Source organism: Myxococcales bacterium (genome assembly GCA_016703425.1).
Taxonomy (GTDB): domain Bacteria; phylum Myxococcota_A; class Polyangia; order Polyangiales; family Polyangiaceae; genus JADJCA01.
Genome location: JADJCA010000030.1, coordinates 115100 through 170620 on the forward strand (window position 1 = coordinate 115100; position 55521 = coordinate 170620).

A 55521-nucleotide genomic window follows, 5' to 3' on the forward strand; every position below is an offset into this window, starting at 1 on the left:
AGCTGGCGCGGCGAACCTCACAAGCATTCCCTCTTGTAGCGCTTTACGCCGTCGACGAACTCGTAGGGTGGCACGCAATTCGGGCTCGGGGCGACGCGCTCCGGCTTTCGCGCGGCGGCCTTACCGGCGTCGACCGTCAGGGTGGCGGAGGGCACGGGCTCGGTACGGACGGGCGCCGTCTCTTGCGACGAGCCGCGGGGCGCCACGGCCTCCGCTGACGAAGACGGCAGCTCTCGCGGCGCCAACGGCGCGCCTGCCGCGGTCGCTCTCGCGGGTCCAGGCCCATCACCGCGCGCGATGAGGGAGACGGCAAACGCGCCCACGGCGAGGCTCGAGATCGCGCCGAGCAGAGCCCAAGCGGCACGGCGCCGTGTGGCGACAGGGGCGGGCGTCGAGAGTCGTTCGGTGTCGGCGAACTGGCCGCGATCGGTCGCAAGGCCGGGCAGCGGGCTTGCCTCGCTAGGCGTAGGCGGGAGCGACGGCCTTTGCATCACGGTAGGCGTGGCCGACTGGCGCAGGAACGCCTCAATGCGATCGAGCTTCGAGCCCGACAGCGAGAGCACCCAATCGGCCACCTTGGCGCGGCTCGCGCGGGGCATGGGGGCGAGCCGATCGAGCGCGGCACGCGCCGTGGCGGGGCGCTGCGTGGGCGCGACAGCGACGAGGTCGCGGACCAGCTCGTCGAGCCCTTCCGGAAGGTCGTCGCGGAACGTAGCGAGGCTCGGTGCGGCGGTTTTTTGCGTGTAGGCGCGCACCTGCTCGTGCATGCCCTCGTACAAGCGTCGCCCGGCGAGCGTCTCCCATAGAACGACGCCCATGGCCCAAAGGTCGGTCGCCGCACTGACTCGGTCGCCACCGAGTTGCTCCGGGGAGAGGTACCCCGGCTTGCCGACCATCGCGCCGCTTTCCGTGGCTTGAAGGCGGTCCTTGACCTTCGCGATGCCGAAGTCGGTCAAGTAGGCGGAGCCGCGCGCGCTCACCAGGATGTTGTGCGGTGAGATGTCCCGGTGGACGAGATTGAGCGCGTTGCCCTGGTGATCGGTGGCCGCATGCGCCGCGTCGAGCCCCTCAAGCGCGTCGTGGACGATGGCGAGTGCGATGTCGAGAGCGACCGGTTCGCTCCGCCGCTCGGTCTCCCGGAGCAGGCTCGAGAGTGCGTCACCGTGCACGTATTCGAGCACCAAGTAAACCCAGCGACCGCCGCCGCCGCTGTCATCGACGTGCTCCGAGACGGCGTCCAAGACGGGGACGATGTTCGGGTGAACAAGGAGCGCCGCCACCCGCGCTTCCGTCAGGAACCGGTCCACCGTGTCGACGTCGTGGGCGAGGTGCGGGTGCAGTACCTTGATGGCGCACGTTCGAGAGAATCCGTGCTCCGCTGACACATGTGCAAGATACACGCTGCCCATGCCGCCCGCGGCGAGGGGGCAGACGATGCGGTACTTGCCCAGGACGTCGGGCGGTTCGCGGTGCGGCAGCATGTGCCCTCGGGCAGTGTATCCTGACGGCTCCTCATGAGGAGGTTTCCGCCCAAACGTGCCGGCGCCACCGTTGGCCGCGCACTCCCGCCGCTCGCGTTCTTGGCGGCCGCCGCGGCGCCGCTGCTCGGCGCCTGCTTGTGGGTCTACGATCCCGGCTCGCTTGTGGGCGTCGCTGACGCCGCCGCCCCGCGCGACGCGGAGGCTGGCCCGTCGACCTTCTGTTACTTGGAGAGGCCGACGCCTGACTTTTGCGACGACTTCGAAGGCCAGGGCAACGAGACCCCCGACGGAGGTGCGCCGGCGCTGCCGCGCTGGAACGGCGGCGGCCTCGCCAACAAGCTCGTGGACTCGCCCGAGAACCGCATCGCCGTCCTCGTGGATGAGGTGGGGCGCAGCCGCGCGCTCGCCGTTGACGTCGTCGCCAACGACGAGAACGCATCGCTCGCGTTTGTGTCCCACGAGGTGAAGCCGCCCGACGAACGCGTCCCGCGCGGCGCCAAGCTGAAGGCGCGGTTTCGCGTGAAGGATGTTCGCTACGCGGACGTCGACGCGGCGGCCGCCGACAAGTACCTCTACGCGCTCGGCTTCGGCGACGCCCAGCAAAGCGAGGGCGTCGCCCTCATGATCAACGAGGAGCTCCCCAAGCTTCGAGTGACGCTCCAGCAGCGCCTCGTGACGACGAGCAAGGGGCGCATCGAGCTCGTGCGCCTCCAGGACACGGACCGCGCCGGCCTTGCGAGCGACCTTCAACCCATCGAGCTGATCGTTGCGCCGACGTCAGTGCTCACGGCGCTGGGCGAGACTTGTGCGCTCGTCGACTTCGATGACAAGCCCGTCGATCCGGCGGCGTTGGCCCAGCCGCGCGATGCGTTGCGGCTGTTCGTGCGCTTCCCCGGGCTCGTGCGTTGCGTCGCGCTGCAGAACGAGTTCGCGCTTGGCGCTTGGCTCAAGCGCGTGCAGGTCGTCGTTGGTGCTGCGGTGGGCGGGCCCGGCAGCGCGGCGGCGCGCTTCGACGACGTTGCCGTGACGCTTCTCTACTAACCCGCGCGTCGAGAGCGCGGGCCGTCGTCCCGTGCACCCAGACCGGCTACAAACGCGCCGCCGCGGGCGCAAGGCGGGCGGCGCACACGGGGCACTCCAAGTGCCGAGGCGTCACGAGCTTCCGGCATGACCAGCACAGCGCGCCCACAAAGTGAGTGGCGCTGTCGGCCGAAACGGGGCGCCGCTGTGAGCTCTCCATAGAGTCGGGCTCGAGCGGCGGCACGATGACGAAGCGGGGACGGGCCATCCTCGGAACTACGCCGGCGCGATGCCGCTGGTTCCATTCCCCCGCACCGCAATTTGCGCAACCATTGGCGCGGCGTTGGAAGAGTCGTTGGGTTCAGTAGCCGCAGGTCTCGCCCTTGGTCTTGTCCTTTAGGTATCCGCGGAGCGGCGCGAAGTACTCGAGCAGCGCGGCGGAGCTGGCCGTCTGGCCCGCGCCCACGGCGGCCATGGCCTCGGGCCACGGCTTGCTTTGGCCCATCTCCAACATGGCGCGGAGCTTCGCGCCGGCCGCCGCGTTGCCCGCGAACGAGCACGTGTGCAGCGGGCCCTTGTGGCCCGCCGCTTCGCAGAGCGCCTTGTAGAACTGGAATTGGTAGATGTGCGAGAGGAAGTAGCGAACGTAAGGCGTGCTCGCGGGCACGTGATACTTCGCGCCGGGATCGAAGAGCGCTGCGTCATCGCGGCTCGCGCCGGCCGGCGGCGCGACGCCCTGGATGCTCTTGCGTAGCTCCCACCAGGCGGCGTTGTACTTCTCCTTGGGGACCTTGCCGGAGAAGACATCCCAACGCCACTTGTCGATGAGCAGGCCGAACGGCAAGAAGGCGACCTTCGACAGTGCGAGCTTCATTTGTACGTTCAGGAGCGCGTGGTCGTTTTTGGGGACTTGGTCGAGGAGACCGAGCGACTTGAGGTAGTCGGGCGTCATGCTGAGCGCGATGGTGTCGCCGATGGCCTCGTGGAAGCCGTCGTTGGCGCCCGCTTGAAAGAGCGGCGATTGTTTCTCGTACGCTTGGTAATAGAAGATGTGTCCGAGCTCGTGGTGGATGGTCACCAGATCGTCGTCCGTCGGCTCGACGCACATCTTGATGCGAAGATCGTCGACCTGGTTGATGTCCCACGCGCTCGCGTGACAGACGACCTCGCGGTCGCGCGGCCGCGCGAACAGCGAGCGCTCCCAGAACGTCTTTGGGAGCTCGCGGAAGCCGAGGCCCGTGAAGAACTTCTCGCCGAGCTTCACCATCTCTTTCGGCGCGAGCTTCTTGGCCTTGATGCGGGGCGTCGCGTCGAGCTTCGGTTCGGCCGGGTAGGGCGCCAGGATGTCCATCAGGCCCTGCCACTCTTGCGCCCACATGTTGCCGAGCAGGTGCGCCGGAATCGCGCCCTTCTCGGGCACCGCGTCCTTGCCGTATTTCGTTCGCAGACGCGCTCGCGCCAGGCAATGGAGGTCGTCGTAGAGCGGCTTCACTTCCTTCCAGAGACGCGCCACGTCGGTCTCGAAGGCGTCAGGCGTCATGTCGTAGCCGGACTTCCAGAGGTCGCCCATGTCGCGGAAGCCGATGCCGCGGGCGCCCTTGTTGCCGAGCTCAACGTAGCGGGCGAACTTGTCTTTGATGGCGGGCGCGGTCGCGTGCCATCCCTCCCACGCTTCACGCGCCACCGCTTCGTCGCGCGTGCTCGTCATGATGCGCGAGAGATCTTCAAGCGTGAGACACTCGCCGGGCTTGGGGGCCTTGAGCTTGCTCTTGGCCGGCGGGCAGTATTTCCCTTTGCCGTAAGCGCCGGCCATCTCGGTTTGAACACGGGCGAGCTCCTCGCGGTCCGCGGCGTTGTCAGGGGCCGGTACGCCCTGCGCGATGCGCAAGAGGTCGAGCTTGCGCCGTGTTTCGACGGGGAGGCGATCGCGCACCGATTGAAAGCGGTTGGCCGCCAGGATTTGCGTCGTGATGAAGCCGGCGCTCGCTTCCTCCGCCGCCGCGCTGAGGCTCTCCGTGTCGTCGGTGATGAAGTTCATCTGGACCCACGCGGCGCGGTCGCGGGCGACATAGAGCTTGCGAAGCGCGGCTTCCGTGTCGCGCACGAAGGTCTCCGCGTCGCTCGCGGAGGCCGCCGTTTGGCCTGCGGCGTGGCCGCCGTGCCTGCCGCGCATCCCGGCGTGAGGCGCGTGCCCATCGCCATGCCGCCTACCATGCCCATGGCCCGCCGACGCAGCGACGGGGGCCGCGGGCTCGGGCTCGGCCGCGCCGCAGGAAACCGCGCCCATGGGAAGGAGCGCCGGAAGCAGCCCTCGCCGGAGGACGGGAAGGAGACGATGAAGCCGGGAAGCGCTCTGGACCATGCCGATCTCCGTGCTAGGGTTCCCGCGCTCATCGCATGAAAAGTCGCGAAAAGAAAGCGCTCCTTGGCATCTCGGCCGTTCACTCGAGGGGGTCTCTTGGAGCGGCGCTTTCGGCCGTCGGCGTCATCGGAGGGCTCGTCAGCGGGCTCCTCGGCGCGGCATGCAGCGTCGACGTCGCGGCCGCGCCGACGACGGCGGAGCGAGGCGGCAACCCGTCGACCAACACCCCCGCGACCGCGTCCGACGACGGCGGCACATCGGCACCGCTCAAGCCGAGCGGGTGCCCCACGCCCGAGGTCGTCGCGCCGGCGGACGTTCCCGCGGGGTTCCTGGCTCCGCAGAAGGTCACGTTGGTTCGCGTCGTCGACGGCGATACCGCGCACTTCATGTTTCCCGGCGTGGCCGCCGAAGTCATCGTGCGTTTCCTCTACGTGAACACGGAAGAGACGCACGACACACGCGCCACGCAGTTCGGCGTCAACACGTCGTCTAAGGTCGAGGAGTACCTGAAGGGCGCCCAAGAGATCATGGTTGCGCCGGAAGAGGACAAGAAGAAGAAGGGCTCGGCCCACCTCGACACGTACGGGCGAACGCTCGCCCTTGTCTTCGCCGACGGGGAGCTCTTCCAGGAGCGGCTCGTGCGCGAAGGGTGGACGCCCTACTACACGCAGTTCGGCTGCGCCCTCGATCCGATTCATCGCGCCCTCGTTTGGTCGGAGGCGGAGGCGAAGGCCAACGAGCGTGGCGTCTGGGCGCCGGGTCACCCGGTCGACTACAGCGCCGTGCTCAAAGAGTGGATGGGCTCGAGCACCTGCCGGCCGAACCCGTACAAGCAGCCGTACTGCGCGAAGTAGTGTTGCTCGAAGTTGGGACGTGATGCGCCCGCGCCTAGCGGCGCGAACCCGCCAGCGCCGCGCGGAAGCGCCGGTCGTGCCAGAGGAGCATCTCGACGGCGCCCGCCTCGCGGAGCCACGGCTGATCGTGCCATCCCGGTAGCGTCAGGAGGTCGCACGGCACGTTGCGTCTTGTGAGCTCCGCCGCAAGGCGCTCGTTGCCCTTGCGAAACACGTCATCCGTGCTCGTCTCGACGTGAAGCGCCTTGGGGCCCGCCTCGAAGACCGCCATGGCGAGTCGCTCTGCGTAACGTGGCGCCGTAGGCTCGCTGATGGCCGATTGCACGCCGCCCCACGCGCCGAACGACTTGGGCGCGCGAAGGAACACCTCGAGGCTCAAGTACCCGCCGAGGGAGCAGCCATCGATGGCGACGAGGTCGGGCCCCTCGTAGAGGGCGACCTCTTGCCGCGCTCGCGGGAGCATGACGCCCAATAGCCACTTGGCGTAGGCGTCGATCTCGCGCGGCGTCGTGATCTTCGGCGTGAAGGGGCAGGCGATGGCGAAGCCGTAGAAGGGCGCCCTCATCAAGTCGCCGTTCACCGCCGCGAGCCGCTCGTCGGAGAAGTCCTTACGAAGAGCGAACGTCCGGGCCACTGGCGGTCGCCGCAACCGGTCGAAGGCGCCGCCGAGGCCATAGCGATCGACCCACGCGCGGACGCCGAGCGTCTCGTCGATGGTCTCGCCGAGGCCATGCAGCAAGATCAACAGCGGGAGCTTGGTCCCTCGCGGCACATAGCGTGGAACGAGCAGCAAGAAGCGTCGCGCGAGCGAGCGGTCGCCGTCGACGCGCAAGTCGCGAAGCTCAAGATCGTCGGGAATTGGGCCCGGCTCGGGCGCGCCCGCCGCAAGCGAACGGCGCGCAGCGAGCGCGTGCGCAAGGCCCGCGAGGCCCGCCAATGTGGCTCGTCGCCCAATCACTGGGTGAGAGCATACAAGAATGGGACGCCGCGACGCGTGGAGCCGGGCCGCGACGTGGGCCGCGCGACGACTACTTCTTCTTGGGCGTCGCCGAAGCGGAGCCGGTGCGGTCGAGGCCGCGGCAGGCGGTGGCGTCTTTCGCCGCGCACGCCTTCTTCCAGTCGGCGATGACCTTCTGGGCGAGCTTGTCCTTCTTCTCCGTCGCCGTCTTCTTGAGCGCGTTGCACGTCCACATCTGGAAGTCTTCGGCAACGCAGCCGCGGGCGAGCAGTTCGACGGCCTTGGTGGTGATCCTGCGGCACGCCTTCGCCCTTTTCGTGGAGCTTCGAGAGATCCTCGCAGGCTTGACCGAGGCCCTGGTCGCACGCGACGCCGTAGAGCGCGACGGCCTTGTTCGCGTCGGCGGGAATGCCTTCGCCAACGGAAAACGCCTTGCCGAGCTCGTGGCACGCGCGACGGTCTTTTTTCGTGCACGCCTTGTCGAACATGCGCGCCGCTCTCGCGAAGTCCGGCGAAGAGCCGTCGCGAAGCGCGTAGCCGGCCTCGCGACAGGCATCCATGTCGGTCGTGCGCTCGCACGCCGAGACGCAGCCGGCGCCCTTGCAGGCTGCGGCGATCTCGTTCGTCGGCGAAACCGCTGCGCTGGTGACCGTCGTCTCGGTCGGCGTGGGCTTCTGCGCGGTCGTTGGCTTGGCCGAGCCCCAGCGCTGGGGCGCGCCGGCGCAGGCCACGAGGAAAAGGGCGGAAAGACCGAGAAAGGCGGATGTCTTCATGCTGGCGGGCGCAGGTATACGCGACGCAGGGCGACGCGCCAGCGCCGGAGCAACGATTTATTCAGCTACACTCGACGCCCATGAGCATGAGCGCCACGCCGGAAGTCCGTCCTCCCGAAAAGAGCGCCGAGAGCCGACCCTCGCGAGGGGATCGGTCCACGACCGACGAACTCGGCCAGACGTTGACGCGCCTCAAAGAAGCGCAGCTTCGCGACGGGCCGCCCTCGCTCAAGGAGCGTCGTCGTCGACTCGAGAAGCTGGAGCGCGCCGTCGTCGCGCATCAGGAGGTCATCGCCACGGCGATGCGAGAAGACTTCGGCAACAAGGCGCGCCTCGAGGCGTTGATGAGCGAGGTCTATCTCGTCGTGAGCGGGGCGCGCCATGCGCGCGAGCACGTGCGCGAGTGGATGGCGACGGAGACGCGCGACATGCCGCTGCCGCTCTTGCCGGCGCACGGCGAAGTCATCCCGCAGCCGGTCGGTGTCGTCGGCATCGTGTCACCGTGGAACTACCCCATCAACTTGGCGCTGCTTCCGCTCGTAAGAGCTATCGCCGCTGGCAATCGCGCCATGCTCAAGCCCAGCGAGCTGGTCCCCAAGACGAGCGCGGTCTTGGCCGACATCGTTCGCACGGCCTTTGATCCCGACGTGGTGACGGTCATCCAGGGCGACGCGCTCGTCGGCGAAGCGTTCACGCGCTTGCCCTTCGACCACCTCGTGTTCACCGGGTCGACGCGCGTTGGGCGCCTGGTCATGAAGGCCGCCAGCGACAACCTCGTGCCGGTCACGCTCGAGCTAGGCGGGAAGTCGCCGGTGCTCCTGGGGCCCGACGCGAACATCCGCGAGGTCGCCGAGCGCGTCATGGCCGGCAAGGTGTGGAACGCGGGTCAGACCTGCGTGGCGCCCGACTACCTCCTCGCCACGAGCGATGTCGTGGAGTCGTTCGTGACCGAGGCCCGCCGCGCCATCAAAGAGATGCTCCCGCGGATGGTCGACAACCCGGACTACACCTCGATCGTGAGCGACAAGCACTACGCGCGGCTGCTCGCGCTCATCGCCGAGGCCCGCGAGAAGGGGGCGCGAATCGAGGAGCTGAACAGCGCCGGCGAGGTTTTTCCGGCGGAGTCACGAAAGCTTGCGCCAACGCTCATCGTCGGCGGCCCCGCCGACTCGATGACCGTGATGCAGGAGGAGATCTTCGGTCCCATCCTGCCCATTGTGACCGTGAAGTCGCTCGACGAGGCCATCGCCTTCGTGAACGCGCGCCCCCGGCCGCTCGCCCTCTACTACTTCGGTCACAAGGCCGAGACGATCGACTACGTGCTCGCTCGAACGAGCTCCGGTGGCGTCAGCGTCAACGACACGATGCTGCACGGCGCCGCCGACGAGCTGCCGTTTGGTGGCATCGGCGCGAGCGGCATGGGCGCGTACCACGGCAAACACGGCTTCGACGCCTTCACCAAGCTAAGGCCAGTCTTCTACCAAAGCCGCGTGAACGCGCGGAAGCTGCTCGCGCCGCCCTTTGGAAAGATGCTAGCGACGGCGATGCGCGTCCTCATCGGCAAGTAGAGCGACGCGTCACGTAGGCCCGCGAAGCGGCGCCGGACGTCGTGAAGCCCACCGCTCGCCGCCGAAAAGGCGGGGCGCGCGGCGGGCCACGAACGTGCGGAGAGCGCGTCGGACGCTCGCGTGGTTCAAGCGGTGCCGACGGGATCCTTGGTGGGGCCGTCGCCCTTCACGCTGATCCTGCGAGGCTGCTCGGCGGCCCGCTTGGGGAGACGGACCGTGAGGACTCCGTCCTTCAAGTCCGCCGCGATGGCACCGCCATCGACGGTCTCGGGCAATACGAACGAGCGGGCGAACTGCCCGTGGCGTCGCTCAAAGCGATAGAAGCCGTCCTTCTGAACCTTCTGTTCGCTCTTCCGCTCACCGCGAATCGTCAGCACGTTCTTCTCGAGCTCCACGTGGACGTCTTCGGTCTTGATGCCGGGCAGCTCGGCCCTGAGCCAGATCGCCTCCTTGTCCTCGACGATGTCGACGGCCGGCCGAAAGGCGAGCGCGCTTGCGGGGCGCTCATCGGTGGCGAAGTTCTTGAACATGTCGTCTTGCATGCGAGAGAGTTCGGAGAATGGATCCCAACGAGAGAGCATGGCGTAACTCCTGTTTGATGTGGACGTGTTCGGCCGCACCCCGTTGGCTGAGGTGAGGCTCGGGCTGAACGCGCAGCTCGCGCCGCGGCGTTCGATCGGTTGAGCGGCCACCGCAGCCGAAGGCACCGCGTGTGTCGCGAATCGTGCGGCCGCCGAAGGAGAGGCAGCGCCTTCTTCCTTCGTGCCCGCCGACAGCCGAGAACGTAATCAGCTCGAAATGGCGCGCAAGAGGCGCCCAAGAAAAAATCGAAGCGGCGCGCTCCAGAAGCAGGAGGCCTGCGAGTGCGCCCTAACCGCTGCGCCGGCGCCGACGGAGAGCGACCACCGCGAGAGTCACGAGCGCGAATGAGCTCGAATCGCTCGTGGCGCCGTTCGCGGCGGCGCAGCCGCCATCGGCTTGTGGACGGGCCGTGGTCTTCTTGGCCGCCGTGCCCGAGGTGCCGCCGCGCGCCGTCGGGCCCTCGCCCGTTGTCGCGGGCAAGGGGGCCGTCGGCGCCGTCGGCGCGGTGGGGCTCGCGGAAGGCGACGCGCCCGGCGGTGCGTTCGGCGACGGCGTCGTGGGCGAAGGCGTGGGCGTCGTCGGTGCGGGGCTCGGGGTGGAAGGTGGCGGCTCCGGCGGCGTGCCCGTTCCGGAAGGGGTTGGCGTCGGCGTCGGGCTAGGCGTGGCAGGCGTGGGGGTGGGCGTCGGGTCAGCCCCAGGTGGATTCGTCGGCTCGTCCGGCTTGGCCGGCGGCAGCGGTGTGGTGGGCGTCGGAGTCGGAGTGAGCGCGTCGGGATCTCCCACCGCAACGACGACCTCGGGGAAGTCCTTCGAGAACAGCAACGTGTCCTTGTCGAGGGTCGTGTGGAGGATCGGCACCTTGATGTCGGACTCGCCCCAGAGCGCGAGCGACGGCTTGGCACGAAGCTCCCAGCCGGTCTTGCCCTCGGCCGTCGACGCGAGGCGCGTGTCGAAGGTCGACCGTGCGTCGAGGCGAAGGCGAACGCCGACGCCGTTGTCGAAGGCGACGACGAGCACAGGTTGAAGCGAGCACACGCCTTTCAAGTGTTGCGAGCCGCCCTTCCACTGAAAGGTCGGGGCCTCGAAGGCAAAGTCGCTCGTGTCGAGCTCAAACTTCTTCTTGGGGTCACGCGCAAAGCGTCGCTTCTCGACGCCCTCGCTGTTGTAGATGGCGCGCGCCGCGAGCTTGCCGCCGGCCGAGGCCTTCATCGCGCCGTGCAGATCGCCGTCGATCTCCTCGAAGGAGCAGCCGACCATGACGTCGATTTGTGTCGTCAGAGGAATGTCGCTGCGCGCCTTGCCTTCTTCATCCTTGATGGGGATGTTCGTCTTGCCGAGGCCCGTTGCGAGCGCGAGGGCGCGCCCGCCGCCGAGCTTGGACTCGATCTCCTTCGAGATCTCGCGCATCACGTCCTTCCGCTCCGTGTTGCTCCACGTCACGTCGAGGTCAACTTCGAGGGAGCTCTCTACGGTGCTGCTCAGCGAGACCTCGGCGTCGAGGACCTTCGGCACGTCGGTCCCGAGGAGCGCGCTCCAGAAGCGACGCTTCGTGATGTTGAGCCTTCCCTCGATGACAGGCCTGTCCATGGAGAGCGTCGCCGTCGGCGTGAGGACGGCCTTGACGTTGATGCCCTTCCTTTCGAGTTCGATGGGGACGCTGGTCGTGAGCGGACCCTTGAAGAGGTCTTTCGTCGGGAGCTCGTACCTGAAGGCGTGCTCCTGGCCGTCGCTCGCAAAGAGCTCGTCGGCGGTCTCGTCGCTCTCGCCCGCAGGCGCAGAGCAGCCTCCTGCGAGGGGGCCTAAAGCGACACCGAGAAGCACAGTGCCCAGGCCCAAACGTGTCATTGGCGCATGGTGGTTCAAGACGCATACCAGGCCTCGACAGGCTCGCGGCGCGGCTTTCGGCGGTGGCGGGAGCCTGAACTCGGCGCCGGGCGTCCGCTTCGGCGGGCCATCGATCCACCCGCAAAGCGTCTGGCGTTGCCTTTGCGTTCGTCTACGAGACGCCCGCGGCGGCTCGATCGAGCACCTCGTCGACGGCGGCGAACAGCTCGCGGTTTCCATCCTGACGGTACCGCGCCAGGTTCTCCTCGTGCCGCGGCACGTTCGAGAGAAATCGCGCCAGCGCCGCGTCGTCGATAGCGCCAAAGACGCCCTGACCGAAGCCCTCCTTTTCGAGGTAGCGCGCGTTCAAAACTTGCTCGAATTGCTTCTCGAGGGGGACGGCGAGGAGCGGCTTTCGCAAGTACACGCACTCGCTCATGAGCGTGAAGCCTCCGCCCGCTACGACGCCGCGGGCCGACGCGAGGTCGTCGATGAACGTGGTCTCGCTGAAGGGTCGATAGAGCAGGTGCCCCGCTGCCAGGTCTTCCTTGAGGTCGCGTCGCATCCCGTAGACGCGGCACGGCACGCCGGCGCGTTCGAGCACGTGCGCGAGCTGATCGTGACCTTCGGCCGTTTGATAGACGAGCAGGTGGTCGCCCCGCGTCGGCGCCTTGGCCAAGATCTCCGGACGGACGATGGGCGGCACGAGCCTCGTGGGCTCCTTGCGCACCGGCGGACGAAAGAAGGTGGTGATGAGGTAGTCGTCGCAGAAGGGGAGCTTGCCCTTGACGAAGGCGCGCGCGAGCTGGAAGTCGGTCGCGTCGCGAGCGCTGGAACCGATGATGTCGGGACCGTGGAGGCATCGATTGATGATCTGCATGTTGTCGATGCTGATCACGGGGATGCGGTGCGTCTTTGCGTAGAGGTACGTCCACGATTCGAAGTCGCTGATGGCGACCTCGGGGCGAAACTCGCTGATGAGCTGGAAGTACGCGGCGATGTTCTGCGGCAACCCCACGGCGCCGGAGAGCACGTTCGACCAAACGGTCTTGCCGAGGCGCACGCGGTTCTCCTCGTAGATCATGTGGAGGCCGTGGATGCGGTTCACGCCGTCGAAGCGCTTCGCCAAGTAGTCGACGGCTCGCCCCGAAGCCATGATGGCGACCTCATGGCCCTCAGCCAAGAGGTGCTCCAAGACCACGCGAGAACGCATCGCATGGCCCATGCCTTCGCCCACCACGCCGTAGAGAATTTTCACGGCCCCACGATAAGCCTTTCGCGGGGCGCCCGCACGCTGGCGGTGCGCGCCCGGTTTCGCTAGAACGAGCCTGTGCCATCCCTGCGGGTCTATTCGGAGATGGCCACCCACGACGACGCTACGGCGCCCTCGGCGCTCGCGCTCCTTCGGGGGCGCGAGGTCGAGCTCGTTCTCGCGGTCCGGCCGTGGCACGTGGCGGGCCTCGGTGAGGTCGTGCGGCGCGTCGCCGGCGAAGGCGTGGCGCTCTCGCTGTGGCCCATGTTGAGCGACGAAGACGGACGCTTTCTCCATGCCGGCAACGTCGCGCGGATGCGGGCGCTGGTGACGAGGGTGCTCGCGGCGGCGATGCCCTCCGCGTCTGCGCTCAAGCCGGAACCGCGGCTCGACGTGATGCTCGACCTTGAGCCGCCCGTGGATACGCTCCGCGCGCTCGCGCATTGGCGCCTCGGGCCCGCGGCGTTGGCGGCCGCTGCGGCGTTTGCGGCATCGGAGCGCAACGACCGCGCAGCGCGGGCTCTCGTGACCGACATTCAACGAGCCGGGGCCACAGTCTCCGTTGCGGTCATGCCGCACGTGGTCCTGCCGGGCGGACGCGCCCTCTCGCGCCTCGCGGCGGTCCCGACGCTCGCGGGCACCGACTCCGTCGACCTGATGCTGTACCGAACGCTCGCGCAAGGCTACGCGCGCGGCCTCGTCTCGCGGCAGCGCGCGCTTCGGTGGCTGGGACACCCTCTCAAGCCGCGCTGTCAACGAGGGCATGCGCATCGCGCTCGGTTGCGTCGGCACGGGCGCCTTGGGCGACGAGGCGACGTATTCGAGTCCGGCAGACCTGGCCGACGACGTTCGCGTCGCGAGGGGACGGGGCGCCACCGCCTTCGCGCTCTTTGAGTGGAGCGCCATCTTGCGCCGTGGCCCCGCTGAGGCGTGGCTCGATGCCGTGCTCGCGACGTAGCTGTGGGCCGATCGGGTAGCGGGATTGCCTCGGCTACTTCGGCGACGTCGTCGGCGCGCACGTCGAGACGCCGGCTCCAACGATGTGGAAGCCGATGGACCTCATGTAGGCGGTGTTCACGCTCTTGTCGGATGGGCGGTACCGCGTGACGTTCGTCGTCTGCGTCGGGGCCGTGCTGGTGGCTGTGTAGATGTAGAAGTCGCCGCCCCAGAAGGAGAACGCGAACATCGGCGCGAGGGGCTCTTCGACCTTGGGCAAGTTGAATCGACCCGTGAAGGCCAACGATGTCTTGTTCATCTCGGCCACCGCCAAGGGCGTGTCGATGAGCAAGGCGAAGAGCTTGCCGTCGCCGGTGCCCGTCAGCTCGAGGTCGAACGGGTTTGGCATGTCGTTGATGGGCGTGATCGTCTCCTTGGCGACGTCGACGCGCGACACGCCGGGAGCTCCAGGCGTCTTGCCTTCAGAGACGACGAAAAGCGTCTCTTGGTCTTTGGAGCCGGCGTTGAGCGAAAAGCCCATCCCGCCCATGCCCGCTTGAACCTTCGATGGCGTGCAAGCCCCCGTCTTCGTGTTCACCTTGTAGAGGCGGTCGAGCTCGATCTGGTTGGGGTCGCGCATGTTGACCCACGCGACCGCGCTTCGATCGACGGCCATGGATACGGGGACCAGCGAGATTCCCTCCGGCGACTTGCACTTCAGGGGAGCAAGCTTCGTAAAGATCTTGTCGGCCGGCGCGAAGGAATAGATGTCGCCTTCGAGCGAGAGGACGTAGACGAGCTTGGCTTCTTCGCTGCAGCCATCGGCGCTGCCACCGTCGTCAGCGTTGTTGGTGATGAAGCCGCCGTCGCCGAGCGCCTCCTGCGTGGGCGTCCCGCTCCCGCCATCTCCCGAGCCGATGCCGCGCGAACCGTCGCCGCCGCAGGAGGCTACGGCGAGGAGAGACGCCGTGAGGGCGGCGGATACGAACAGCGGGACGCGAGCGGGAACGAGCATGGGGCCTCCGGAAGGAAGAGCGTCGAGAGCCCCGAAGCTTAGCTGCCCGAAGCGACGGGGTCAGTTCCGGCGGCGTCTCGGGCGCGTCCGTGGCCAGCGTGGACGGAAAGTTCTAGCGTTCTGGCGGAGGAAGTTTCACGGCGCCCGGTTGCGCCGGAGCCGGCCCCTCGAGTGCAGGGTATCGGCGTGACACGCGGTGCAGGTACGCGATGGCGATGGCCGCGACGCCCATGTCGTCGAGCCACCCAATGAAGGGGATCACGTCAGCGATGACGTCCGCCGGAAAGACGATGTAGGCCAGCGAGAGAACGACGAAGCCCTTGCCCGCCAACGACGCTTCGCGGTCGCGGAAGAAGCGCCAGATCCCGGGAAGGAATCCCACCGTGGCCGCGGCGCCCGCGGCCGTCATGGCAGGTCGAAGTTTGGCCATGTCGCTCAGTCTAAGTCGCGCCGGGGGCCACGCAACCAGTGACGTTCGCGCAAAAAGACCGGCGCGGCTCAGCGCGACTCGTACACCTTCACCGCCGGAAGCTCGACGCACGTGAGAAACCCACCTTTGCCGGCGCCGGTGTCGATGGCGAGCACCGAATCGCCGGCCCACATGTCGAGCGGGTCTTCCGGCGTAAACGACGAGAGCTCCGGCGGTAGGTAGTCCGTCGAGGTGTGCCCGACGACGACGCGCTTGCCGCGGTAGTCGCGGAAGAACTCGATGGTGCGGACCCAGAGGAGCACGGCCTTGTTCGCCACGGTGCGCGGGTGCTGAAACGCGCCGTCGGCCTCTTGCGGAAGGCCCGCGTGAACGTAGATCGCGTGCTCGTCTTCGTACCAATAGGGCAGGCTGGTCATCCACTCGAGGTGGTCGTCGGGGAAGAACGCGCCGGTGAGCAGGGCCGCGTGTTCGGTGCGCGTGGGCTGATCGCCTTCGAAGAAGAGCGCGCCGGTGTAGCTGCGCAGCGTCGCGAGGCAGCCGTTGGGCGGGGGCAACACGAACTCCGGCCAGCCTCCCATGGTCACGCGCAGCCACGCATCTTCGTGGTTGCCGCGGAGCGTCACGATGCGGGCGGCGGTCTTCCCCGGCAGTTCGTCCTTGATGAAGTGGATGACTTGCGCCGAGTTGGGCCCGCGGTCGAGGTAGTCACCGACGAAGAGCAGCGTGTCTTCGTAGGTGAGCGAAGGGAGCTTGGCCATGACGGCGCGAAGGGCGGCGAGGTCGCCGTGGATGTCGCCGAAAGCGAAGGTGCGTGCGGTCACTTGGGGCCAGTCTTCTTCTTGTTGGGTTTCTTGGGCTTGGGTTCCGGACGCTTCTCCGCGCTCGGCTTCGGTGCAGGATCGTCGGCCGCGACGATTGTCGCAACAGGCTTCGTCTCGGGTTCCGGAGCGGACGCTGCGGCTGGCGCCGAGGGCGTCGCCGACGGAACGACGAGGGCCGTCGGAGCTGCGGGCGGCGCCGCGGGTTCTGGGGCCACCGACGGGGTCGCCGCTGCAGGGGCTACCGGTCCGCTGCCTCGCATCAGCGAAAACGTGACGCCCGCGCCCAGCGCGACCAGGGCGACCGCGCCCGCGATGGCGGTGCGTCGCCGGCGCCGCGATGAGCCTTCCGCAGAGTAGGCGGCGCGGGCTACCGGTCGCCAGGTTCGGCCCGGCGGCGTGACGGCAACCTTGGTGTCGGCCTCCGAGTCGACCGCTTCGCGCGCCTTGGGAGGCATGGGTCGACTCGGCTTCCCGTCAGGCACGAGCGGCGGCACGGGCGGCGGAGAGAGCGCCGCCGGTGGCAGGCTCGCTCCGCTCTTGCCAAGAATCGCATCGATGGCCTCGACGAGCTCTGCCGACGTGGAGAATCGGCCCGCCGGATCTTTCGCCAACAGGCGCTTCAGGACCGCCGCGATGCGCGGATCGAGCGTCCTCGCGACGTCATCAGGAAGTTCGGGGACGTCTTGGAGGATGTGCTGCCGCATGAGCGTCACGGCGCCGCCCTTGAAAGGTCGTGTCCCCGTCAACATCTCGAAGAGCACGACGCCCAGTGAGTAGAGGTCTGCGCGACCGTCGACCGACTGGCCCATCGCCTGCTCCGGCGCCATGTAATCCGGCGTGCCGAAGATGGTGCCGATGCGCGTGATCGGCTGGAGTGTTGCGTTGCGTTTGCCGGTGACACTGCCGACATCGATCTTCGCGATGCCGAAGTCGAAGAGCTTCACCGCCTCCCGCGCCGTGCCGCGCGCGACGAGCATGACGTTCTCCGGCTTGATGTCGCGGTGCACGACGCCCGACGCGTGGGCCACGACCAGGGCGCTGGCGATTTCGCGCACCACGTGCAGCGCGCGGGCCGCATCAACCTTGCCGCCGGCGATGACGTCGCGGAGGTTTTCTCCGTCGACGTACTCGAGCACGAGGTAGACGGAGCCGTCGGGGAGCTCGCCCGAGTCCGTCGCCGAGACGACGTTCGGATGATCGATGTGCGCCGCCGCGATGGCCTCGCGCTTGAAGCGCTCGACGACCTCCGGATACTCGGAGGCGTCTGGCCGCAGCACCTTGAGGGCGACGGCCTTGCGCATGTGCACGTGCTCGGCGCGATAAACGGCGCCCATGCCGCCCTCGCCCAGGAGCTTTTCGACGCGATACTGCGCGACCAACGTCCCCGGCTCGAGGTTCGCGGTCGGCGGCACTTCGCCATCTTCGGGGACGCTTTGCGTCACCGGCTGAGACTATCATGCACGCCGGCATGCGCCTCGGTGACATCGAAAACCTGCTGAACAACTTCGCGCCGCCTCTTGAAGCGGAGCCTTGGGACAACGTCGGGCTCTTGGTCGGCGATCGCGAGGCGGCCGTCGACGTCGTGCTTTTTACCGTCGACTACACGGACGCTGTGGCCGCAGAGGCTCGCGCGCTCGGAGCTGGGCTCGTCGTCGCTTACCACCCCCCGATCTTCTCGCCTCTGAAGCGGCTCGACGAGGCGAGCCCCGTCTTCCGCGCCATCCGCGAAGGCGTGGCCCTCTACAGTCCGCACACGGCGCTCGACGTCGTCGCGGGTGGGACCAACGATCTGCTCGCCGACGCGTTGCAGCTCACGGACCGCACACCGCTCCGTCCGAGGACGTCGCGAAGTGGAGACGGTACGGTCGTCGGTCTTGGCCGCATAGGGCGCCTGCCCGAGGCGATTTCGCGTCCCGCCGCGCTGCTCGCGCTCAAACGCGCGCTCGGCGTGGAGCATGCGCTCCTCGCGGGCCCCCACGACGGTGACGTCACACGAGTTGCCGTCGGCGCTGGCGCTTGCGGCGACCTGTACAAAGATGCCATCGCCGCCGGCGCCGAGCTCTACGTGACCGGCGAGATGCGCCATCACGACGCGTTGGCGTGCGCCGCCGCGGGCCTGACGGTCGTGTGCATGCTGCACTCCAACTCGGAGCGCGCCGCCGTTCGCGCCTACGCCGAGCGCGTCCTTGCTTCCGCCGCGGGCCTCCGCGCGCTCGTGAGCACGGTCGATCGCGACCCCTTTCGCTTCGCGTAGACCGGCTCCTGGCCGCTAGCCGCGTTCGACGTACGCCGCGAGGCGCGCGACACCTTCGGCGAAGGTCGCCGGTGGCGTGAGCAGGCTCAAGACGAAGACGGGCTCCATGGCGAAGTCGTAGAAGGCGCCGGGCTGCGCGAGGACGTCGGCGTCTTCGAGGAGGCCCAAGAGCCACTCCTCTTCGCTGCGGGTCTTCGGCAGACGCAAGGTCGCGCACCAACCGCCCTCCGCTCGCAGCAACGTCATGGAGGAGCCATCGAGCTCGCCCCTCAGGTGGGCGTAGTTGGCTCGCGTACGGGCTCGGATGGCGTCTCGTGTGACGACCCCCGCCGCGAGGAGCGCCGGCACGGCGACCTGCACCGGCGTGCTCGCCGACAGGTACGCGTCGCACACGATTTCGAGGCGCTCGGTGGTTTCACGCACGCTCGCGGCGGGCCCCGTGACGCACGTCCACGCGAGCTTCATTTGCGGGAGCCCGACGGACTTCGAGAGACCTCCCATCGTGAAGGTGAGGGCGCCTTCGCCTTCGCGCGCCGTCGTTGCCCGCGAGGCGTCTTCGTCGAAGGCGTACTCGGCGAAGACCTCGTCGCAGACCAGCGGCACGCCGAAGGACGCCAAGAGGGCGAGCTCGTCCTTCTTGAGGAACGAGCCCGTTGGGTTGTTGGGCGTCACCACGACGATGGCGCGGAGCGGCCGGGACGCGAAGGCCGCGCGAAGCGAGCCCATATCGATGTGCCACGCGCCGTCGTAGGCGAGCGCGTAGGGGACGAGCGTCACGCCTTCGAGGCGGGCCAAGTGCTCGAAGAGCGGGTAGCTCGGGGCGGCGATGGCGACAGCGTCGCCGGGATCGCAGAGGAGCTTGAACAAGATGGCGTAGCTCTCGCTCGTGCTCGCGGTGAGAAAGATCTGCTCCGGCGCGGGAGCCAGAGGGAGCGCCTGCGCAACGGCGCGCCTCGCGCTCAGGAGGCCAAAGGGCTCGGGCCGGTAGGTGAGGGTGGCGTCCGAGGCGAGCGCATCGCGAATGATGGCGGATTCGTAGGGAAGGCCCGTCTCCGTGGGGTTGGACACCGTCAGGTCGATGAGCGGCCTATTTTTGCGGCGCCGCGCGAGCGCCTGACTCAGCGCATTTTGCTGCCGATCGAAGCCTGTTCGTCGCGAGAACATTTTTTCCGGATCCACGCAGAAGGGAGGGGAGGCCGCTCCATTTGTACCCGTACATCAGGCCAAGAAAGGGGCCACGACCCAAAATGTACTTCACCGAGACCCACGTCCAGATCATGTCCAAGGGCCTTCTCGAGCCGGGCGAGCAGCTCGTCTCCCGCTCCGTCGTCGTCGACGCGCCTTGGTACACCTTCGGCATGTTCCTCTTCCACAAGACCTACCTCGTGCTGGCCACGAACCAGCGTCTGGTGATGGTCGAGCACCGTCGCGACTTCTTCGGTCGCGGTCTGCGCGTCGAGAAGGTCCACACGGTTCCCTGGAACCAGGTCTCGGAGATGAAGGTGAAGGGCCTCTTCATCAAGAAGAAGCTCCGCATCGTCGCCCAGTCGAGCATGAAGTTCTTCAAGGGCAACATGAAGATCCCGGCGCCCTTCTTCGGGCTCCTCTCGCCCGTCGATGACAACGTCCAGAACGCGCGCCTCATGGAGCAACAGTCGGCGTCGATGCGTCAGCTCGGCGCGCCGCAGCAGGGCTACGGCTCGCTTCCGCCCGGCTCGATGGCGCCGCAGCTTCAGCAGGGCCAGCAACAAGCGCAGGGTTGGCCGCAACCGCAGCAGCCCTACGCGCAGCAGCAGCAGTACTACCCGCAAGCCTGAGCGACCTCGCCGGAGAACCTTCGGCCAGGCCGCGCGCCTCAGCGAGAACCCTTTCTCGCGGTCGGCCGGGTTTCCAAATGAAGAGCGGCGCGGAGCGAAGAGCTTCCGCGCCGTTTTTCGTTGGCGCCGTGAGGGGCAAGCCTCGTCTTCAGATCCTCGTCTTCGCCAGCGCGAGGACCGCCGTGAGCTCGTCTTTGGTTACGGGACCTACCGAGAGGCGCGACTTTCGCACGAGGGCCATGTCCTTCAGCTTGGCCGTGGCCTTGATCGTGGCCAGCGTCACGGGGGTCGCGAGAGACTTCACGGGAGCGAGATCGACGGCGCTCCACTCGCCATCTTTTGGATCGGGGTAGGCGGCCTTGACGATCTTGGCGACGCCGACGATCTCCTTGCCTTCACCGGAGTGGTAGAAGAGCGCGAGGTCGCCCACGCTCATGGCGCGCAGGTTGTTGCGGGCTTCAAAGTTGCGCACGCCGTCCCAGACGGTCTTCTTGTCGCGCAAGAACGTGTCCCACGAATAGACGGAGGGCTCGCTCTTCACGAGCCATGCGGCGGAGCTCATGGCCCCCCGCGTATCGCGACGCGTCTCGCGCGGCAAGGTTCCGCGCGGCACCCCGAGCGCAGAGCGGTCGTGCGCTACGGGTTGAAGTCCTGCTTCCCGTCGGGCTTGGCCGGCGGCGGTGCGGTCGTCGAAGGAGGCGGCGGTGGCGGCAAGTTCACGCCGTCGTTCTTAGGCTTCGCCTTCGGCTTGGGCTTGTCTTTGCCGTCCTTGGCGGGCCTGTCCTTGGCGTCGTCCTTGGCGGGCTGCGCCTCTTTGGGCGCTGGCGGCGCTGCGCCTTCGCCCTTCGTGACGTCGAAGGTTGGCGGCGTCTTTGGATCACACCCGGGACCAAAGCCTGCGGCGTCGAAGTCCGCTTCTGCCCGCCCGGTGCGCTCCGCGCCCTTGTCGCTCTTGAGCACGGCTTCCACGGTGACCTTGTGTTTGCCTGCCCGCGCTGGTGAGCAATAACCCAAGAGGTAGTAGCTCTTCGTCTGCGCTTCGACCTTCGTGGCGATGCTCTCGAAGGCCGTCACGACGGCCTCCCGATTCTCCGCCAGCGCCGTGCCGCTCTTGCCGACGTCGTCGAGCGTGCCCTTCTTGAGCTCGGCGCCGAGGCCGATGGCGAAGATCTCGTGGGGCGTCTCCTTCACGGCCTTCCGAAGCTCCTCGCGCGACGCGCGCGCCGCGCGGTCGGTACCGTCGGTGAAGACGACGAGCGTGCCGAACTTGAGGGGCGCCGTGTCTTTGGCGAGCGCCTGCTCAAGCTCCGCGAGGCCCTTGATGACGGCGCCGTTCAGGTTGGTGCTCGGGTCTTGCGGCTTGAACGTGCTGAGCGAGCGCACACCCGCCTTGGCGCCGCCGGGGTGTTGGAACGGTGCGATGGGATGGAGGCTTGCCGAGCCGTCGAAGGCGAAGACGGCGACCTTCTGTGCCGTCTCGACCTTGTCGACGAAGGCCGCCGCGGCTTCAACGACCGTCGCGGCGGCGCCCGACTCGGAGACGCTGCCGCTCATGTCGACGAGCAGGAGCGCGTAGTGCGCCGCGGCGACCTCGGGGTTTAGGACCACTTGCTTGCTCTCGTAGGGAGAGACGAGGGCCCCGTCTTCGTAGATGCGGAACGACTCGGCCGTGAGACCACCTACGGGCTCGCCCGCCGACGACTGCAGGCGGAAGTAGACCGCGACGTTGCTGGGCCGCTGCTGCGCGGCGCGGATGGTTCGAACTTGGAGGCCGCCGCCGCAGGCCGTGAGGCTGAGGAGCAACGCCGCGAGGAGCGAGCGAGAGAGCACGCCGCGATGATATCCCACGCACCCGGAAAACGCCTGCGTCACGGTGGAGGGCGCGTGAAAGCGGGCCGCGTGCGAATTCCCAGCGTGAACGCGCCGCGCCCCCGTGCGAGAGTTGGGGGCGATGAAGCCTGTCTCCTGCTCGCACTGCGGCGCGCCGCCGGCCACGGCCGTCACCCCCGATGCGCAAGGCATGTACACGTGCGCGTTTTGCGGAAAGCTCTCCTACGTCACGCCTCCCGTCGAAGGCGCGGGGCCGGCCATTCGCCACAATTGGGCGGACCATCTTGACGACGACGACCACGATCCTGACGACGAGGACGAGGACGACGACGACGACGAGCCGCCGCCGCCCCGCGCCGCCGAGACGGCCGCCGTCGCCGCGCACCGGATCTCCTGGATCGTCTGGCTCGTCGTGGTGCTCGGCGTGACGGGCGGAGCCGGCGTGGGCATCACTCGCTGCACGAAGGGCAGCTCGCTGCTCTCGTCGCTCGTTTGGGATGGCAAGGAGCCGCTGCAGTGCGGTGGCAACGATCGCATCTCCGTGACCGGCGTGACCGCGAACTTCAACGCGGGCGCCGCCATCATCGCCGGCGGCAACTGCCAGGTGCGCTGCGAAGGGTGCACCATCACCGCCGCCACCGCGGTCGAGGCCGGCGGCAACGCCCAGGTCACCATCGCGAATGGGGCCGTCACCGGCACGACGCTCCTGGCCGACGCGTCAGGCAACGCGCGCGTGACGTTCATGGGCGACGTGAAGGTGTCGGGCACCGTGAAGGAGTCGCGAAAGGGGCAGGTCTCGACGCCGACGCCCCCGCCGGCCGCGTCGACACCGGAGCCCGCGAAGGCCCAGCCCGCCGCGTCGTCGCCCGCGAAGGCCGCGCCGTCTTCGGCGCCGGCCAAGGCGAGGGCAAAGGGCAAGTAAAGGTCCAAAGAACGCGATACGCTCGCGCTAGGATGACGACGCGCCGACGAGACACCCGATACGTCGCGCGCTTCCCGGTGGAGCTCGTCTTCGGCAAGAAGCGCTTGTCGCTCTACACCGAGGACTTTAGCTACCGCGGGGTCTTCGTGCGCACCGACACGCCGCCGCCGCTGCGGCAGCTCGTCAAGGTGCGTCTCGTACTGCCCTTTGCGGGGCGAGCGCTCACGATGCACGGCATGACGGTGCACGTGGTCGACCACGAAAACGCTGGCGGTCGCGTGCCGGGCATCGGCATCCAGTTCTACGCGCTCGATCGCGACACGAAGGATTCGTGGGAAGCGACCGTTCGTCACGTCGAGCGCACCGCGCCGCTCGCCCCCGACCAAGCGCCGTTTGCGTTGCCCGAGCAAACCCCCGAGCTCATTCGGCGTCGCTTCCAGCGCCACACCGCCGTCCTCACCGTGCAGACCTCGTCGTCGGAGCTGCACGACCTCGTGACACGAGACATCTCCGTGGGCGGGACGTTCATCAAGACCAACGAGCCGCTCGGGCTCGGCTCGCCCGTCATGGTCTGCGTTCACCACCCCGAGAACGACTCGACCTTCATCCTCGATGGCGTCGTGCGGCATGTCGCGACCGACGGTGTCGGCGTCGAGTTTGTGGGCATCGATGGCGCTCGTCGAGAGGAGCTCCACGACTTCGTGCGCGGCGGCATCATCGTCGACGACGAGGAGCGCGTGATCCTCGAGAGCACGCGGATAAAGCCGTAGTCGAGGCGAGCAGACGGGAGCACGCTTGCGGCGCCGATGAGGCTACTGCCGCATCCAGGCCATCGCGGCGCCCGTTTCCGTCGGTGCGAGCGAGTGCCCTTGACCATGCAGCCAGAGCTTGGCGTTGTACCCGCGCGCCTGGAGCAGTCCCGTGAAGTCCTCCATGACGTGTTTGCCTTGGCCCCACGTGTTGTTCATGTCCGCTGGGTCGATGACCACGGCGACCGACGGCGAGCCCGCTGTGGCGGCCGGGATGGACGACGGATCTTGGGCGAGGCCGGAGGAGCCGAGCCCGATGGCCGTGAAGTGCTTAGCGGCGTTCGCGTCGTAGAGGAGGAACGCCGCGTAGGCCCCGCCTTGAGAGAAGCCGTAGGCGTAGCGCCTGCTCACATCGACGTTGTATTGGCTCTCAAGGGCCGCCTCCACGTCGAGCGCCGACCCGTCGCTGTTGTCGTCGGGCGCTGCGATCAAAAGGTCGCCGGGCAAGCCCTTCGCGAGCCAGACGTTCAAGAAATTGCGGCCCGTGTCGCCTTGGCCGTGAAGGAGCACGAGGAGCGGCAGCGGCGCCGCTTTGTTCGGCACGTGAAGCGCGACGTTCGTTCCCGCGAGCGTCACGTCGTGCTCGCCGGGGCCCTTGCCGCCGATGCCGCCGCTGCCGGGCCCGGGACCCGACGGCGGACCTTTCGCGTCGCTCGCCTTGCCGGCGTCGTTCGCGCCGTTGGCGCCGCCGGTTCGCGGCGTGGTGCCTGATGCGCCGGCGTCGTTTGCGCTCGCTGCGCCGGAGGCCCCGAGGCCCGCCCCTGGATCGGCGCCGCCACCGGCCCCGAGGGTCGCTCCATCCCCCGAGCCACTGCACGCGGTGAGAAACAAGACCGAGCCGCCGACGAGACCGAGGAGTCGCTTCGCCATGCCTTCACCCCAGCAAGTGCGATGCCTAGTGCGGCGCGCGAGCGTAAAAGCTGTCTCGACCGTTTGCGGAGCCCAAGCCGGGCGCGACGGCGCTACCGCGTGCGCGGGTAGACCATCACGAAGGCACCCGGCGTCGGGCGGTAGAGGATGGTGGCGTCGCTCTTTCCCAACGTCAGGTAGTGGCTCACCCAAGGGAGCCGCGACCAGGGCTCGGCGTCCTTTACGTAGTCGCCCACGATGAGGTCGAGCTCCACGTAGCGGCCCGCCGTGGCCTGCGACAAGGCGGGCCCGAAGGTGTAGCGCTCGCGTCCCGCCGCGGGGGCGAGGTCGTTGTGCATGGCGCCGCCGTAGGCGAGGACCAAGGAGCCCGGCGCGGCCGTGGCCGCCAAGGCGGCCAACTTCTCACGACTGAGCCGTGCGATCAGCTCAAGCATGGCTGGAACCGCGTCGGCGCCGGCGGCCGCGATGGGCGCATAGTCGGCGCACGACGGTTTGAGCGGCAAAGGACGGATGCCGAGCGCGTTGGCGCGCTCGCCGAGCGCGATCATCTCGTTCGGGTTCGACTTGGCCTGCGTCTCCGTCACAGGCTTCTGCTGCCGTCGAACCGTCTCCACCACCTTGCCGCAGGTTGGGCTCGCCAACCAAAGCTCGAGCACGAGGCTCTCGGACCGGCCCTTTAGCGTTGGGAGCAGCTCGTCGGCGAACCGTTTGGTCGAGGATGCGATCCCTTCCGTTCCTTGCTGTGCGTGGGCCTCGCCAACGGCCAGGACGAGCGGCTCATGGGTCATCACGAACTGAAACGCGCCGAGCGCCGTCGGAAACTTGAGGCAGCCGAGCGCCCCGCACGGCCCCGAACCGGGCGGATCAGGGCGAGCCATGTTCGACGGCTGGATCGCTGACGGCGCCTGCGCTGCAGCCGCCAGGCCGGGCTTCGGTTCGTCGGCCGGGGCTGGCGTCGGCGGTGGCGTCTTTCGGCCGCAACCGGCCGCGCCGAGCGCGAGCACCAACACGGCGGCAACGGGGCGGACCATCGCCATTGACTTAGCGCACATTGCTGGAGGACCCAATCTGCCGGTGGCGGGGGAGCCGCCCATGCGAGTCCTTTCGCACGGTTCGGCCGCCTCGCGGGGGTATTCCGGCGGCGAGGGCGAATTTCAGAGCCCGTGGGCGGAATACGCAGGGTGCTCACGGCTGTTGACCGCACGGCCCAAGACGGCCCTTCCCCAATTGCCATGCCCACCATGCTTGCCTCCGTCCACCAAAACGCTCTTCCGACGACCGCTTGCGGTCCTGTCGTGGTCCGGGAGCGCGACATGCGTCGCCTCTCGACTCTCCTCGAGACGAGCCTCAACTGTCGGTACCCGAAGGAGAGCGCTCGCCTCTCGGAGGTGCTGCGCGCAGCCATCGTCGTGGCTGACGACGCCATCGCCGTCGGTACCGTGACCATGGGCGCGCAGGTCTTCTGCGAGGACCAAGACGGAGTTCGCTCGTGGGACGAGCGACCGGCGAGCTTTGATGACGACGACGACGAGCGGCTCCCGACACGAGACGCCCCTCTGGAGAGCTCGCCGCGACTGGTCGGGCGCGATTCCAGTCACGGGCATCGCCGTGAGCTCACGCTTGTGTACCCGTGGGACGAAGATCGCTTCCACGGGCAGATCTCGATTCTCTCACCGCTCGGCGTGGCGCTCCTCGGTCTCCGCGCTGGAGAGACGGCAGCCTGGCGCGACGAGAGCGGCGCGTTTCGTCGCGTGCGCGTCCTCGACGTCACCCCCGCGCGTCGCGCTGCCTAGGCGCAACTGGCGGAATCGACGGTTTCGCTACGACCGACGGCGCCTCGCACCGAGTTGGCGCAACGGAAGGTCGAACTTCTGGCGCGGGGGAACGGTCCCCGGGCGACGCCCTCCTTCTTCTTTGCCGAAGCGCGAGCCGCGGACGTCGACGATGACCGGCTGCGTCGCGTGGAGCCGCTTGATCATCTCCGGCGAGAGGAAGCTCTTCCGGAGGTCAAGCTCGTAGATGCGGCGGATCGGCTCGCTCGCGAGCAGGGCCTCGGCGCCTTCGTCGGAAAGGGTGCCCAGCGAGAGATCGACGCGCTGGAGGCGCTCGACGAGGGGCGCCTTGGCGATGGACGCGGCGAGTAGGTCGGCCGTCTCGGCGTTCTTGAGCGCCAGCGTCGTGAGCCTTGGAAAGAGCCGTCCCTCGAAGAGCGGCTCCAAGAGATCCATCGTCACGCTCGCGCCTTGGTCTTCGCTGCCGAGCCAGAGCTCGAGGTGCTCAAGCGCGGGCAACTCGGCTTCGAGCACGGCGCGCACCACGTCACCGGAGAGGCCCGCAGACTCAATGACGAGGCGGCGCAGCTCGGCGTGCCGCGTGCCACCGAAGGCGAGGCCCGCGGAGCCGCGCACGTGGAGTTCCTCGAGGCCCGGGAACGCGGCCAAGAGGGGGGTCACGTCGCTCTGGGCGATCCAAGGGAGCTCTTGCTCACTGTCGAGGATGTCACCGAGGAACACGGCGCGGAGCTTCGGCAGGCGCGTGGCGCGGGCCTGCGCCAGCGCGTCGACGATCACCGATGCGTTGACGGCGCCCAAGAAATCCCATGCGCCGAAGACGATGCCACCGAGCTCGCCCGCCTCCGGTTGCCGCAAGAGCTCGGCCAAGAGATCGGCCATGCCAAGGCCGTCCACGTGCGCTTCCCAATCGAGGGCGAGTCGCGGCACGTGGGTGGCGAACGCGAAGGGCTCGGCGCCGTTGAAGGAGGCCACGGGCTTGCCCGCGAACTGGGGCACGTGTTCGGTGAACATGGGCCCCTGGTTTAGCCCAATCGCGGCTCCACGGACAGGGCTCGTCTTTCCCCGGCAGGGCTCGAAAGCCCGCCCTCGGGCCGGTCCGCGCCTATACTCTGCCCGTTCGTCCTCGAGATGGCGCCGCCATGAAGAAGTCTCGCATCCTCGTCTACGTGATCGCCGTCGGCCTCGCCGCCGGGGGAGCGTTCTATGGGTACAAGACCATCGACCGCGCCCGCGCGACGCCCGACGTGCAGTACCGAAGTCAGCCGGCGCAGAAGACCCGACTCGTCGGAAAGGTCACGGCGACGGGCACGCTTTCGGCGCTTGTCACCGTGCAGGTCGGCAGCCAAGTCTCGGGCCGCATCTCCGCGCTCTACGCCGACTTCAACACGCAGGTGAAGAAGGGCCAGGTCATCGCCAAGCTCGATCCCCAGCTGTTCCAGGCTTCTTCTGCGCAAGCTCAGGCCAACGCGCTGTCGGCCCGCGCGAACGAAGTGAAGGCGAAGGCGCAGGTGATTGAAGCGGAGCGCCAGTTCGAACGCCAGAAGGCGCTCCACGCGCAAGGCCTCACGACGAAGACCGAGCTCGACGCCGCCGAGACCAACTGGAACGTGGCCAAGGCCCAGGTCGACGTCGCCCGCGCCGCCAGCGAGCAGGCCCGCGCGTCGCTCAATCAAGCGAGCGTGAACCTCTCGTACACGACCATCGCGTCGCCCATCGACGGTGTCGTCATCTCGCGCGCCGTCGATGTCGGCCAAACGGTCGCCGCGTCGCTGCAAGCGCCGGTGCTCTTCACCATCGCCGAAGACCTCCGCAAGATGCAGGTCATCACGAAGGTCGCCGAGGGTGACGTCGGACGCCTCGCGCAGAACATGAACGCGTTTTTTACCGTCGACGCGTACCCCGGGCAGCGCTTCCGCGGCACGATCCAGCAGATCCGCAACGCGGCGACCACGGTGCAGAACGTGGTGACCTACGACGCGGTCATCGTCGTCGACAACGCCGATCTCAAACTCCGCCCCGGCATGACCGCCAACGTCACGGTCATCTACGCCGAGCGCGAGGACGTGCTCGCCGTGCCCAACGCGGCGCTGCGATTCCGTCCGCCGCCGTCGCTCATGCCGAGCGCCAGCGCCTCCAGCGCCGCCGCGGCGAGCGGTCGCCCTTCGCGGCGCCCCTCGGAAGACGGCACGCGCACCCTCTGGGTCTTGCGCGACGGCGCGCCCCAATCGACTACGGTGAAGACCGGTCTCACCGACGGCACGTCGACGGAGATCGTTGAGGGCGAGCTCAAGCCCGGCGACGCCGTGGTCGTGGAGGCCGCGAGCGCCGACGACAAGAAGGCCGCGCCGGCCGCACCGGGCGGGGCGGCTCCCGGTGGAGCCAATCCGTTCCGCAGGATGTTCTAGTGCTGCCTTTTACCTCCAAACGTTCCCACGACGGTCTGGCTTCCGAGCGACCGCTCAATTCGACGGAAGCGGTGGACTAGCGCATGCCGCTCATCGCCCTCGAGGCCATCACCAAGGTCTACGCGAGCGGTGACGCGGAGCTGCGCGCGCTCGACGGCGTGTCGCTCACGATCGACGCCGGCGAGTTCGTCGCCATCATGGGGTCGTCGGGTTCCGGCAAGTCGACGCTCATGAACATCTTGGGTTGCCTCGACCGGCCCACCAGCGGGCGCTACCTCCTGGCCGATCGCGACGTCTCCAAGCTCGACAAGAACGAGCTGGCCGAGGTGCGCAACCAGCTCCTCGGCTTTGTGTTCCAGAGCTTCAACTTGCTGGCGCGCACGAGCGCCGCCGAGAACGTCGAACTGCCGCTCGTCTACTCCGGCGTCACCGCCAAGGAGCGACGCGAGCGCGCAGCGGCGGCCCTCGAGAAGGTCGGCCTCGCGAACCGAAAGGGGCACCATCCCAATCAGCTCTCCGGTGGACAGCAGCAGCGCGTGGCCATCGCCCGCGCCCTCGTCTCGCAGCCGCGCCTGATCCTCGCCGACGAGCCCACGGGAAACCTCGACTCGAAGACGACCGTCGAGATCATGGCGCTGCTCCAATCGCTGGGGAAAAGTGGCATCACCATCGTCTTCGTAACCCACGAGCCCGACGTGGCGGCGTACGCGTCCCGCGTCATCGTCGTGCGCGACGGGCGCATTCAGAGCGACACCACGCAGGTGCCGTTGGAAGCCAAGGCGCGTCCCGCCGCGGCTGGCCCGGCGGAGGGAGAAAGCGTCGCATGAGCCCTCTTCAGACGCTGCGCGTGGCGGGGCGCGCGATCTTGCGCAACAAGCTCCGGTCGTTTCTCACCTGCCTCGGCATCATCATCGGCGTCGCGGCCGTGATCGCGATGATGGCCATCGGCGCCGGTGCCAAGGCGCGCGTGGAAGAGGCCTTCGCCGCCATGGGGACGAACCTCTTGATCGTGATGCCCGGCTCGTCGGGCGCCGGCGGCGTGCAGGGCGGCTTCGGCAGCCAGCCTACGCTCACGTGGGAGGACCTGGCGGCCATCCGCGGTGAGGTGTCGTCGGTCAAGGGAGCGGCTCCGTCGCTGCGAACGACGCTGTCGGTCGTCAGTGAGGAGCAGAACTGGACGACGAGCGTCACGGGGACTTCGCCCGACTACTTCGACATTCGCAAGTGGTCCGTCGCCCTCGGGACCGTGTTCTCACAGCCCGACGTCGACGGCGGGACCAAGGTGGTCGTGCTCGGGGGGACCGTCGCCGACAAACTCTTCGGACCTAGCTCGAATCCCGTCGGACAAACGGTGCGAATCCAGAACGCGCCCTTCTCGGTCGTCGGCGTCCTCGCCAAGAAGGGCCAGTCCCCATGGGGCAAGACTACGACGACACGGTGTTCATCCCCGTGAGCACCTACGTCGCGAAGATTCAGAAGGGTGTCGGCAAGTTCCTTCAGGGCACCATCTTCATCGAGGCCGTCAGCAGCGCCGCAACGCCGCGCGCCGAGCAGGACGTGCGCGAGCTCTTGCGCCAGCGCCATCGGCTCGCGCAGGGCGTCGACGACGATTTTTCGCTACGCAACCTCAGCGAGATCGCGGGCGCCCAACAAGAGGGCACGAAGACCATGACGACGCTCCTCGCGAGCGTCGCCGCCGTATCGCTCCTCGTTGGCGGCATCGGGATCATGAACATCATGCTCGTCAGCGTCACTGAGCGGACGCGCGAGATCGGGATCCGCATGGCCGTTGGAGCCAAGCCGCGGCAGATCCTCCTTCAGTTCTTGGTCGAGGCCCTGACGCTCGCCATCGCCGGAGGCATCTTGGGGGCCATGCTCGGCCTCGGTGTCGCCTCGTACCTCGCGTCGCGGTTCCAGTGGCCGATGCTCATCCAGCCCGAGGTCATCGTCGTGTCCTTCGGCTTCAGTGCCCTCGTCGGCGTAGGATTCGGCATCTATCCGGCTCGCAAGGCCGCAGCCCTCGACCCTATCGATGCACTTCGATACGAGTAGCGCGCGGTCGCGGGTTTCTGGCGGGCTCTCGCCGGGAATGCGTTCGAGAGTTGGTCCCTCGCCGTGGGGCCCGGTACCTTTGAAGCGTGGCCGATCCGCGTGAGCTAAGGACCCGGGTGGCGATGCAGGCGCTCGACTTCTCGGGCGCCTTCCGGTCGGTGGTGGGGCACCTCCGCTTACCACCCGGCGCCTACGTCCCCGACTTGATGGAACCCGAGGGCCTGTCGACCAGCGGCGGCAAGCAGGCGCTGCAGCGCATCCGCCTCGTCCCCTCGAACGACGGGTACCCGACGCTCGTCGTGGGCGGAGCCAACGTCAAGTCGGGTCGCGCCCAGCTTCGCTCGTACGACTACGTCGACGCAGCGCATCGGCAGCACTTCGGCAAGGCCGCGCCCCTCGACCGCAAGGCGTACAACGAGTTCCTCGAGTTGGTGAAGAACTACTTTGCCATCGCGAGGCTCGAGGTGACCGTCGAAGAGTCCCCAACGCCGGCGGCGGAGGAGCCGTCGGCGCCGCCGTCGCGTCTCGGGCTCGCCGTCGTGGGTCTGCTGGGGCTTCTCACGGCGGGCGCGGTGGTCTACTACGTCATGAGCCACTGAGCTGGCGCGGCGCTTCGGCCGCGCGAAACCTGTCTCCCCATGCGCGTTCCAGAGCCTCAAACGCCTCGCCGAGCCGGCTCCTTCGCCGTCGGTCGGGTGGTCGGTGGTGGCGGCATGGCGGCCGTGCACCTGGGGCGTGCCCTCGACGGCTCGGGCGAGGTCGTCGCGCTGAAGATCATCAAGGACGATCTCTCGCGCCTGCCTGGCTACTTGACGATGTTTCACGATGAAGCGGCCATCTTGGGACGCATGCAACATCCCAACATCGTTCGTACGCTCGAGTCCGGCGTCGCGGGTAGTCACCGGTACATCGCGATGGAGCTGCTCCTCGGGCGCACGCTCGCGGAGGTCTTCGACCGCGTGTGCCTCGCCGACTTCGCGCTGCCGCCGAAGCTCGTCGCGTGGATCGGTGCCCGCGTCGCGGCGGCGCTCCACTACGCGCACGTGCTCGAGGACGAACACGGCGTTCCGCTCCACGTCGTTCATCGCGACGCGAACCCGTCGAACATCGTCCTCACCTACGACGGAGAGGTGAAGCTCATCGACTTCGGGCTGGCGAAGGCGGCGCGGCGCAACACGAGCACCGAGGACGGCATCATCAAGGGCAAAGTGCCGTATCTGGCGCCGGAGCAGATCCTCGAGGAAGAGGTTGACGCGCGCACAGACATCTTCACCCTCGGCGCGACGTTGTGGGAGACGCTCGCGATGCGTCGCCTCTTCAAGCGGGACACCGATCTCGAGACCATTCACGCGATTCGGGAGGGGCACGTTCCGGCGCTCGCGGAGGTGGCGCCGCGCTGCGGCGTTGAGCTCGCCGAGGTGGTGACCAAGTGCCTCGCGCGGGAGCGGCGCGATCGCTACGCCTCGGCCGAAATGGTCGCCGCCGCGCTCGACGCCATCCACGACAAGGGCGGCGCTGACAACGCGTTCGTCCTTCGGCGACTCCTCGACCGGACGTTTCCCGGCGAGCGCGAGCAGCGCGTGCGGTGGCGTACCGACCCCATCGGCGTGCCGGGAGGATGATGACGCCGTGCGGTGCGCACGAAGCGCACGCGGCGGAGGCGCCCGGGGGACAGCGCCGCCCGCTCGCCCACGCCCTGGGGCGAAAGCGCGCCGGGCCGGCGCAGGCCCGTTGGCCGTTCCTGCGACACGTCGCGAAATCGTTCGGTTGATGATGGGCGTGGCGATGCCCCGAAGCTGGCCCGGAAGGTGCAGCCGACGCCATCATGGAATCGACCCGCCCCTTCATCCTCGGGACCCTGGCATTGCTGGCCGCTACGGCGGGCACCCTCTCGGGCTGCGGGGCGTCCGCACCCGCGACCGGCGACGAAGGCGACGAGAGCGCGCTCCTCGAGAAGCCTCAGCTCGACCTGACGGATGCCCAGCGTCGCGAGCTTGTCAGCAAGAAGGCGACGTGCCCCTTCGTCGGGACGGCGCTGGCGCTGAAGAAGCTGGTTGTCTACGGAACGGTCGAAAACCCATTCGCGAGCATCGCCACAGGACTCGGCAACGTGCTCGCCGTCGGCAACGCCGGCGGGGGAGACTTGGGCGAGGGGTTCAAGATCGTCGCGCGAGCGAATCATCACCTTAGCCCCGCCGGCGAGGAGGCGCCGAACGGCATGTTCAGCCTCTCGTTCCCGGCGTCGAAGGGGGCCCACGCGGCGCACAGCTTCGTGCTCATGGGCGATCCGAAGTCACCCTCCTCGGGCCGACTCAACGCCGACAACCTCGAGCGGCTCGTCGGCGAGAAATCCGCTGGCGGTCACGCGGAGCTCGCGCCGAACGGAACGCTTGTGGTGCGCCGCTCCGAGCTCGGGCGCTTTGTCGCGCGCAACGTGGCTTGCGACCCCAACGCGGTCACCGCGTCGACGAAGCCGTTCGCGCTGGCTACGATGCTCGGCAAAGACATCATCGACTTCAACCGCCGCGCCTTCGAGGTCGTGACCCTCAAGCTCGAAGAGCGCGACAACTCGGCAGCGGTCACCAAGCTGCTCGAAGACATGGTGCAGATCGCCGTGAGCAACAACTTGGTGGGGAGCGTCGGCGAGCTTGGCTTGCTGATGACCTTTCTCGGCCCGAGCCCGGACTCGGTCGTCATGAGCGACGGTGAGCCGGCGCTTGCCGTGCGCGACATCACGGGAATCTACGCCGGCGAGAAGAGGAACGGAAACTACGACCCGCTGACGCGGCGCTTTCCGCGCAACTGGGAGACGTCGCCGAAGACCATCGTGGATCTGCTCAAGCACTCGGTGCACGTCCTCAAGTCGGCCGCGACGGCGCACCTCTCGCGCGAATACAAAGACGCCGCGAACGGCGCGTTCCCCGCGTGCCCGCGCACCCTCTGACGTGACGCGGGCGCTCAGGCGACGAGCACGAGCTTGCCGACGGTCTTGCCGGACTCGAGGTCGCGATGGGCCTGGGCCACGTGCTCGAAGCGGTACGCGCGCGTGGGCAGGGGCTTGATACGCCCCTCTTTCGCCCAGACGAGCAGTTGGTCCATTCCCCGTTCGAGCAGGCTCGTCTCCTCGAAGAGGTAGGAGAGGTTAAAGGCGAGGACGCTCTTGTTGTCGTTGGTGAGCGACATCGGCGAGAAGCGGGGAATCTTCAAGTAGTCGATGGCGAGGCGGAGGAAATTTACGCGGCCCGTTCCTCGCGGCAGCATCGAGTGGAAGCCGTAGACGACGAGGCGCCCCGTCGGACGAAGGTTCTCGTAGCTGGCGGCGAGCGTCGCCGGTCCGTTCGCGTCGAGGATGATGTCGAAGCCCGCGGGGGCCGCGCGCCGCCCAACCTTGAAGGGGTCCTCCTTCGACTTGTCGACGATAACGTCGGCGCCGAGCCGCTCCACGTGGGCCACCTTGTCGCTGTGGCCGACGACGGCGATGGTTCGTGCGCCCCGAAGTCGGGCGATTTGCAGCGCCGCCATGCCCACGCCGCCGCCGGCGGAGTGCACCATCACCCAGTCTCCCTCGCGCACGTGCGCGAGCTCCGAGAGCGCGTAGTGGGCCGTGAGAAACACGACGGGAAAACCGCCGGCCTCTTCTTCCGAGAACCCGTCGGGGATTGGAAATACCTGACGCCGCGGCACCGAGACGGCGGTCGCGTAACCACCGAAGCGCGTGAGCGCGACCACGCGCGCTCCTGCACGAACGTCGGTGACGTCGGCGGCGACGCGCTCGACGATGCCGGCGAGCTCAAAGCCCGGCGTGATGGGATAGCCAACGTACTTCTTCGCCGACGCGTACAGGCCCATGCGGACGATGCTGTCGGCGTAGTTGACGCCCATCGACTGAGACCGCACGAGGATCTCGCCCGGCTGCGGCACCGGGTCAGCGGCGCTCTCGACGTAGAGCTGCTCGAAGCCCCCAGGGCGATGGATGACGATGCGGCGCATCAGTGAAGATCTCGCACGATACGCTCCTCGTTCCAGCCGCGCGCCAGGAGCGCCGCCGACACTGACGTCACCATGGCCGGCGGACCGCAGACGAACGCCAAGGCCTGTCGCCCGAGCGCGGCGAGCGCCTCGTCGAGGTGCGCTTGGACGTGGCCGCGGCGCGCGGCCGCGGCTGGTTCCCTCGGTCGCGAGAGCGACGCCATCCACTGAAAGTGGGGCATGCGATGCGCCAAGGTGTCGAGGTCGTCGCGCCACAAGAGCTCGGACTCCTCTCGCGCTCCGAAGAGCAACAGCAGCGGGACCGGCGGTGCGTTGACGGCGTCGGCGATCATCGCGCGGAGGGGACTTACGCCCGTGCCGGCACCAACAAACAGCGCGGCACTCTCGCGCCTCTCGCCGCTTCGCGTGAACGCTCCGACGGGACCCTCGACCAGCACCTCGGCGCCGACGGCGAGGTCGCGGAGCGCCGTGGCCGTGGAGCTGGCGCGCTCCGACGAGCGATCCTCTGCGACGGCGATTTCGAGCGTGCCGGGCCCGTGCTCGCCGGGCGCCGACGCGATGGAGTAGGGCGCCCGTCTTACGCTGCCCGCGGCGCCTCGCACTTCAACGAAGACCGCTTGTCCGGCCTCGTGAGTGAAGGGGCCGTCCAATGCAAGGATGACGCGGCGGACCGTCGGGGAGAGCGGTTCCGCCGACTGGACGTTCGCGCGGTAGCGAGCGCTGCGGGGCACGGCGCAGATCTACGACGGCGGAGCCGGCGGCCCAACCACAATCGAATGCCAGGGCGGCTCGTCGCGGAGGCCAAGGCTTGCCGGATGCCGGTCGACTGACGCGATCTCCGCGACTAGTCTCCGGGGGTCCGATGAAGATTGCCACCTGGAATGTGAACGGCATTCGCGCGCGTGAGAGTCAGTTGCTCGAGTGGATTGAGAAAGAGTCGCCTGACGTCTTTTGCCTCCAGGAGATCAAGGCCGACCTCACGCAGCTGCCGCTCGGACTCGGGGCCCTGTCGACCTATCAGAGCTACTTTCACGGGAGCGGTGGCTATTCGGGCGTGAGTCTTCACGTGAAACGCACCCTCGCGGCCGAGCTCGGCAGCGGCGGGAAGGTCTCTTTTGACCATCCTCCGTTCGACTTTGAGACGCGCGTCGTGGAGGCACGCCTCGGCGACCTCAGCATCCTCTCCGTCTATGTGCCCAACGGCGGCAAGGACTACGCAGCGAAGCTCCGCTTCCTCGAGGCCTTCGCCTCGTGGGTGAGCGAGGCGCACGCCGGCGGAAGGCGCGTGGTGGTTTGCGGCGACCTCAACGTCGCGCATCGTCCTATCGATGTGCACCCAAGCCAGCGCGATGAGAAAGCCGTCGGTCAGCGTCCCGATGAGCGAGCGCTCTTTGACCGACTGCTGGGCGCCGGCCTCGTCGATCTGACGCGGGTGAAGTTCCCAGAGGACCCGCGCTTCTTTACTTGGTGGCCTTACTGGAAGGCGGCGCGCCAGCGAAACCTCGGGTGGCGCATCGACTACGTGCTCGCGCCTGCGTCGATGGCTGCGCAGGTGAGCGATGTCCGATCGTTGCGGGAGTTCGGGACGAGCGACCACGCTCCCCTCGTCGTCGAACTCTCAGGGCTCTCGTGACGCCGACGTCGCGCGCCGGCCTCGTGCTCGCCGTCCTCGCGGTGGCGTCCTCTTTGTCTTTTGGGTGCGCTCCGCGCGCTCCGCTCGAAGGCCCGCCGCCTCCGCCGCTCGTCGAGCCGCCGAAGGACGCGGGACAGCTATCGCTCGCGGCCGACGCGGCGCCAGTCTCGCGCGGCGACGCGTGGGAAAGCGCGGCCGTTGACCGCGCCGTGAGCGATGCGCTGGCGGAGAAGAAGCTCCCCGGATGCGTCGTGCTCATCGGCACGCGAAACGAGACGCTCCTGCGTCGCGCCTACGGCTCTCGCAGCGTTGAGCCCGCGGTCGAGGCCATGGATGCGGAGACCATTTTTGACTTGGCGTCGCTCACGAAACCGGTCGCCACGTCGCTCGCCGTTCACATTCTCGCCGATCGCAAGGCTCTTTCGCTCGATGACAAAGTGTCGCGGCATCTCTCGGCCTTCGCTGTCCCGGGGAAGGACAAGATCACGGTGCGCCAGCTCCTGCTCCACACGTCGGGGCTTCCCGCTGTCGCGCCGCGGGCGACCTTCGCGCGCGGCGGCGCCGACATGCTGCACAAGATCGCTCAGCTCAGCGCGGCGCCGGCGGGCTCGAGGTTTCGCTACTCCGACGTCGGCTACGTCGTCTTGAGCGAATTGGTCGCGAAGGTGGCCGGGAGGCCGCTCGACGTCTTCGCGAGGGAAGCCATCTTCGAGCCGCTGGGCATGCGAAACACGGGGTTTCGACCCTCGAGCGGTGACGCCGCTCGCATCGCGCCAACCGAGCGCAAAGACGGCGTTCCGCTGCGCGGCGAGGTGCACGACCCGATCGCTGCGTCGCTCGGCGGGGTCGCCGGCAACGCGGGGCTGTTCTCGACCGTTGACGATCTCGGGCGCTTTGCGCGGATGCTCCTCGCGCGGGGCAACGTGGTCGCCTCCTCGGGCGCTGGCCCCGGCACCGTCGGGAGCGTCCCGCCCAGCAAGGTGTCGCCGGGGGGCCGAATTCTGTCCGAGACCGCGTTCCACGAGTGGACGGCTGTGCATGACGTGCCCGCCGGCCTTCGAACGCCCGGCTGGGACGTGCGCACGACGCTCTCGCTCAACCGCGCGGAGAACCTGTCGCCGCGGGCCTTCGGTCACGGCGGCTACACGGGGACGGGTCTTTGGGTCGACCCGACGCGCGACTTGTTTCTCGTGTTCCTGTCAAACCGCGTTCACCCGGACGGCAAAGGCAACGCGGCGGCGCTCGTCGCCAAGATTGGGGGAGTCGCCGTCGACGCTGTCGACGCCAGCCTCGGGCGCTCGCCGAGGAGCAAGCTGTGCGTTGGGCCGACGGAGCCGGGCATCGACGTGCTCATGGGTGAGGGGATGAAGCGCTTCGCCGGCAAGCGCGTGGCGCTGCTCACCAACGCCGGGGCGCGGACCCGCTCTGGCGAGACCACGCTCGCCGCCTTGAAGCGCGCACTCGGCGATCGCCTCACGTTGCTCTTCGTTCCCGAACACGGCTTTGGTGCGGATGGAGAGGGCAAGATCGCCGACGGCGTCGTTGAGGGCGTGCCCGCGAAGAGCCTCTTCGGGGCCCGCCTCTCGCCTGACGATGCGGCCTTCGGTCTCTTCGACGTCCTCATCGTCGACCTGCCGGACGTGGGCCTTCGCTTCTTTACCTACGCCGCCACGCTCCACCGCGTGATGCGTGCGGCGAGCGCGCGCGGCAAGGAGGTGCTCGTGCTCGACCGACCGAATCCCCTCGGTGCGCTCGACGTCGACGGTCCGACGGACGTACCCGCCGGCTCGTTCGTGCATCATCATCCCATTCCGCTCGTCCACCAGATGACCATCGGTGAGCTGTCGTGGCTGCTCCACGCGGAGGAGCACCTTGGAACGGCGCTCGACGTCGTGCCCATGCGGGGCTACCCACCGAGGAGCTGGTTCGTTGAATCGGGACTCGCGTGGTCAGCGCCGTCACCGAAGCTCCTGACGTTCGATGCCGCCCTGGCCTATGCGGCCACGGCGCTGATCGAGGGGACCAACGTGAGCGTTGGACGAGGCACCGAGGAGCCGTTCCAGGTCTTCGGCGCTCCGTGGTTCAAGCCCGAGCTCGTCTTGCGCGAGCTCGCGCAGGCGAAGCTGGCAGGTGTGCAGTTCGCCGCCGCGACCTTCACGCCCGCGGCGGCGGCGCGATTCGCGAACCAGCCGCTACCTGCGCTTCGGATGAGGGTGACCGAGCGCGCGTCGTATCGGCCCGTTCGCGTCGGACTCGCCATCGCGACCGCGCTGAGGAGCGTTCACCGCGGCGACTGGGACGTGACGAAGCTCGACGACATGGTCGGCTCCAAGGTCGCGACGGCCGTGATTGAGGGGAAGGCGCTGTCCGCGGTGGAGAGCGTGTACGCGAAGGATCTGGCAAGCTTCGCCCGTCGCCGCGCGAAGTACTTGGCGTACGGCGGCTGTGAGAACGACCCGCGCCCGGGGACGGGGATCGGCGCCAGCGCGAACGGCGCGCCACTTCGGCTCCAGGCGGCACCAGCGGCACCAGCGGCACCGGGCGGACTGGGAGGACTGGGGGGACCGCCGGCGTCATCGGGCGTGCGCAGCGGTGTCGCGAACGACGCCGTCGTCAGGGACGGCGGAGCGTAGCGAGGAGCCGTCGCGCAGGCCTTGGCGTGGCGGGACCTGGTGCCGGGCGAACCGCGGGGCAACGCTTGCGTGTCCGCGTCGTGAGTCACGAGAGGGAACGAGGAGCAGCCTCGCCGGGTCGGCTATGCGTCGTCGCGTGGGTGCAGCGACGGCGTCGCCGAGGCCGCTCCGCGCGTGCCCTCAGCCTCCAATTCAGCTGTGACGTGCACGCCAAGAAGCAAGAGAAACGAAGCGACCCAGAACCAAACCAAGATCACGATGAGGATCGCGAGCGGGCCGTAGATCAGGTTGTATTGCCCGAGGCGCGACACATAAGCCGAAAAGAGCGGCATCGCGAGCACCAAGAGCGCCGTGGCGGACAACGCGCCAAGCAGGGCCGGACGCCAATGAGGGCGAGGGGAGGGGACCCACAGGATCAGCGCGAAGATGCCCGTTGCGAAGAACGCGGCGCGCGTCACCGTGGTAACGGCGACGGTGACGAAGCCCGAGAGTCCCCAGCGCTGGAGCAAGACCTCGATGGCGATACCGGAGGCCGTGCCGAGGAGCAGGACCGCGCCAGCGGCCACGAGGAGCGCGATTTCGCGCAGCACGGCTAGGCCGGGATGGAGCGACGTGGGCGGCCGCGACAGAGCCTCGTTCAGTGCGAACGTGAGCGTCGAGAAGACTCGGCTACCCGTCCAAACAAGGACGAGCAGCGCCACGAGCCCAACGCGACCGCGCTGCTCGATCGCCTCCCGCACGTCGCGAGCCAACGTGTGGTTGACGGACGGCAACAGGCGACCGACTCCGTTGACGATCTGTTCAACGGCCCACCCCTCGTCGACGATCGTCGCTGTGATCGTGACGCCCAGGAGCGCCGCCGGGAAGACTGAGAGGAGCGAGTAGTACGCGAGCGCCGCTGCCCATTCGGCACCGTGCCGCGTGTAGAGCTTGCGCGCCGCGGTCCAGAGCAGCGCGGGGACATCGAGCAGGCGCGAGCGTGACACGCGCCTATGCCGCGTCGCTCCAGCCGTATGCCGCGACGCCGCGGCTTCGAAGCGAGCGACGCATCGTCTCTGCGCGGCTCGCGTCTCCCGACAGCGCGGCGGCGATGCCGGCACAGAACTCGTCGAGGGTCTTGCCGCCGCAGGCCTCCAGGTCGCCCCCTTCGTCGCGAACGATGAGCATCCACTCGCGCGCCGCAGCCTTGGTCTTGGCCTCGAGAGCAACGCTCGTAGCGTCGGGCCTCACGGCCAAGCCAGCGGCCACCAAGGCGTCGGTGCCGCCAAATTCGCTCGCCGCGACGCCGTGCCCCGACATCAACGCGAGCAGCGCAGTCGCGCCGGCGTGAGTTCCCGCGATGTCGACGATGGTCTCCACGAGGCGCGCGAACGCGTCCGTCGCGCGCGACTCCTCGATAAGGACGACGCTGGACTCCGGAGGCGGACTCCCCACCGCGCCGGACACGAACGCGGGGACGACCATGGTGTCTCGCGGCGCTGCCGCACCGGCGTCCGCGTTCGCCTTGGCATCGACCTCGGCGGTCACAACCAAAGGCGCATCCGCGTGACCTTCGGCGATGGGAGCTGCGCCACACTCGGGCATCGTCGGCGCGATGCGTTCGGGCGCGTCCGCGATGGCGATGAGGGTGTCGTCGCCGTCACCCAGGTTCCGCGAGTCCGTCGCCGTCGCGGCGCTTTCGAGCACGACCGGGGCCGGTGCGGGGTCCGCGCACCGCGGCGCCGCATCGAGGTCGCTCTCGCTCACGCCTTCCGTCAAGCTGATGCTCAGCGGAGGCAGGCGCGGAATTTCGAGGCTCGTGAAGGCGAGGTCGATGCTCTCTTCGGGGACGTCGCAGCCGTCCTCGCAGACCGCCGCGATGAGGCGAATCATCGAATCACGCGGGCTGTGCGGCGCATCGCCGACGATCTCAATTTCGGCCTCCGTCGCGAGCAGCTCGGGCAGATCGTCCACGACGGCGGCTTCGCCGTCGCCGAACGGATCTTCGACATCCGGAAAGAGCACCGGGTCGATGAAGCCCGCGTGAAGGTCGGGGTTCGCGTTCGGAAACTCGGCGGAAGCGTAGAGAGGTGCGCGCATGTAGGATAAGAGTCGTCCACCGCCGCGCGGAGCGCAAAAAACCGGCGATTGGTGCGGCAGGTACCCGTGCGGGCCAGCGGCGCGCGCGCTTATGCAAGCACCTATGACGTTCGCGGTTCGTAAGGATGCAACTGGCCCAATGAGTTGACCGCTCGCGTGGCCCGCGGGCTAGAAGGCTCCATGGGTAAAGTCGATGACATGCGCCGTCAGCGTGAAGAACAGGCGCTGCAGCGGGAGCGCCGCGCCGTCGCGCCGGCTCCGAAGGCAGCGGTCCCCGCGGCGAGCGTCGTCGACCCCGTCGTTCCGGTCGCCGCTCCCGTCGCCGCGGACGTCGCGCGCGACGCGAAGCCGCGCGTCGTAGCGAGCAAGCCCGTCAGCGCCGAGGAGGCCACGGAGGGAAAGTGTTCTGGCTGCGGCAAGCTGCGCCCACTGCAGCGTGGTCTTGTGGCGAACCATCAGAAGGGGTTCGGCAAGATGTGCCCCGGTGCACGCAAGGTGCCCGAGAGCTAACGCCAGCGAGCGCCCATGACGGCCTCGCCCGCGGCGATCTAGCGCGTGGCCGCGAGGACCACCGGGCTCGGGACGATGCTTCGCGTCTGGCTCGGTTGTCCGCAGTCGGGGCAACGCCTCCCGGCGCCGTCGAAGTTTACCGCGTCGCAGTCGGTGCACACCGCCAGATCGGCTTCATAGGGCCGCGCCGAGTGGAGGTAGTCGACGACGAACAGTGAGAGGACGCGCGCCTCGAGGCGCATGCGCGGCCGGTCGGCGGGAAGCCACACACCGTCTCGTTCCCCGCCCTCGAGGATGCTTCGCTCTCGAATGCACTCGGTCACGCAGGTGGTGTCGCCCCGTAGGAGATCCGCGAGCGCCGACGACACGGCCACGCGCACCAAATGGAGGAGCTCGTCGAGCGTCTCCTCGCGAATTGCGTTCTGTGCACTCTGCATACTAGGCGGGGGCATGCTCTCGGTCCCAACCTGGGCGCTGAGCTCACGATACGGACCGACGAGCCACGCGACGAGCTCGCGCTTGCCCCACCCGGCCCGCGTCCCCTCCAAGAAGGCGAGTCCCGCGGCGCGGCACGCCTCCGCGAATTGGCGCTCCGGGTGTGGGCCACTTTGCGTTTCGGTGGTTGCGTCGGCGTTGGGCACGAGGGCCTGCCCTGCAAGGGCAATGCGCAGGCACCGCGCGGCTCCTGGTCACACCAGCGCTCATCCCCCCGCGGTCTCTCTTCCCAGTGCTCTCGTGGGCTTCGATGGGCCCGCGTCGTGTGCGACTCCCGCGCTGATCGGCGAGCGTTCCAGCGAGGCCGAGGTCGGGGGCCCCCGCCGGCAGCCCCCAATCGAGGGGCCGAGCCATCGGACGGCGGCAGCCGCGGCGGACCCGCGCCGGTGCTTCGACGGCGTCGCAGGCCAACATCGCGCGAGGCGTCATCGGTGCGGGGTCACAGGTGCAGACCTGCTCGCAGCGCCAAGGAAGCGGCCAGCCCAACGCCGCCGCCTGCCACACCAAACTGCGGATCGTTGGTCGTCGCGAGCGCGGGTCGGCGCACGAACAAGACCTCACCCATGCCCGCACCGCCGATGGAGAACGACCGCGTGAGATAGTAGTCGAGGCCTAGATCGAGCCCCGCATTCCAACCCCGCACGCGCAAGTCTTCGCTCGGCGTCGGACTTGAAGCGTCGGAGAACGCCGACCGACTGAAGTTCCCAACAAAGCTGTAGCCGGCGTGCAGGCCGGCGAAGCCGTCCCACCTCCCAACGGGGATGTGAAGCGCGACCTCACCGTTCAGTTGCCACATGTCGAAGTTGGGCAACACCGTGTACCGAGCGCGGGGGCCGAGGGTGAGGATGACGAGCCGAAGTCCCAGCCCGAGATCCACGGCGGGCCCTGCGCCTCCGGCGTTCCCGAGTGCGAGATCGCTCGAGTTGAGCGTCGTCAGGCCCACGTAGGAGACGCCCCCGCCGCCGTTGGCGTAGAAGTAGCTCTTCGTCGAGCTCACGCGGCCGTCATCCTCGTCACGGCGGCCGCCGTCGTCGTCGTGCTCGTCGGCGCGCGCGTTGGCCGCGAACGCCGCGAGGAGGACGGCGCTGCATGCGAGTCGGCACGCAGCGCCCCCATGAAGCGGCTTTCCGACGGCTTCGCGTCGTGCGCCGTTCACTGCGCGCGCGCCGTGCATGTTTCCGTGACCAGGGCGCCGCCTTGGACGGCGACGCTCAGCTTGGCTGTCGCGTCACCCGCGACCTTCGCACCACCCACGGCGCAGGCGATCGAGTGCGCGTTGAGTTTCGACGAGGATTTGACGACGGCCTCGCCGGCGGCCTTCAGGCGAAGTGCCGCGTCGAGCACGAGCTTGCCCTGGGTTTGGGCCGCGGCGAGTACGACGGGGAAGTTCGCACGCACCGTGGCGGCGAGCTTCGCGACGTCAGCGTTGACGCTCGTGTTGCAGAGTAGTTCAACGGATGGCGGATCGCAGACGGCCTTGGCGGACACGCTGGAGCTGCATGCTGCGATGCATGACGCGTCGACGACGCACTTGGGAGGCGTGAACGACGTCTCGCACTTGGGTTCGGTATAGGCTCCCTCGCATTCGCCCCTGCAGCGGACGTTGGCGCCGCAGTTTAGGCCGCCCTCAACCTCGATCTTGCAGTCGCCAGTGCACTTGCCGCTGCAAGAGGCGCTGCACTTGCCGCGGCAATTCTTGTCGTTGTCCGTCTTCGTGCCGCTCGCGCTCGTGCAGGTGCCCTTGCACTCGCCGTTGCACGTGCCCTCGCACTTGCCCGTGCAGTTGGCCTCGAGTGAGACCGTGCCTCGACAGGAACCGCTCACCTTGCAAACGCTGCTGCAGGTGCAGCTCAAGGCCGCGGGCTCGCACCTCGTCTCGGTCGTGCCCGAGTCGCACTTGGCCTCCGCGTTGCACTGCGCGTCGCACTTGGTTTGAGCCGCAAAGTCGGGGTAGCACGCGCCCTTCGTGACCACGAGGGCGAAGTTGGCGTTCGCCGACGCGTCCATGATGCCCTGGATGCGGAGCGCCGCAACGTTGCAAGCTCCGGTGTTGTCGCCGTTCGCGATGGCGTCGTTGGAGTCGCCGTGTTTGCTCCAGCTGTCGCCTCCGCCGAGGTCTTTGGCGATATTGGCGCACGCCGCGAGGACCGTCGCCCGCGTGTTCGCGGCGGTGTCCTTGAACTCGCCAGAGACCTGCAGCAGCAGCCTCACGCTCACGTCGACGTTCGCGTCCGATGCGGCGCTCCCGACGTCACACGATGTGTTTGACGTGTCAGGCCCGGCCAGCGCCTCGATGCTACAGCCGGCGATGCTGCTGGCTGTGAGGATGAGTGACGGCCAAACGACGAGTGACGACATACGAACGGACATTGGAAAACCTCCGGCCCGTCAGCGCGAAGCGAGGGTCACCACGCACGCGACGGGAGTTGGGTCGCGCGCCGAAGGTTCTGCACGCCCGCCCCGCCGCGCCTCTCTGCACCTTTCGCGCCGCTGCGAGCTTCGACCCTTTGCGGCGCTTGGATGACGCCGACCGCGAAGCCGGTCCGCTTGCGAGCGTGTGCATCCTGCCCTCCACCTTGCATTCTGCAAAGGAGCAGCCCGACGGGTTCAATGTGTCACTCGGCTACGAAGCCGCCGACCTCTCGTCATAGGCGAGCTCGACGACCTCGAGGAAGAGCCGCACCACGACCGGACCAAGCAGCGCGCCCAAAGGCCCGATGGCGGCGATGCCTCCGAAGATCGAGACGTAGAGCAAGAGCGACGGCATCTCGAGCGAGCCAAGGCGCGCGTAGATTGGGCGAAGGACGTTGTCGACGGTGCTGATCACGGTCGCGCCCAGCACGACGAGGAGAACCGCGCGGACCGGGTGTCCCGATAGGAACAGACCAAGCGCGATGGGGAGCCAGACGAGCGCCGAACCCACGAAGGGAAGCATCGACGCGAGGCCGGTGATGGGACCGAGCACCCACCAGCGCGGCACGCCGAGCGCCAAGAAGAGGAGCGTCGCCACGAGGCCTTGTGTCGCGCTCGTGAGGCCGACGCCGATGAGGAGGCCGCGCCCCGTTTCGTGGAAGGCCGCAGCGATGCGATCGAGGTGTTCGCGCTTGAGCGGTGCGCGCCGCCTACACCACTCCCATAGCTTGGGACCGTCGAGCAGGAACACGACGGTGCTGCCAAAGTAGACAAAGACCGCCACGAGCCCCGACGCGGCGGCGCCCGCCACGCTCGAGAGCACGCGGAGGGCCTGCGAGCCGTATTGCTGCACGAGCGCGAGAAGTCCGGCGAGGTCCTTCGGCCAGGGGCCCGGCGGCGCGCCCGGCGCCGCTGCTCCAGTGCCAGCCGTGATCGCGTCGAGCGCGCTCTTCGGTGACAGCGGCTCCGTCGCTGCCTGCGCCAAGGCGCGTGCGATTTCCTGGAGGCCCGAGAGCGCCACGAGGACTGTGAGTCCGAGCGGCAGAACCAGGCCGAGAAACAGGACGAGCGAAATGACCGCCGCCGCTCGCCGCCTACCGTGAAGCCAGCGCTCGAGACGGACGAGTATTGGGCGCGCGAGCGAGGCCGTCCACGCAGCCAGAACGAGCGCGGGCCACAGCGGCCAGCAGAGGTACGTGGCTGCGGCTCCGAGTCCGAGAAGGAGCCAGGCAAGTGCCGAAGGGGCACGAGCCCGGCGTTCTTCCTCAGGCAATCCGGCGTCCCATGATGACGCGAACGAGCACCGACACGAGGGCCAACACAAGCAGCACGTGGATGAGTCCGCCAGCGGTGATGTGGAAGGCGAAGCCGAGGGCCCACATCAAGAGAAAGATCAGTGCGACCGCCCACAAGAGGTTAATCATGGCGCTTCTCCCTTTGCGTCGAGCCGATGCGGCTCGAGGTGTTCGCAGCAAGGTGTGTGCCGCGCTCTTGGGGTACAGCGGCGCGCTTGTTGCGTCACGCGGTGGGCCAAGCGCAGCGCTCGGCAGGGAGCGTTCATGCGGTACGGCCTCGCAGGATTTGTGTTCGCCTTCGCGGTGCTCACGCCATGGAGCGAAGCCCTGGCGGACGACGACGGTGGCGACACGGCGGCCATGGCCGCGAACCGAGGCTTCTTGCTCGGTCTCGCTCCAACGTTGCTCTTGCCGATGCGCTCCGGCGGACCCCTCGGCGGAGGCCTTGGGCTCGAAGGCCGCTACGGGCTTCGCGCGGGCCCGACAGTGCTCGCCCCGGGGGGCTTGCTCGCTGGCTACGGCATTTCGGGCCGATTCATCGGCCTGGCCATGCCCACGTTTCGAGTGACCCTCCCCGTGGGTCCGTTCGCACCCTTCGGCGTCTTCGGCATCGGCTTCGGCGGTATGTCCAATCCCGGCGAGTCCGGGCTCGCGTGGCTCGGTGGTGGCGGTCTGATGGTTCACTTCGGTCGCGTGTTCGCCATCGGCGCCGAGGCTACGTATCAAACCATCACGGGCACGGAGTTTCATTCGGTCGCGATCGGACCGGCGATCGCCTTCGGCGGATGAGCGCGCTACCGCGACGCTCTTCTCGTTTTGCAAAAGCGAGAGGCAAATCGCGAACGCCGCCGCGGGCTGTGGCGACGCGGCATCGACCGGCACCGGACCTCGCGATACCGGGGCGCGCTTTCGTCCTGTTCGTCCTGAAATGGTGCAGCGTTGCCTTCGCGACCAGCTACGCCCTCTACCTCGTTGCGCTGAATCTCGCCTTCGGCCTCGTTCATCAGGTCGGATTGCCGGAGGCCGTTGTCGTGAGCTACCGCTCAGCCCGGTCCTTTTGGCCCGGACAGGTCCGCGCCAACGACCTTCGTCTTGTCGGCACCGACAGTCACGTCGAGTGGCAGCTCGACATTGAGCGCGTTAGCTTTCGCTGGTCCCCGACGGCGCTCCTTCAGCGACGCTTTCACGCCTGGCAAGTGGAGGCGACCGGCGTGACCATGCGGATGCGGATGAAGCTCGACGCCGCCTTCGCCACGCCAGCGGTCCTCGCGCTCCTCCCGCCCATCGAGGGCATCGCCTCGGCGCCCATCAAGCCGGCCGTCCCCTCGGCGCCGATCCCCGATGACGAATACGATCTGTGGTCGGTCCGACTCGACGACGTCGACGCCCATGAGGTCCGCGAGGTTTGGCTCGACGCGTATCGCTTCACCGGCCAGGCGCACCTCATGGGCGGCTTCTCGCTCCGCCCGGTCCGTCTCGCCCACGTCGGGCCGGCGACCATCGAGGTGAAGCGGGGTGAGCTTCGCGTGGGGCGCGAGTTGGCGTTCGAGGGGCTCTCGGGCCGTGTGGATGGCCTCGTCGCGCCGTTCGACCCGCGCGAGGTTCATGGCGCCGAGGCCCTTCGGCTCGTCTCGGCGTCGTCCTGGCTGCGGGGCCGCGTTTCGAGCGTGCGCTTCGTTAACCACTTCGTTGACGGCCGACACTTCGACGGCGGCGCCGGCGACGGGGTGCTCGAAGCCTACGTGCAGAGCGGTGTCGTGGCGGAGCCGAGTCACGCGGAGCTCCGCCTCGTGCGTGCACGGCTCGCGGCCGGGGAGCAACGCGCGATCGGGTCCGTCGTCGCGGCGGTGGACGTCGAGCGCGAGCGTCTCCAGCTCAGGGCCGCCGTCGCCGACGCCGAGGTCACGACGACGAGAGGGACCGACGCGCAGGCGATCCTGATGCTTGCTCCCGTGCTCACCTTCACCGCAGCGTCGAACGAGCTGGATCTCGTTCGGCCCTTCGGTGACGCCTGGGGAACGGCCGACGTTCCGGGTGTGGACATTCCGGACCTCAGTGCGTGGCGCCCGCACGTGGACGAGAGCGGCCTCCTTCTCCTCGGCGGAAGCGTTCACGGGCGGGGGTCGTTTCGTGGGTCGTGGCCCAAGCGGAGCGGTGACGGGGCTCTCTCTCTCGAGGCCGAGCGGTTGACCGTGGGCGTGGCGACGCTCCGTGCGCGTGGCCGCGCCCGCGTCACGCTCGCTCTCGAGAAGCTCGACCTCGGAGCGCAGAACGCCGATCTATCCGGCTCCGAGGTCGAATTGCGCGAGGTCATTCTGTCGACTGACCCCAAGGCGGCTCCGTGGTGGGGTTCGGTCAAGCTCGGCGCCGCCCGACTCTCGTGGGTGCACCCAGAGCGCCTCCAGGCCGCGTTTGCCTTGCGAGCCAAGGACGGTCGGCCCGTCCTTCGCGAGCTGATGCCAGGCGTGCTCGCCGACCTCATCGGTCTAGACGGCCTGAGTGGTCGCGGAACGTTGGCTGCTGGCCCGTCCTTCGTCGACGTGACCGGAGCCCACGTTCAGGGCGGGGGCTGGCAGGTCGAGGGTCGGTTCCGCCAGCATGGCCGCTCGCGTCATGCGCTGGCGCTGGCCACCTCGCGTTTCATGAACGTCGGCTTGCGACTTGATGACGAGGCGAGCTCCGTGAAGCTGTTCGTCGGTGACGACTGGCTGCGTCGAATGGACCGTTGAGATGGGCGAGGCGGCCTCAGGCCCCGCGCTTGCACGCCTGAGTCCGAGTACGTACCTAGAGGAGGATCCCCATGAAGTTCTGGACGCTCGCATCGCTCACGCTTTCACTCTCCGCCATGACCCAGCTCGGCTGCGTTCGCGACGACAACCGGTTTCCCGTCGGACGGGCCGAGACGACGAGCGGAATCGTCTGCCCTTCTGGGCAGGAGCCGAGTCGGAACGGTCAGGATTGCGTGGACGTCACTCCCATGACCGAGTTCCCCTGAGCTCGAACATCCGGCGCGGCGGCTGCTACAGGGCGCCGCTGCGCCAGCATCGCTGCCGCTAAGGAAAGGGAAAGGGGGCGGCGCGCCCGGTGCCGGAAAAAGAGAAGGGCGCGCAGCAGAGAGCATGCGCGCCCGAGTCGAGCGAGAGGGCGAGAGGCGGGCGGAGGCGGCTCAGGGCCCCTTCGCTGCGTCTCTCGTCTTGTGGACCACCTTGCTGACGAGCTGCTTCGCGCGGTGCGCGACCTTCTGCACCACCTCTTCGGCTGAGTGCAGGACCTTCGTCGTCGCCTCGCTCACGGCGTGCGTCGCCTCCTCCGCCGTCTCCGCGATCCCGTGCTCCGCTCTCTCGGCGGCCAGTTCCAGGTCCGCGGCCGTGACGTTGGCCCTCTCGCCGACGCGTTCTTTTGCGCGCTTCGCTTTGGCGACGAGCCCCTTGGCCGAAGCGGCCGCGTCATCAATTTTGGAGTTCATGTTCTTTGTTCCCATGGTGTTCACCTTCCTGTTCGTGCAGTTCTGAGCGGGCGATGACCCGCACTACCGATCGAGGCTCATCTCGACGTCGATGGCGACGCTCGGGAGCGCGGTGGCGATCGGTAGGCCACCTCGTCCTCGCGCGCCGTGTGGGCGCGGAGGGCGTCCATGAGACCGTCCATGGCGCTGGCGCCCACGACCTGCGACGCCACGTCGAGCTTGAGCTCGCGAAGGAGCGCCCGCAGCTGCGCGTGTTCGCGCACCAGCACGCGCACCTCGTCGGGGATGGTTCGCGCAAGCTCAGGGAACAAGTCCTCCTCCTCCGTCGCGAAGTGCGCGAGGAGCCGGTGCTCGAAGGTCATCCAATGCTTGAAGACGTCGGGCCACAGTTCTTCGTCGACGCTCTGGCGTAGCCACGTGAAGTTTTGCTCGAGGCGTAGGTGATCACGTCGCAAGAGCCATCCAGGTCCCGACGCTCCCGACGGGCGTGAGAGACGCGACGAGGCCACTTCGCTGGCCCCCATGTCGCCACCGCTGACGCCGATGGTCGCGTCGAGGGCGCGTGTTCGCGCCGAGACGCGCGCTTCGCCGTCTTCGAGCACCTTTCCTGCGAGCAGCCCCGCGAGACCGCCGAGCGTGCCGCCGGCGAGCGCGCCGGTCGGTCCCGCACCGAGCGCGCCCATGGCCGCGCCCGTGGCGGTGCCGAGCAGGCTAACGGTCATGGGCAAGGCGTGACGCGACGCAAAACCGGGAATCAGCGCTGTCGTTCGCATAGGTTCTGTCCGCCGCGAGGCGCGGCTTCCTGCTCGAGCGCGGGACGACCCCGCGCTCTCACGTTCGCTCCAGCAAGGGGCCGGCCAACGGACGCGCCGCTTTCGTCGGCGCGTTCGTCGCCCGTTTGGCGACGATGCGCGGCATCGAGCGAGGCGGCACGCGAAGTCCTTCGCAAGTTGCGCGTGCGGTCACGGCAATGCGCGAAGATCCAACGCGGCGGGTCGCGCGCTGTGACGAGTCCCTCGACGGCGCCGCGGAGCGGAAGTGGCGCCTACTCGAAGCGGCCGTGTCGCCCCTCGCCGCCGGCGAAGCGCGCGGCGCCGGCGCCAGCTTCGGCGTGGAGCGCCGGCGTGCCGCCGCGCCCCTCGGCGCGAAGCGCGGCGTCGAGGTCGAGGTCCCATTGATGGATGGCGCTCATGCGATCGGCGCGCATGCAGATTGCAGGAAAACTCGCGATCTCGAGGGCCAAGGCCTCCGCGGCCTCGCGCGCCGTGCCATCGGGCACCACGCGGTTGGCGAGGCCGATGGCGAGGGCCTCGCGCGCCCCGACGGGGCGGCCGGTGAGGATCATGTCCATGGCACGGCCGTGGCCGACGACGCGCGGCAGCCGCACCGTCCCGCCGTCGATGAGCGGCACGCCCCAACGACGACAGAAGACGCCGAAGACAGCGCTCTCGGCGGCGACCCTGAGATCGCACAGCAAGGACAGTTCGAGCCCGCCAGCGACGGCGTGACCTTCCACGGCGGCGATGAGCGGCTTCGAGAAGGTGCGGCGCGTCGGGCCGAGGGGACCGGGGCCGTCGGGATCGAGGTCGTTGAGGTTGCCCTCCGAGACCGCCTTGAGGTCGGCCCCGGCGCAAAACGTGCCGCCCTCTCCGTAGAGGACGGCGACGCTCGCCCCTTCGTCGGCCTCGAACTCGTCCATCACCCGCGAGAGCGCGTGCGCGGTGGCGCGGTCGACGGCGTTCTTTCGCTCGGGCCGCGAGAGGACCACCGTGAAGACGGGCCCCTTCCGCTCGACGCGAAGGGTCACGGCTTCGGTCCCGGCCTCGCGCTCTGCGTCCCGTAACGCGAGAGCACCGAGGGCACGAGGTATTCGTCGAAGGCGCGGTCAAAGTCGTAGTTGGCCTTGAAGTCCCAGTCGCGAGCCGCCCGCGAGTCGTCGAGATCTTCCGGCCAAGAGTCGACGATCCGCGCGCGGGCGACGTCGGGCTCGTAGCTGATGTGCGCCCTCGGGAAGCTCTGCTTCACGCGCGCCGCGATCTGGCTCGCCGAAGCGCTGAAGCCGGCGATGTTGTACGCAGACTCCTTCAGGCGCTCGCGGTCGGCCTCCAGGAGCTGCATCAGCGCGTCGACGGCGTCGGGCATGATCATGAAGGGAATGCGCGCATCGGGGCCGACGAAGCATTTGTAGGCTTCGCCTCGTGCCGCCGAGTGGAGCATCTCGGGACCGAAGTCGCTGGTGCCGCCCGTCGGGACCGTCTCGGCGGAGATGAGGCCGGGGAAGCGCAGCGAGCGGAAGTCGAGGCGCGCCGCCGTCGAGAGGGCGCCCATCTGGCGGAAGAAGTTCGTGAAGTAGCGGCCCAGGTGCTCGCAGTAGAGCTTGTTGCAGCCGTACATCGTAATCGGCATGTTCCACTGCTCTTCTTGCACGCGGCCCACGCGCTTCTTCTCGTCGGTCGACGGAAGGCCGTAGACCGCGATGGAGCTCGGGAAGATGAACTTTACGGGCCGCCCGAGCCGTTGCGACTGAGCTTGCGACACGCGCAAGAGGTGGAGCGTACCTTCGACGTTGATCTGGTGCGCCAGCTCGGGATCGCGCTCGCCGCGCGTCGAGAGCAGCGCCGCCAGGTGGAAGACGACCTCGATCTCGTGGTGGGCTGCGACCTGGTCGAGGAGGTACCGATCGAGGATGTTGCCGGCGTAGGTTTCGACGCAGTAGTGGCGGTACGCCTCGGGCAACGGCGTGAGGTCGACCGTGACGACGCGGTAACGGTTGCCTTCACGGAGGCGGGGGAGGAGGGCGCGGCCAATCTCGCCATTGGCGCCGGTGACGAGAACGACGGGGGGATTGCTGCTCATGGGCGGCGGCGAGGGTAACCCCGGGCGGGCCAGTTGCGCTATACAGTCCGCCCATGTGGACGCGCGCAAAAGACATCTACCAAGCGAGCCTCGATGAAATCCGCGCCGGCGGCCTCACCAAATCGGAGCGAACGATCGTCGGGCCCCAGGGGGCCGAGATCGCCGTCGCCGACGGGGACAAGAAGAGCTCGGTCCTGAACTTCTGCGCCAACAACTACCTCGGACTGTCGTCGCATCCCGAGGTGCTAGCGGCGGCCCACCGGGCTCTCGAGACGCACGGCTACGGCATGAGCTCGGTGCGCTTCATTTGCGGGACGCAAGATCTCCACAAGCAGCTCGAGGCCGGCGTCTCGAAGTTCTTCGGCACCGACGACACGATCCTCTACAGCTCCTGCTTTGACGCCAACGGCGGCCTCTTCGAGACGCTGCTCGGGGAAGAGGACGCGATCATCTCGGACGCCCTCAACCACGCGTCGATCATCGACGGCATTCGTTTGTGCAAGGCCGAGCGTCACAGGTACCCGAACGGCGACATGGAGGCGCTCGAGGCGGCGCTTAAGGCGACACAAGGCAAGCGGCTCCGCCTCATCGCCACCGACGGCGTCTTCTCCATGGACGGCTACCTCGCGAAGCTCGACGTCGTCTGCGATCTCGCCGAGCGCTACGACGCGATGGTGATGGTCGACGACTCTCACGCGAGCGGCTTCATCGGCAAGACGGGACGCGGGACGCCGGAGCACTTCGGCGTTGCGTCGCGCGTCGACGTCATGACGTCGACCTTGGGGAAGGCGCTTGGCGGCGCCGCCGGCGGCTTTACCACGGGCAAGAAGGAGATCATCGAGCTCTTGCGCCAGCGCTCGCGGCCGTATCTCTTTTCCAATTCCATCCCGCCGGTCGTCGCTGGCGCGTCGCTCGCCGTTCTCGGCTTGCTCGGGAAGTCGACCGAGCTCCGTGATCGGGTGATGGCGAACGCGCTCCAGTTCCGCAAGGGCATGTCGGCAGCGGGCTTTGAGATCAAAGAGGGCATTCACCCCATCGTGCCGGTGATGCTCGGGGATGCCCGGCTCGCGCAGACGATGGCCGCGGAGCTGCTCGGCGAAGGCATCTACGTCATCGGGTTCTCGTTCCCCGTGGTGCCCAAGGGACAGGCGCGCATCCGCGTGCAGCTCTCGGCGGACCACACGCCGGCGCAGATCGACCGCGCCATCGCGGCGTTCGCGAGGGTCGGCAAGAAGCTCGGCGTGGTGAAGTAGGGGACTACGGGTTCGGAAAGAGCGTGCCCGTGGTCGTGCCCAAGAGTGCGGTGCCGAGAAGGTCCGCCGGAATCGGCAGCGGCTGACTGTTGATGTTCGGGTTGCCGTCGCCGTGCGGATTGCTAAGGACGACCATTAGCGTCCCGTCGGGCGCGACCAGCGTTCCAGCAACTACGTACGCGTGCCCCGGAAGCAAGCCGTAGGGCAACGGGCCCGTCTCGCCGCTCGTTTGGGTCACGACGATCTGGTTGCCGAGGCCGACGCTGAGCGCGTCTTGCGGCCCGCTCCAGGTGACGTTCGAGATGCCAAGCTGACCCATCGCGTCCCCCACGGTAATCCCGCGCATCGGCAGATCGCCGACGGCCGCCTGCATGTTGTAGACAACCGCCTTCTCAACGGCCATGGCCCTGGGGTCGCCGACACCGAAGATTTCGTCCGGATGCAGCCAGACGGTCTGCACCTGCGCCTGGCCGTCGGGGCCGACGGTGGTCACTTGCCAGAAGCCGTCGCCCAGGTCCTTCGTGATGCCCTCCAGGAAGGCGTTCCCTTCAGGCGTGGCCCCAAGCTGGCGCACGACCGAGACGATCGAGCAGTCGGGCGCTTGGCCTTGCTCGAGGGTGGCGTTGCCCTCGTTCTGCAGCTTGTAGACTTCGAGTTCGTATTGCTGCTGCGCCGTGAGGGGAGGCGCTTCGGGCGTCTGCGTCGTCGGGGCCGTAGGCGTGGGCGTTCCCACCGGATCGCTCGCTGGCGTCGGGCCCCCGTCGACGGGTGCGGGCAACGGGACCTCGGGGACGGCAGCGACGGCGGCGGGCTCGGGCGCTCCCACTTGCGCGCCCACGCCACGCGTCGTTGAGGTTGCGTCGGAGGCAGAAGGTCCTGTGGTGGGCTGCGCCGCAGGAACGAAGTAGCTGCCGCCTTCCGTTTCAACCCAGTAGCCCTGCTGAGCCGCGTCCGCGCCGACGCCCGTGGTCGGCGCTGGTTCAACACCGAGCGTGCCACTGATCGTGTCGGACGTGGCGGGCGGTGCCCCGCTGGCGCCGAGATCCTGGACGTTGCTCGCACCGCCAGCAGGCTCTGACGTGACGGGCTCCGCGTACGTTCCGCCGCCGTTGTCGACGTCGTAGACAGGGGCTGCCGGGGTGCCGAAGTCGGGCTGCCCGCCGCCTTCGGGCGCGGGGCCCACGTCTGGTCCCGCGATGGGGTTGTCCGCTCCACCCGGGTCCGCAGTCCAGAATCCGCCCGTCAAGTCGGCGCCCAAGTCTGGCGAGTCGTACCATCCTCCTTCCGTACTCGCGTCTTGCTGGGGCTCGCCCTCGCCGAAGTTCGCGCCTGGGATGCCGAAGCCTCCGGGAGCGACACCCTCCATAACGTCCGATCCGTTCGCCTCGCTGCGAGGCTCCCGCTCGGGGTTGAAAGGCTCCGGCTCGTTCGCAAGGTCTTGCGCCGCCGCGAGCGTCGCTGCCGGGTCGAACGAAAGTTGTCCCGGAGGTGGCTCGTTGTCGTCGACGGGGCTGGTCTCCGGGTCCGGTCCCCAGGTGTACGTTGAACCACCGTTGGCGTCGTACACCGGGCTGAGAAAGTCGCCGTCGTCGTTGCCGCCGCCGAGGTCCGGACCGCCGGACATCGGTGGAGCGGTGCCCGTATCGAGCACCGCAACGGGCAGCTCTTCGTGGGGGGAGTCGTCGGTAGGGAACGGACCCATCTCGCCAGCGTCTTCGCCAGCGTGCCCGAACGGGGGCTCCGCGGCGTCCGGTCGGAGCTCCGGCACCGCAATGGTCGCGGGGCCTGTTGTGCCGTCGACGGGGGTCGCGTCGGCGGGAACAAAATAGCTGCCGCCATCGCCGGAGTCGTACCAAGTGCCTAGCGGCGTAGCGTCGCCACCTCCATCGCCCGGGTCGGTGGTGGTGACGGTGGCCGCAGGGTCCGCGATGAAGGGGCCCATGGCGCTCGGGTCGTCGGTAGGCGCGGCACCGGTGTCCGTGATGACGGGGCCGACGGCGCTCGGGTCGGAGAAGCCCGCGGTGCCAGGATCCGCGATGAAGGGACCCATCGCGCCAGGGTCTGTGGTGAGGGGGCCGGAGAATGGATCGGCGGGGAACGGATTGGTCGCGAAAGGGTCCGTGGTGGAGGGACCCGTCGCGAAGGGATCAGTCGCGAAGGGATCAGTCGCGAAGGGATCCGTCGCGAAGGGATCGGTCGCGAAGGGATCGGTCGCGAAGGGATCGGTCGCAAAGGGATCGGTCGCGAAGGGATCCCAGCCCGAATCGAAGG

53 protein-coding genes and 1 pseudogene (2 of these 54 only partly in view) are annotated in these 55521 nt (G+C 68.2%); 22 read left to right on the forward strand and 32 right to left on the reverse strand.

The genetic code is table 11. The features are described from left to right. Positions 1–21, reverse strand: the start of a protein-coding gene (locus IPG50_37065) for a carboxypeptidase regulatory-like domain-containing protein (protein MBK6697757.1). Its footprint begins 864 nt before the window's first position; only the first 21 of its 885 coding nucleotides appear in the window; the start codon lies at positions 19–21; its stop codon lies beyond the left edge, outside the window. Continuing rightward, the gene (locus IPG50_37070; protein MBK6697758.1) at positions 18–1481 is read right to left on the reverse strand and encodes a protein kinase; all 1464 of its coding nucleotides are present in this window, start codon (positions 1479–1481) and stop codon (positions 18–20) included. The genes IPG50_37065 and IPG50_37070 overlap by 4 nt, the downstream gene beginning before the upstream one ends. A gap of 33 nt (positions 1482–1514) precedes the next feature. Between IPG50_37070 and IPG50_37075 the strand changes: the two genes are divergently transcribed. Beyond that, on the forward strand, positions 1515–2522 hold the full coding sequence (locus tag IPG50_37075; GenBank protein MBK6697759.1) for a hypothetical protein: 1008 nt from the start codon (positions 1515–1517) through the stop codon (positions 2520–2522). 340 nt (positions 2523–2862) lie between these two features. Here IPG50_37075 and IPG50_37080 read toward each other — a convergent pair whose 3' ends face one another. Further along, entirely contained in the window at positions 2863–4863 is a 2001-nt protein-coding gene (locus IPG50_37080) for a M2 family metallopeptidase (protein ID MBK6697760.1), read from the reverse strand. A 35-nt stretch (positions 4864–4898) separates the two neighbouring features. On the opposite strand from IPG50_37080, the gene IPG50_37085 reads away from it, so the two are divergent. Beyond that, a complete protein-coding gene (locus tag IPG50_37085) occupies positions 4899–5717 on the forward strand; it encodes a thermonuclease family protein (GenBank protein ID MBK6697761.1) in 819 nt (272 codons plus the stop codon). 34 nt (positions 5718–5751) lie between these two features. On the opposite strand, the gene IPG50_37090 is transcribed toward IPG50_37085, so the two are convergent. Further along, positions 5752–6675 (reverse strand): hypothetical protein, encoded by a 924-nt coding sequence (locus IPG50_37090; GenBank protein MBK6697762.1) that lies wholly within the window; start codon positions 6673–6675, stop codon positions 5752–5754. After that, positions 6672–7448, reverse strand: a complete 777-nt coding sequence (locus tag IPG50_37095) for a sel1 repeat family protein (protein MBK6697763.1) — start codon at positions 7446–7448, stop codon at positions 6672–6674. Before IPG50_37095 ends, IPG50_37090 begins: the two co-directional genes overlap by 4 nt. Before the next feature lie 86 nt (positions 7449–7534). Here IPG50_37095 and IPG50_37100 point away from each other — a divergent pair, with 86 nt between their 5' ends. Further along, complete coding sequence (locus IPG50_37100) at positions 7535–9016, forward strand: coniferyl aldehyde dehydrogenase (protein ID MBK6697764.1); 1482 nt, start codon at positions 7535–7537, stop codon at positions 9014–9016. A gap of 125 nt (positions 9017–9141) precedes the next feature. Here the strand turns inward: IPG50_37100 and IPG50_37105 are convergent, their stop codons facing one another. The 3 genes from IPG50_37105 to IPG50_37115 form a co-directional block, all read right to left on the reverse strand. After that, positions 9142–9597 carry an Hsp20/alpha crystallin family protein gene (locus tag IPG50_37105; protein MBK6697765.1) on the reverse strand — a complete coding sequence of 152 codons (456 nt, stop codon included), beginning with the start codon at positions 9595–9597 and terminating at the stop codon, positions 9142–9144. Between the two features lie 289 nt (positions 9598–9886). Continuing rightward, a complete protein-coding gene (locus IPG50_37110) occupies positions 9887–11443 on the reverse strand; it encodes a hypothetical protein (protein MBK6697766.1) in 1557 nt (518 codons plus the stop codon). A 151-nt stretch (positions 11444–11594) separates the two neighbouring features. Continuing rightward, positions 11595–12680: a teichoic acid biosynthesis protein gene (locus tag IPG50_37115; protein MBK6697767.1), complete on the reverse strand. Its 1086-nt coding sequence runs from the start codon at positions 12678–12680 to the stop codon at positions 11595–11597. Positions 12681–12752: 72 nt separating this feature from the next. On the opposite strand from IPG50_37115, the gene IPG50_37120 reads away from it, so the two are divergent. Continuing rightward, positions 12753–13568 (forward strand): hypothetical protein, encoded by an 816-nt coding sequence (locus tag IPG50_37120; GenBank protein ID MBK6697768.1) that lies wholly within the window; start codon positions 12753–12755, stop codon positions 13566–13568. A 97-nt stretch (positions 13569–13665) separates the two neighbouring features. On the opposite strand, the gene IPG50_37125 is transcribed toward IPG50_37120, so the two are convergent. The 4 genes from IPG50_37125 to IPG50_37140 all read right to left on the reverse strand — a co-directional run bounded on the left by IPG50_37125 (position 13666) and on the right by IPG50_37140 (position 17318). After that, a complete protein-coding gene (locus IPG50_37125; GenBank protein MBK6697769.1) occupies positions 13666–14625 on the reverse strand; it encodes a hypothetical protein in 960 nt (319 codons plus the stop codon). A 112-nt stretch (positions 14626–14737) separates the two neighbouring features. Continuing rightward, positions 14738–15055, reverse strand: a complete 318-nt coding sequence (locus IPG50_37130; GenBank protein MBK6697770.1) for a DUF1232 domain-containing protein — start codon at positions 15053–15055, stop codon at positions 14738–14740. 68 nt (positions 15056–15123) lie between these two features. Further along, positions 15124–15876 carry a serine/threonine protein phosphatase gene (locus IPG50_37135; protein ID MBK6697771.1) on the reverse strand — a complete coding sequence of 251 codons (753 nt, stop codon included), beginning with the start codon at positions 15874–15876 and terminating at the stop codon, positions 15124–15126. Further along, positions 15873–17318, reverse strand: a complete 1446-nt coding sequence (locus IPG50_37140; GenBank protein ID MBK6697772.1) for a serine/threonine protein kinase — start codon at positions 17316–17318, stop codon at positions 15873–15875. Before IPG50_37140 ends, IPG50_37135 begins: the two co-directional genes overlap by 4 nt. A gap of 26 nt (positions 17319–17344) precedes the next feature. On the opposite strand from IPG50_37140, the gene IPG50_37145 reads away from it, so the two are divergent. After that, positions 17345–18130, forward strand: coding sequence for a Nif3-like dinuclear metal center hexameric protein (locus IPG50_37145; GenBank protein MBK6697773.1), 786 nt, complete (start codon positions 17345–17347; stop codon positions 18128–18130). Positions 18131–18145: 15 nt separating this feature from the next. Here the strand turns inward: IPG50_37145 and IPG50_37150 are convergent, their stop codons facing one another. Further along, positions 18146–19294, reverse strand: coding sequence for a pyridoxal phosphate-dependent aminotransferase (locus tag IPG50_37150; protein MBK6697774.1), 1149 nt, complete (start codon positions 19292–19294; stop codon positions 18146–18148). Between the two features lie 113 nt (positions 19295–19407). Here IPG50_37150 and IPG50_37155 point away from each other — a divergent pair, with 113 nt between their 5' ends. Continuing rightward, positions 19408–19947: a hypothetical protein gene (locus tag IPG50_37155; GenBank protein ID MBK6697775.1), complete on the forward strand. Its 540-nt coding sequence runs from the start codon at positions 19408–19410 to the stop codon at positions 19945–19947. Between the two features lie 148 nt (positions 19948–20095). Here the strand turns inward: IPG50_37155 and IPG50_37160 are convergent, their stop codons facing one another. Both IPG50_37160 and IPG50_37165 read right to left on the reverse strand, forming a co-directional pair. Further along, positions 20096–20509: an EVE domain-containing protein gene (locus IPG50_37160; GenBank protein MBK6697776.1), complete on the reverse strand. Its 414-nt coding sequence runs from the start codon at positions 20507–20509 to the stop codon at positions 20096–20098. A 74-nt stretch (positions 20510–20583) separates the two neighbouring features. Then, on the reverse strand, positions 20584–21777 hold the full coding sequence (locus IPG50_37165) for a VWA domain-containing protein (GenBank protein ID MBK6697777.1): 1194 nt from the start codon (positions 21775–21777) through the stop codon (positions 20584–20586). A 121-nt stretch (positions 21778–21898) separates the two neighbouring features. On the opposite strand from IPG50_37165, the gene IPG50_37170 reads away from it, so the two are divergent. After that, the gene (locus IPG50_37170) at positions 21899–22699 is read left to right on the forward strand and encodes a hypothetical protein (GenBank protein ID MBK6697778.1); all 801 of its coding nucleotides are present in this window, start codon (positions 21899–21901) and stop codon (positions 22697–22699) included. A gap of 32 nt (positions 22700–22731) precedes the next feature. Continuing rightward, positions 22732–23469, forward strand: a complete 738-nt coding sequence (locus IPG50_37175; GenBank protein ID MBK6697779.1) for a PilZ domain-containing protein — start codon at positions 22732–22734, stop codon at positions 23467–23469. A gap of 42 nt (positions 23470–23511) precedes the next feature. Here IPG50_37175 and IPG50_37180 read toward each other — a convergent pair whose 3' ends face one another. Together IPG50_37180 and IPG50_37185 are read right to left on the reverse strand one after the other, a co-directional pair. Further along, positions 23512–24378, reverse strand: coding sequence for a hypothetical protein (locus IPG50_37180; protein MBK6697780.1), 867 nt, complete (start codon positions 24376–24378; stop codon positions 23512–23514). Between the two features lie 92 nt (positions 24379–24470). Then, positions 24471–25256, reverse strand: coding sequence for a hypothetical protein (locus IPG50_37185; GenBank protein ID MBK6697781.1), 786 nt, complete (start codon positions 25254–25256; stop codon positions 24471–24473). Positions 25257–25619: 363 nt separating this feature from the next. Here IPG50_37185 and IPG50_37190 point away from each other — a divergent pair, with 363 nt between their 5' ends. After that, positions 25620–26171: a GreA/GreB family elongation factor gene (locus tag IPG50_37190; protein ID MBK6697782.1), complete on the forward strand. Its 552-nt coding sequence runs from the start codon at positions 25620–25622 to the stop codon at positions 26169–26171. Between the two features lie 27 nt (positions 26172–26198). Here the strand turns inward: IPG50_37190 and IPG50_37195 are convergent, their stop codons facing one another. Continuing rightward, positions 26199–27182, reverse strand: coding sequence for an STM4015 family protein (locus IPG50_37195; GenBank protein MBK6697783.1), 984 nt, complete (start codon positions 27180–27182; stop codon positions 26199–26201). Between the two features lie 128 nt (positions 27183–27310). Between IPG50_37195 and IPG50_37200 the strand changes: the two genes are divergently transcribed. The 6 genes and pseudogenes from IPG50_37200 (at position 27311) to IPG50_37225 (ending at position 33572) form a co-directional block, all read left to right on the forward strand. After that, positions 27311–28576: an efflux RND transporter periplasmic adaptor subunit gene (locus IPG50_37200; GenBank protein ID MBK6697784.1), complete on the forward strand. Its 1266-nt coding sequence runs from the start codon at positions 27311–27313 to the stop codon at positions 28574–28576. Positions 28577–28659: 83 nt separating this feature from the next. Then, positions 28660–29403 carry an ABC transporter ATP-binding protein gene (locus IPG50_37205; GenBank protein ID MBK6697785.1) on the forward strand — a complete coding sequence of 248 codons (744 nt, stop codon included), beginning with the start codon at positions 28660–28662 and terminating at the stop codon, positions 29401–29403. Further along, positions 29400–30628: pseudogene (locus tag IPG50_37210) on the forward strand (ABC transporter permease). The gene IPG50_37205 and the pseudogene IPG50_37210 overlap by 4 nt, the downstream one beginning before the upstream one ends. A gap of 86 nt (positions 30629–30714) precedes the next feature. Then, positions 30715–31227 (forward strand): hypothetical protein, encoded by a 513-nt coding sequence (locus IPG50_37215; GenBank protein ID MBK6697786.1) that lies wholly within the window; start codon positions 30715–30717, stop codon positions 31225–31227. Positions 31228–31266: 39 nt separating this feature from the next. Further along, positions 31267–32250, forward strand: coding sequence for a serine/threonine protein kinase (locus IPG50_37220; GenBank protein ID MBK6697787.1), 984 nt, complete (start codon positions 31267–31269; stop codon positions 32248–32250). A 203-nt stretch (positions 32251–32453) separates the two neighbouring features. Continuing rightward, positions 32454–33572, forward strand: coding sequence for a hypothetical protein (locus IPG50_37225; GenBank protein ID MBK6697788.1), 1119 nt, complete (start codon positions 32454–32456; stop codon positions 33570–33572). Between the two features lie 14 nt (positions 33573–33586). Here IPG50_37225 and IPG50_37230 read toward each other — a convergent pair whose 3' ends face one another. Further along, positions 33587–34618 (reverse strand): zinc-binding dehydrogenase, encoded by a 1032-nt coding sequence (locus IPG50_37230; protein MBK6697789.1) that lies wholly within the window; start codon positions 34616–34618, stop codon positions 33587–33589. Beyond that, the gene (locus IPG50_37235) at positions 34618–35349 is read right to left on the reverse strand and encodes an FAD-dependent oxidoreductase (GenBank protein MBK6697790.1); all 732 of its coding nucleotides are present in this window, start codon (positions 35347–35349) and stop codon (positions 34618–34620) included. The genes IPG50_37230 and IPG50_37235 overlap by 1 nt, the downstream gene beginning before the upstream one ends. A 131-nt stretch (positions 35350–35480) precedes the next feature. Here IPG50_37235 and xth point away from each other — a divergent pair, with 131 nt between their 5' ends. Next, positions 35481–36251, forward strand: coding sequence for an exodeoxyribonuclease III (gene xth, locus IPG50_37240; protein ID MBK6697791.1), 771 nt, complete (start codon positions 35481–35483; stop codon positions 36249–36251). Continuing rightward, complete coding sequence (locus IPG50_37245; protein ID MBK6697792.1) at positions 36248–38884, forward strand: DUF1343 domain-containing protein; 2637 nt, start codon at positions 36248–36250, stop codon at positions 38882–38884. The genes xth and IPG50_37245 overlap by 4 nt, the downstream gene beginning before the upstream one ends. Before the next feature lie 122 nt (positions 38885–39006). On the opposite strand, the gene IPG50_37250 is transcribed toward IPG50_37245, so the two are convergent. Together IPG50_37250 and IPG50_37255 are read right to left on the reverse strand one after the other, a co-directional pair. Beyond that, positions 39007–39870 (reverse strand): YihY/virulence factor BrkB family protein, encoded by an 864-nt coding sequence (locus IPG50_37250; GenBank protein ID MBK6697793.1) that lies wholly within the window; start codon positions 39868–39870, stop codon positions 39007–39009. 4 nt (positions 39871–39874) lie between these two features. Further along, a complete protein-coding gene (locus IPG50_37255; GenBank protein ID MBK6697794.1) occupies positions 39875–40963 on the reverse strand; it encodes a hypothetical protein in 1089 nt (362 codons plus the stop codon). Between the two features lie 180 nt (positions 40964–41143). Here IPG50_37255 and IPG50_37260 point away from each other — a divergent pair, with 180 nt between their 5' ends. Continuing rightward, on the forward strand, positions 41144–41473 hold the full coding sequence (locus IPG50_37260) for a hypothetical protein (protein ID MBK6697795.1): 330 nt from the start codon (positions 41144–41146) through the stop codon (positions 41471–41473). A 38-nt stretch (positions 41474–41511) separates the two neighbouring features. On the opposite strand, the gene IPG50_37265 is transcribed toward IPG50_37260, so the two are convergent. The 5 genes from IPG50_37265 to IPG50_37285 form a co-directional block, all read right to left on the reverse strand. Beyond that, positions 41512–42114 (reverse strand): hypothetical protein, encoded by a 603-nt coding sequence (locus tag IPG50_37265; GenBank protein ID MBK6697796.1) that lies wholly within the window; start codon positions 42112–42114, stop codon positions 41512–41514. 293 nt (positions 42115–42407) lie between these two features. After that, positions 42408–43142: a hypothetical protein gene (locus tag IPG50_37270; protein MBK6697797.1), complete on the reverse strand. Its 735-nt coding sequence runs from the start codon at positions 43140–43142 to the stop codon at positions 42408–42410. Then, positions 43121–44338, reverse strand: coding sequence for a hypothetical protein (locus tag IPG50_37275; protein ID MBK6697798.1), 1218 nt, complete (start codon positions 44336–44338; stop codon positions 43121–43123). The genes IPG50_37270 and IPG50_37275 overlap by 22 nt, the downstream gene beginning before the upstream one ends. A 253-nt stretch (positions 44339–44591) precedes the next feature. After that, entirely contained in the window at positions 44592–45653 is a 1062-nt protein-coding gene (locus tag IPG50_37280; GenBank protein ID MBK6697799.1) for an AI-2E family transporter, read from the reverse strand. Then, positions 45646–45804, reverse strand: coding sequence for a lmo0937 family membrane protein (locus IPG50_37285; GenBank protein ID MBK6697800.1), 159 nt, complete (start codon positions 45802–45804; stop codon positions 45646–45648). The genes IPG50_37280 and IPG50_37285 overlap by 8 nt, the downstream gene beginning before the upstream one ends. Before the next feature lie 135 nt (positions 45805–45939). Between IPG50_37285 and IPG50_37290 the strand changes: the two genes are divergently transcribed. The 3 genes from IPG50_37290 to IPG50_37300 all read left to right on the forward strand — a co-directional run bounded on the left by IPG50_37290 (position 45940) and on the right by IPG50_37300 (position 48670). Continuing rightward, positions 45940–46464: a hypothetical protein gene (locus tag IPG50_37290; GenBank protein ID MBK6697801.1), complete on the forward strand. Its 525-nt coding sequence runs from the start codon at positions 45940–45942 to the stop codon at positions 46462–46464. Positions 46465–46532: 68 nt separating this feature from the next. Further along, positions 46533–48404: a hypothetical protein gene (locus IPG50_37295; GenBank protein ID MBK6697802.1), complete on the forward strand. Its 1872-nt coding sequence runs from the start codon at positions 46533–46535 to the stop codon at positions 48402–48404. Positions 48405–48475: 71 nt separating this feature from the next. Next, on the forward strand, positions 48476–48670 hold the full coding sequence (locus tag IPG50_37300) for a hypothetical protein (protein ID MBK6697803.1): 195 nt from the start codon (positions 48476–48478) through the stop codon (positions 48668–48670). Between the two features lie 171 nt (positions 48671–48841). On the opposite strand, the gene IPG50_37305 is transcribed toward IPG50_37300, so the two are convergent. From IPG50_37305 to IPG50_37320, 4 genes are all read right to left on the reverse strand, one after another. Continuing rightward, positions 48842–49156 (reverse strand): hypothetical protein, encoded by a 315-nt coding sequence (locus IPG50_37305; GenBank protein ID MBK6697804.1) that lies wholly within the window; start codon positions 49154–49156, stop codon positions 48842–48844. A 62-nt stretch (positions 49157–49218) separates the two neighbouring features. Next, positions 49219–49863 (reverse strand): hemerythrin domain-containing protein, encoded by a 645-nt coding sequence (locus IPG50_37310; GenBank protein MBK6697805.1) that lies wholly within the window; start codon positions 49861–49863, stop codon positions 49219–49221. A 323-nt stretch (positions 49864–50186) separates the two neighbouring features. Further along, positions 50187–50948 carry a crotonase/enoyl-CoA hydratase family protein gene (locus IPG50_37315; GenBank protein ID MBK6697806.1) on the reverse strand — a complete coding sequence of 254 codons (762 nt, stop codon included), beginning with the start codon at positions 50946–50948 and terminating at the stop codon, positions 50187–50189. Beyond that, positions 50945–51997, reverse strand: a complete 1053-nt coding sequence (locus tag IPG50_37320) for an NAD-dependent epimerase/dehydratase family protein (GenBank protein ID MBK6697807.1) — start codon at positions 51995–51997, stop codon at positions 50945–50947. The genes IPG50_37315 and IPG50_37320 overlap by 4 nt, the downstream gene beginning before the upstream one ends. Before the next feature lie 53 nt (positions 51998–52050). Here IPG50_37320 and kbl point away from each other — a divergent pair, with 53 nt between their 5' ends. After that, positions 52051–53250 (forward strand): glycine C-acetyltransferase, encoded by a 1200-nt coding sequence (gene kbl / locus IPG50_37325; protein MBK6697808.1) that lies wholly within the window; start codon positions 52051–52053, stop codon positions 53248–53250. Positions 53251–53254: 4 nt separating this feature from the next. Here the strand turns inward: kbl and IPG50_37330 are convergent, their stop codons facing one another. After that, positions 53255–55521, reverse strand: partial view of a hypothetical protein gene (locus tag IPG50_37330; GenBank protein MBK6697809.1) — the 3' portion only. Its footprint extends 193 nt past the window's final position; only the last 2267 of its 2460 coding nucleotides appear in the window; its start codon lies beyond the right edge, outside the window; the stop codon is at positions 53255–53257.

What these genes read in the sequence shown, in the direction of transcription:
- IPG50_37070 (MBK6697758.1), bottom strand. Translation starts at nt 1,481, where the DNA reads ATGCTGCCGCACCGCGAACCGCCCGACGTCCTGGGCAAGTACCGCATC.
- IPG50_37075 (MBK6697759.1), top strand. Translation starts at nt 1,515, where the DNA reads ATGAGGAGGTTTCCGCCCAAACGTGCCGGCGCCACCGTTGGCCGCGCA.
- IPG50_37080 (MBK6697760.1), bottom strand. Translation starts at nt 4,863, where the DNA reads ATGGTCCAGAGCGCTTCCCGGCTTCATCGTCTCCTTCCCGTCCTCCGG.
- IPG50_37085 (MBK6697761.1), top strand. Translation starts at nt 4,899, where the DNA reads ATGAAAAGTCGCGAAAAGAAAGCGCTCCTTGGCATCTCGGCCGTTCAC.
- IPG50_37095 (MBK6697763.1), bottom strand. Translation starts at nt 7,448, where the DNA reads ATGAAGACATCCGCCTTTCTCGGTCTTTCCGCCCTTTTCCTCGTGGCC.
- IPG50_37100 (MBK6697764.1), top strand. Translation starts at nt 7,535, where the DNA reads ATGAGCGCCACGCCGGAAGTCCGTCCTCCCGAAAAGAGCGCCGAGAGC.
- IPG50_37105 (MBK6697765.1), bottom strand. Translation starts at nt 9,597, where the DNA reads ATGCTCTCTCGTTGGGATCCATTCTCCGAACTCTCTCGCATGCAAGAC.
- IPG50_37110 (MBK6697766.1), bottom strand. Translation starts at nt 11,443, where the DNA reads ATGACACGTTTGGGCCTGGGCACTGTGCTTCTCGGTGTCGCTTTAGGC.
- IPG50_37125 (MBK6697769.1), bottom strand. Translation starts at nt 14,625, where the DNA reads ATGCTCGTTCCCGCTCGCGTCCCGCTGTTCGTATCCGCCGCCCTCACG.
- IPG50_37130 (MBK6697770.1), bottom strand. Translation starts at nt 15,055, where the DNA reads ATGGCCAAACTTCGACCTGCCATGACGGCCGCGGGCGCCGCGGCCACG.
- IPG50_37145 (MBK6697773.1), top strand. Translation starts at nt 17,345, where the DNA reads ATGCGCCTCGGTGACATCGAAAACCTGCTGAACAACTTCGCGCCGCCT.
- IPG50_37150 (MBK6697774.1), bottom strand. Translation starts at nt 19,294, where the DNA reads ATGTTCTCGCGACGAACAGGCTTCGATCGGCAGCAAAATGCGCTGAGT.
- IPG50_37155 (MBK6697775.1), top strand. Translation starts at nt 19,408, where the DNA reads ATGTCCAAGGGCCTTCTCGAGCCGGGCGAGCAGCTCGTCTCCCGCTCC.
- IPG50_37160 (MBK6697776.1), bottom strand. Translation starts at nt 20,509, where the DNA reads ATGAGCTCCGCCGCATGGCTCGTGAAGAGCGAGCCCTCCGTCTATTCG.
- IPG50_37170 (MBK6697778.1), top strand. Translation starts at nt 21,899, where the DNA reads ATGAAGCCTGTCTCCTGCTCGCACTGCGGCGCGCCGCCGGCCACGGCC.
- IPG50_37175 (MBK6697779.1), top strand. Translation starts at nt 22,732, where the DNA reads ATGACGACGCGCCGACGAGACACCCGATACGTCGCGCGCTTCCCGGTG.
- IPG50_37180 (MBK6697780.1), bottom strand. Translation starts at nt 24,378, where the DNA reads ATGGCGAAGCGACTCCTCGGTCTCGTCGGCGGCTCGGTCTTGTTTCTC.
- IPG50_37185 (MBK6697781.1), bottom strand. Translation starts at nt 25,256, where the DNA reads ATGGCTCGCCCTGATCCGCCCGGTTCGGGGCCGTGCGGGGCGCTCGGC.
- IPG50_37190 (MBK6697782.1), top strand. Translation starts at nt 25,620, where the DNA reads ATGCTTGCCTCCGTCCACCAAAACGCTCTTCCGACGACCGCTTGCGGT.
- IPG50_37195 (MBK6697783.1), bottom strand. Translation starts at nt 27,182, where the DNA reads ATGTTCACCGAACACGTGCCCCAGTTCGCGGGCAAGCCCGTGGCCTCC.
- IPG50_37200 (MBK6697784.1), top strand. Translation starts at nt 27,311, where the DNA reads ATGAAGAAGTCTCGCATCCTCGTCTACGTGATCGCCGTCGGCCTCGCC.
- IPG50_37205 (MBK6697785.1), top strand. Translation starts at nt 28,660, where the DNA reads ATGCCGCTCATCGCCCTCGAGGCCATCACCAAGGTCTACGCGAGCGGT.
- IPG50_37220 (MBK6697787.1), top strand. Translation starts at nt 31,267, where the DNA reads ATGCGCGTTCCAGAGCCTCAAACGCCTCGCCGAGCCGGCTCCTTCGCC.
- IPG50_37225 (MBK6697788.1), top strand. Translation starts at nt 32,454, where the DNA reads ATGGAATCGACCCGCCCCTTCATCCTCGGGACCCTGGCATTGCTGGCC.
- IPG50_37230 (MBK6697789.1), bottom strand. Translation starts at nt 34,618, where the DNA reads ATGCGCCGCATCGTCATCCATCGCCCTGGGGGCTTCGAGCAGCTCTAC.
- xth (MBK6697791.1), top strand. Translation starts at nt 35,481, where the DNA reads ATGAAGATTGCCACCTGGAATGTGAACGGCATTCGCGCGCGTGAGAGT.
- IPG50_37255 (MBK6697794.1), bottom strand. Translation starts at nt 40,963, where the DNA reads ATGCGCGCACCTCTCTACGCTTCCGCCGAGTTTCCGAACGCGAACCCC.
- IPG50_37260 (MBK6697795.1), top strand. Translation starts at nt 41,144, where the DNA reads ATGGGTAAAGTCGATGACATGCGCCGTCAGCGTGAAGAACAGGCGCTG.
- IPG50_37270 (MBK6697797.1), bottom strand. Translation starts at nt 43,142, where the DNA reads ATGCACGGCGCGCGCGCAGTGAACGGCGCACGACGCGAAGCCGTCGGA.
- IPG50_37275 (MBK6697798.1), bottom strand. Translation starts at nt 44,338, where the DNA reads ATGTCCGTTCGTATGTCGTCACTCGTCGTTTGGCCGTCACTCATCCTC.
- IPG50_37285 (MBK6697800.1), bottom strand. Translation starts at nt 45,804, where the DNA reads ATGATTAACCTCTTGTGGGCGGTCGCACTGATCTTTCTCTTGATGTGG.
- IPG50_37290 (MBK6697801.1), top strand. Translation starts at nt 45,940, where the DNA reads ATGCGGTACGGCCTCGCAGGATTTGTGTTCGCCTTCGCGGTGCTCACG.
- IPG50_37300 (MBK6697803.1), top strand. Translation starts at nt 48,476, where the DNA reads ATGAAGTTCTGGACGCTCGCATCGCTCACGCTTTCACTCTCCGCCATG.
- IPG50_37305 (MBK6697804.1), bottom strand. Translation starts at nt 49,156, where the DNA reads ATGGGAACAAAGAACATGAACTCCAAAATTGATGACGCGGCCGCTTCG.
- IPG50_37310 (MBK6697805.1), bottom strand. Translation starts at nt 49,863, where the DNA reads ATGACCGTTAGCCTGCTCGGCACCGCCACGGGCGCGGCCATGGGCGCG.
- IPG50_37320 (MBK6697807.1), bottom strand. Translation starts at nt 51,997, where the DNA reads ATGAGCAGCAATCCCCCCGTCGTTCTCGTCACCGGCGCCAATGGCGAG.
- kbl (MBK6697808.1), top strand. Translation starts at nt 52,051, where the DNA reads ATGTGGACGCGCGCAAAAGACATCTACCAAGCGAGCCTCGATGAAATC.